Origin of the sequence: Methylobacillus sp. MM3 (assembly GCF_001645185.1) — a bacterium.
Taxonomy (GTDB): Bacteria; Pseudomonadota; Gammaproteobacteria; order Burkholderiales; family Methylophilaceae; genus MM2.
Genome location: NZ_LXTQ01000058.1, coordinates 1 through 57671, shown reverse-complemented (window position 1 = coordinate 57671; position 57671 = coordinate 1). Strand labels below are relative to the sequence as shown.

Annotated in this window: 58 protein-coding genes and 1 pseudogene (1 of these 59 running past the window's edge); 41 read left to right on the top strand and 18 right to left on the bottom strand. The window is 57.1% G+C overall.

Translation table 11 applies throughout. The features are described from left to right. The 7 genes in view from A7976_RS14320 to A7976_RS14290 are tightly spaced (at most 43 nt apart) and all read left to right on the top strand, a layout consistent with a single transcriptional unit that may run on beyond the window. Window positions 1-548, top strand: partial view of an FAD-dependent oxidoreductase gene (locus tag A7976_RS14320; protein WP_067113487.1) — the 3' end only. Its footprint begins 622 nt before the window's first position; only the last 548 of its 1170 coding nucleotides appear in the window; the start codon falls outside the window, past its left edge; its stop codon occupies window positions 546-548. After that, complete coding sequence (locus A7976_RS14315) at window positions 541-1317, top strand: hypothetical protein (RefSeq protein WP_067113485.1); 777 nt, start codon at window positions 541-543, stop codon at window positions 1315-1317. The genes A7976_RS14320 and A7976_RS14315 overlap by 8 nt, the downstream gene beginning before the upstream one ends. Beyond that, window positions 1314-2495, top strand: a complete 1182-nt coding sequence (locus A7976_RS14995; protein ID WP_067113482.1) for a glycosyltransferase — start codon at window positions 1314-1316, stop codon at window positions 2493-2495. The genes A7976_RS14315 and A7976_RS14995 overlap by 4 nt, the downstream gene beginning before the upstream one ends. Before the next feature lie 43 nt (window positions 2496-2538). Next, window positions 2539-3825 carry a lipopolysaccharide biosynthesis protein gene (locus tag A7976_RS14990; protein WP_088178444.1) on the top strand — a complete coding sequence of 429 codons (1287 nt, stop codon included), beginning with the start codon at window positions 2539-2541 and terminating at the stop codon, window positions 3823-3825. Next, window positions 3822-5678, top strand: a complete 1857-nt coding sequence (locus tag A7976_RS14300; protein WP_082878176.1) for an HAD family hydrolase — start codon at window positions 3822-3824, stop codon at window positions 5676-5678. The genes A7976_RS14990 and A7976_RS14300 overlap by 4 nt, the downstream gene beginning before the upstream one ends. Continuing rightward, complete coding sequence (locus A7976_RS14295; RefSeq protein WP_067113476.1) at window positions 5669-5905, top strand: acyl carrier protein; 237 nt, start codon at window positions 5669-5671, stop codon at window positions 5903-5905. The genes A7976_RS14300 and A7976_RS14295 overlap by 10 nt, the downstream gene beginning before the upstream one ends. 11 nt (window positions 5906-5916) lie before the next feature. After that, window positions 5917-6447, top strand: coding sequence for a DapH/DapD/GlmU-related protein (locus A7976_RS14290; protein WP_067113474.1), 531 nt, complete (start codon window positions 5917-5919; stop codon window positions 6445-6447). A 23-nt stretch (window positions 6448-6470) separates the two neighbouring features. Here the strand turns inward: A7976_RS14290 and kdsB are convergent, their stop codons facing one another. Genes kdsB through A7976_RS14245 form a run of 9 tightly spaced genes read right to left on the bottom strand, consistent with a single transcriptional unit; the run spans window position 6471 to window position 15584 of the window. After that, on the bottom strand, window positions 6471-7244 hold the full coding sequence (gene kdsB, locus A7976_RS14285; protein WP_067113473.1) for a 3-deoxy-manno-octulosonate cytidylyltransferase: 774 nt from the start codon (window positions 7242-7244) through the stop codon (window positions 6471-6473). A 2-nt stretch (window positions 7245-7246) separates the two neighbouring features. Further along, window positions 7247-7426, bottom strand: coding sequence for a Trm112 family protein (locus A7976_RS14280; protein ID WP_067113471.1), 180 nt, complete (start codon window positions 7424-7426; stop codon window positions 7247-7249). A gap of 1 nt (window position 7427) precedes the next feature. Beyond that, window positions 7428-8405, bottom strand: coding sequence for a tetraacyldisaccharide 4'-kinase (lpxK, locus tag A7976_RS14275; protein WP_067113468.1), 978 nt, complete (start codon window positions 8403-8405; stop codon window positions 7428-7430). Between the two features lie 10 nt (window positions 8406-8415). Continuing rightward, window positions 8416-10170, bottom strand: a complete 1755-nt coding sequence (gene msbA, locus A7976_RS14270; protein WP_067113465.1) for a lipid A export permease/ATP-binding protein MsbA — start codon at window positions 10168-10170, stop codon at window positions 8416-8418. A gap of 35 nt (window positions 10171-10205) precedes the next feature. Further along, window positions 10206-10628: a biopolymer transporter ExbD gene (locus A7976_RS14265; RefSeq protein WP_067113463.1), complete on the bottom strand. Its 423-nt coding sequence runs from the start codon at window positions 10626-10628 to the stop codon at window positions 10206-10208. Further along, window positions 10629-11234, bottom strand: a complete 606-nt coding sequence (locus A7976_RS14260; RefSeq protein ID WP_067113462.1) for a MotA/TolQ/ExbB proton channel family protein — start codon at window positions 11232-11234, stop codon at window positions 10629-10631. 35 nt (window positions 11235-11269) lie between these two features. Then, window positions 11270-13645 (bottom strand): DNA internalization-related competence protein ComEC/Rec2, encoded by a 2376-nt coding sequence (locus A7976_RS14255; protein WP_067113460.1) that lies wholly within the window; start codon window positions 13643-13645, stop codon window positions 11270-11272. 15 nt (window positions 13646-13660) lie between these two features. Then, window positions 13661-14338, bottom strand: a complete 678-nt coding sequence (lolD, locus tag A7976_RS14250) for a lipoprotein-releasing ABC transporter ATP-binding protein LolD (RefSeq protein ID WP_067113458.1) — start codon at window positions 14336-14338, stop codon at window positions 13661-13663. Continuing rightward, entirely contained in the window at window positions 14331-15584 is a 1254-nt protein-coding gene (locus tag A7976_RS14245) for a lipoprotein-releasing ABC transporter permease subunit (RefSeq protein ID WP_067113455.1), read from the bottom strand. The genes lolD and A7976_RS14245 overlap by 8 nt, the downstream gene beginning before the upstream one ends. A 50-nt stretch (window positions 15585-15634) precedes the next feature. Between A7976_RS14245 and A7976_RS14240 the strand changes: the two genes are divergently transcribed. The 7 genes from A7976_RS14240 to A7976_RS14210 all read left to right on the top strand — a co-directional run bounded on the left by A7976_RS14240 (window position 15635) and on the right by A7976_RS14210 (window position 21357). Further along, on the top strand, window positions 15635-16240 hold the full coding sequence (locus tag A7976_RS14240) for a riboflavin synthase (RefSeq protein ID WP_067113452.1): 606 nt from the start codon (window positions 15635-15637) through the stop codon (window positions 16238-16240). Then, window positions 16237-17322, top strand: coding sequence for a bifunctional 3,4-dihydroxy-2-butanone-4-phosphate synthase/GTP cyclohydrolase II (ribBA, locus tag A7976_RS14235; RefSeq protein WP_067113444.1), 1086 nt, complete (start codon window positions 16237-16239; stop codon window positions 17320-17322). Before A7976_RS14240 ends, ribBA begins: the two co-directional genes overlap by 4 nt. 24 nt (window positions 17323-17346) lie before the next feature. Next, on the top strand, window positions 17347-17907 hold the full coding sequence (locus A7976_RS14230) for a YqgE/AlgH family protein (RefSeq protein WP_067113498.1): 561 nt from the start codon (window positions 17347-17349) through the stop codon (window positions 17905-17907). Further along, a complete protein-coding gene (gene ruvX / locus A7976_RS14225; RefSeq protein WP_067113442.1) occupies window positions 17907-18374 on the top strand; it encodes a Holliday junction resolvase RuvX in 468 nt (155 codons plus the stop codon). Before A7976_RS14230 ends, ruvX begins: the two co-directional genes overlap by 1 nt. After that, window positions 18361-18858: a bifunctional pyr operon transcriptional regulator/uracil phosphoribosyltransferase PyrR gene (gene pyrR, locus A7976_RS14220; protein WP_067113439.1), complete on the top strand. Its 498-nt coding sequence runs from the start codon at window positions 18361-18363 to the stop codon at window positions 18856-18858. Before ruvX ends, pyrR begins: the two co-directional genes overlap by 14 nt. 271 nt (window positions 18859-19129) lie before the next feature. After that, window positions 19130-20086, top strand: a complete 957-nt coding sequence (locus tag A7976_RS14215; protein ID WP_067113437.1) for an aspartate carbamoyltransferase catalytic subunit — start codon at window positions 19130-19132, stop codon at window positions 20084-20086. Continuing rightward, on the top strand, window positions 20083-21357 hold the full coding sequence (locus A7976_RS14210) for a dihydroorotase (RefSeq protein WP_067113435.1): 1275 nt from the start codon (window positions 20083-20085) through the stop codon (window positions 21355-21357). The genes A7976_RS14215 and A7976_RS14210 overlap by 4 nt, the downstream gene beginning before the upstream one ends. A gap of 22 nt (window positions 21358-21379) precedes the next feature. Here A7976_RS14210 and A7976_RS14205 read toward each other — a convergent pair whose 3' ends face one another. From A7976_RS14205 to A7976_RS14195, 3 genes are all read right to left on the bottom strand, one after another. Next, on the bottom strand, window positions 21380-22294 hold the full coding sequence (locus tag A7976_RS14205) for a DUF72 domain-containing protein (protein ID WP_067113432.1): 915 nt from the start codon (window positions 22292-22294) through the stop codon (window positions 21380-21382). Window positions 22295-22387: 93 nt separating this feature from the next. Beyond that, window positions 22388-23524, bottom strand: coding sequence for a PilT/PilU family type 4a pilus ATPase (locus A7976_RS14200; RefSeq protein ID WP_067113429.1), 1137 nt, complete (start codon window positions 23522-23524; stop codon window positions 22388-22390). 57 nt (window positions 23525-23581) lie between these two features. Next, window positions 23582-24622: a type IV pilus twitching motility protein PilT gene (locus A7976_RS14195; RefSeq protein WP_067113425.1), complete on the bottom strand. Its 1041-nt coding sequence runs from the start codon at window positions 24620-24622 to the stop codon at window positions 23582-23584. A gap of 44 nt (window positions 24623-24666) precedes the next feature. Here A7976_RS14195 and A7976_RS14190 point away from each other — a divergent pair, with 44 nt between their 5' ends. The 5 genes from A7976_RS14190 to A7976_RS14170 are packed head-to-tail and all read left to right on the top strand — an operon-like array spanning window position 24667 to window position 29114. Continuing rightward, on the top strand, window positions 24667-25377 hold the full coding sequence (locus tag A7976_RS14190) for a YggS family pyridoxal phosphate-dependent enzyme (RefSeq protein WP_067113422.1): 711 nt from the start codon (window positions 24667-24669) through the stop codon (window positions 25375-25377). Window positions 25378-25432: 55 nt separating this feature from the next. Then, window positions 25433-26242 (top strand): pyrroline-5-carboxylate reductase, encoded by an 810-nt coding sequence (proC, locus tag A7976_RS14185; protein ID WP_067113418.1) that lies wholly within the window; start codon window positions 25433-25435, stop codon window positions 26240-26242. A gap of 9 nt (window positions 26243-26251) precedes the next feature. Next, window positions 26252-26827, top strand: a complete 576-nt coding sequence (locus A7976_RS14180) for a YggT family protein (RefSeq protein ID WP_067113415.1) — start codon at window positions 26252-26254, stop codon at window positions 26825-26827. Continuing rightward, a complete protein-coding gene (locus A7976_RS14175; RefSeq protein WP_067113405.1) occupies window positions 26827-27126 on the top strand; it encodes a DUF167 family protein in 300 nt (99 codons plus the stop codon). Before A7976_RS14180 ends, A7976_RS14175 begins: the two co-directional genes overlap by 1 nt. Beyond that, complete coding sequence (locus A7976_RS14170; protein WP_067113402.1) at window positions 27123-29114, top strand: dynamin family protein; 1992 nt, start codon at window positions 27123-27125, stop codon at window positions 29112-29114. The genes A7976_RS14175 and A7976_RS14170 overlap by 4 nt, the downstream gene beginning before the upstream one ends. Window positions 29115-29196: 82 nt before the next feature. Here A7976_RS14170 and rng read toward each other — a convergent pair whose 3' ends face one another. Genes rng through A7976_RS14155 form a run of 3 tightly spaced genes read right to left on the bottom strand, consistent with a single transcriptional unit; the run spans window position 29197 to window position 31796 of the window. After that, window positions 29197-30645, bottom strand: coding sequence for a ribonuclease G (gene rng / locus A7976_RS14165; protein ID WP_067113395.1), 1449 nt, complete (start codon window positions 30643-30645; stop codon window positions 29197-29199). Beyond that, window positions 30642-31229: a nucleoside triphosphate pyrophosphatase gene (locus A7976_RS14160; protein WP_067113388.1), complete on the bottom strand. Its 588-nt coding sequence runs from the start codon at window positions 31227-31229 to the stop codon at window positions 30642-30644. The genes rng and A7976_RS14160 overlap by 4 nt, the downstream gene beginning before the upstream one ends. 21 nt (window positions 31230-31250) lie before the next feature. Further along, window positions 31251-31796, bottom strand: coding sequence for a DJ-1 family glyoxalase III (locus tag A7976_RS14155; RefSeq protein WP_067113385.1), 546 nt, complete (start codon window positions 31794-31796; stop codon window positions 31251-31253). 61 nt (window positions 31797-31857) lie between these two features. Here A7976_RS14155 and A7976_RS14150 point away from each other — a divergent pair, with 61 nt between their 5' ends. Genes A7976_RS14150 through mnmA form a run of 3 tightly spaced genes read left to right on the top strand, consistent with a single transcriptional unit; the run spans window position 31858 to window position 34054 of the window. Beyond that, complete coding sequence (locus A7976_RS14150) at window positions 31858-32493, top strand: MarC family protein (RefSeq protein ID WP_067113382.1); 636 nt, start codon at window positions 31858-31860, stop codon at window positions 32491-32493. A 32-nt stretch (window positions 32494-32525) separates the two neighbouring features. Then, window positions 32526-32969 (top strand): NUDIX hydrolase, encoded by a 444-nt coding sequence (locus tag A7976_RS14145; protein ID WP_067113379.1) that lies wholly within the window; start codon window positions 32526-32528, stop codon window positions 32967-32969. Next, a complete protein-coding gene (mnmA, locus tag A7976_RS14140) occupies window positions 32966-34054 on the top strand; it encodes a tRNA 2-thiouridine(34) synthase MnmA (protein ID WP_067113376.1) in 1089 nt (362 codons plus the stop codon). The genes A7976_RS14145 and mnmA overlap by 4 nt, the downstream gene beginning before the upstream one ends. A gap of 100 nt (window positions 34055-34154) precedes the next feature. Here the strand turns inward: mnmA and A7976_RS14135 are convergent, their stop codons facing one another. Continuing rightward, complete coding sequence (locus A7976_RS14135; protein ID WP_067113373.1) at window positions 34155-34769, bottom strand: glutathione S-transferase N-terminal domain-containing protein; 615 nt, start codon at window positions 34767-34769, stop codon at window positions 34155-34157. A 102-nt stretch (window positions 34770-34871) separates the two neighbouring features. On the opposite strand from A7976_RS14135, the gene nadC reads away from it, so the two are divergent. The 5 genes and pseudogenes from nadC (at window position 34872) to A7976_RS14110 (ending at window position 39893) form a co-directional block, all read left to right on the top strand. Then, the gene (gene nadC, locus A7976_RS14130; RefSeq protein ID WP_067113371.1) at window positions 34872-35708 is read left to right on the top strand and encodes a carboxylating nicotinate-nucleotide diphosphorylase; all 837 of its coding nucleotides are present in this window, start codon (window positions 34872-34874) and stop codon (window positions 35706-35708) included. Window positions 35709-35847: 139 nt separating this feature from the next. After that, window positions 35848-37560: an acetolactate synthase 3 catalytic subunit gene (locus tag A7976_RS14125; RefSeq protein ID WP_067113368.1), complete on the top strand. Its 1713-nt coding sequence runs from the start codon at window positions 35848-35850 to the stop codon at window positions 37558-37560. After that, on the top strand, window positions 37560-38051 hold the full coding sequence (ilvN, locus tag A7976_RS14120; protein ID WP_067113365.1) for an acetolactate synthase small subunit: 492 nt from the start codon (window positions 37560-37562) through the stop codon (window positions 38049-38051). Before A7976_RS14125 ends, ilvN begins: the two co-directional genes overlap by 1 nt. 73 nt (window positions 38052-38124) lie before the next feature. After that, window positions 38125-39165, top strand: a pseudogene (ilvC, locus tag A7976_RS14115) (ketol-acid reductoisomerase); the annotation flags it as partial. 83 nt (window positions 39166-39248) lie between these two features. After that, window positions 39249-39893 (top strand): phosphatidylserine decarboxylase, encoded by a 645-nt coding sequence (locus A7976_RS14110; RefSeq protein ID WP_205633547.1) that lies wholly within the window; start codon window positions 39249-39251, stop codon window positions 39891-39893. A gap of 52 nt (window positions 39894-39945) precedes the next feature. Here the strand turns inward: A7976_RS14110 and A7976_RS14105 are convergent, their stop codons facing one another. Together A7976_RS14105 and A7976_RS14100 are read right to left on the bottom strand one after the other, a co-directional pair. After that, the gene (locus A7976_RS14105) at window positions 39946-40470 is read right to left on the bottom strand and encodes an RNA pyrophosphohydrolase (RefSeq protein WP_067113358.1); all 525 of its coding nucleotides are present in this window, start codon (window positions 40468-40470) and stop codon (window positions 39946-39948) included. Window positions 40471-40551: 81 nt separating this feature from the next. Beyond that, window positions 40552-40992, bottom strand: a complete 441-nt coding sequence (locus A7976_RS14100; protein WP_067113356.1) for a type IV pilin protein — start codon at window positions 40990-40992, stop codon at window positions 40552-40554. 151 nt (window positions 40993-41143) lie between these two features. Between A7976_RS14100 and A7976_RS14930 the strand changes: the two genes are divergently transcribed. The 14 genes from A7976_RS14930 to A7976_RS14030 all read left to right on the top strand — a co-directional run. After that, on the top strand, window positions 41144-41686 hold the full coding sequence (locus tag A7976_RS14930) for a GspH/FimT family protein (RefSeq protein WP_165601754.1): 543 nt from the start codon (window positions 41144-41146) through the stop codon (window positions 41684-41686). After that, on the top strand, window positions 41677-42582 hold the full coding sequence (locus tag A7976_RS14090; RefSeq protein WP_131801039.1) for a prepilin-type N-terminal cleavage/methylation domain-containing protein: 906 nt from the start codon (window positions 41677-41679) through the stop codon (window positions 42580-42582). Before A7976_RS14930 ends, A7976_RS14090 begins: the two co-directional genes overlap by 10 nt. A 28-nt stretch (window positions 42583-42610) precedes the next feature. Then, the gene (locus A7976_RS14085; RefSeq protein WP_165601753.1) at window positions 42611-44215 is read left to right on the top strand and encodes a PilX N-terminal domain-containing pilus assembly protein; all 1605 of its coding nucleotides are present in this window, start codon (window positions 42611-42613) and stop codon (window positions 44213-44215) included. A gap of 14 nt (window positions 44216-44229) precedes the next feature. After that, window positions 44230-46533: a prepilin-type N-terminal cleavage/methylation domain-containing protein gene (locus A7976_RS14080; RefSeq protein ID WP_067113347.1), complete on the top strand. Its 2304-nt coding sequence runs from the start codon at window positions 44230-44232 to the stop codon at window positions 46531-46533. Window positions 46534-46881: 348 nt separating this feature from the next. After that, window positions 46882-47841, top strand: coding sequence for a beta-propeller fold lactonase family protein (locus tag A7976_RS14075; protein WP_082878172.1), 960 nt, complete (start codon window positions 46882-46884; stop codon window positions 47839-47841). 62 nt (window positions 47842-47903) lie between these two features. After that, window positions 47904-48428, top strand: a complete 525-nt coding sequence (locus A7976_RS14070; RefSeq protein WP_067113344.1) for an SRPBCC family protein — start codon at window positions 47904-47906, stop codon at window positions 48426-48428. A gap of 29 nt (window positions 48429-48457) precedes the next feature. Continuing rightward, entirely contained in the window at window positions 48458-48976 is a 519-nt protein-coding gene (locus tag A7976_RS14065) for an SRPBCC family protein (RefSeq protein ID WP_067113341.1), read from the top strand. Window positions 48977-49192: 216 nt separating this feature from the next. Beyond that, window positions 49193-49648, top strand: coding sequence for a pilin (locus tag A7976_RS14060; protein WP_067113338.1), 456 nt, complete (start codon window positions 49193-49195; stop codon window positions 49646-49648). A 45-nt stretch (window positions 49649-49693) separates the two neighbouring features. Then, window positions 49694-51661 carry a hypothetical protein gene (locus A7976_RS14055; RefSeq protein ID WP_067113335.1) on the top strand — a complete coding sequence of 656 codons (1968 nt, stop codon included), beginning with the start codon at window positions 49694-49696 and terminating at the stop codon, window positions 51659-51661. Window positions 51662-51691: 30 nt separating this feature from the next. Then, on the top strand, window positions 51692-52540 hold the full coding sequence (locus A7976_RS14050; protein WP_067113332.1) for a glycosyltransferase family 2 protein: 849 nt from the start codon (window positions 51692-51694) through the stop codon (window positions 52538-52540). A 10-nt stretch (window positions 52541-52550) separates the two neighbouring features. Then, window positions 52551-53675 (top strand): UDP-N-acetylglucosamine 2-epimerase, encoded by a 1125-nt coding sequence (locus A7976_RS14045; RefSeq protein WP_067113329.1) that lies wholly within the window; start codon window positions 52551-52553, stop codon window positions 53673-53675. Window positions 53676-53679: 4 nt separating this feature from the next. Continuing rightward, window positions 53680-55446: an ABC transporter ATP-binding protein gene (locus A7976_RS14040; protein ID WP_067113326.1), complete on the top strand. Its 1767-nt coding sequence runs from the start codon at window positions 53680-53682 to the stop codon at window positions 55444-55446. A gap of 7 nt (window positions 55447-55453) precedes the next feature. Next, window positions 55454-56908, top strand: coding sequence for a hypothetical protein (locus tag A7976_RS14035; RefSeq protein ID WP_067113323.1), 1455 nt, complete (start codon window positions 55454-55456; stop codon window positions 56906-56908). Window positions 56909-56931: 23 nt separating this feature from the next. Then, a partial coding sequence (locus A7976_RS14030; RefSeq protein ID WP_165601752.1) for a glycosyltransferase family 4 protein occupies window positions 56932-57671 on the top strand: 740 nt, incomplete at its 3' end.

Below are 57671 nucleotides of genomic sequence, written 5' to 3'. Positions count from 1 at the left end.
TCATGAGCCGCGTTGTCATCAACTGCGCTGGCGCTTGGGCCGGAAGCTGGCAACAAGCCGCCGCATGTCCCACGGCAAGAAGCCTGGCTTTCAATCTTTTGCTCGCTGGCGCACTACCCGGTAATAGCGCTCTCGCCGTTTCGCGCATCCCAGGCAAGGGGCGCAGTTATTTCATGCGGCCGCACCCCGAAGGCATTTTCGCGGGCACCTATTACCGTCCCGCGCCCGATGCCACGGAGCCGGCCGTGACTGCGGAAGATATCCAGGCCTTTCTGGACGAACTGAACAGCGCGCTGCCTGGCATGCATTTGCGCCCTGCGGACGTGAAAGCAGTGATGGCCGGACTGCTGCCCGACAAGGACGGCAGCGGCGAGCGCCTTTCGTCCGATGACCATATCCTTACGCATCGCCCGCATGGCTTCTACTCCATCGTTGGCGGAAAATTCACCACGGCCCCGCTGCTGAGCGAAGATGCCGCGAACCGGATCTGGCCTCATTTGAACCGCGCTGACCATATGGCGGCTACATTGGTGAAGCACCATGGCTAACAATGCATTGCCAGCCACGCATGGCATTCTGGTAGATAGCCATGTCCATTTTCACAACCCCGCCCACGCCATGGGCGACCTGAGACAAGCCGCTGTTGCCTTTGCTGCAGCGGGCGGCAGTGAGGCTACCGGCGTGGTGATGCTGGCGGAGCGCGCAGGATATGACGTATTCCAGCAGTTGCATTCCCAGCTATCCCCCACCTGGGAATTGAATTCCCTCTGGTTCTGGCACGGCAACCAGCGTCTGCTGGTCGTGGCAGGACGGCAGATCGTTACATCGGAAGGACTGGAGATACTGGGCCTCGCCACCCGCCTGCCTCTGCCCGACGGCCTGCCAGCCGATCAAGTGCTGGCGCGGCTGGATGACGCGGATGCCATTATCGTGTTGCCCTGGGGCGTTGGAAAATGGCTCGGACGTCGTGGAAAAATCGTCGATGGCCTGCTGGAACGCGCGCGCCCCGGCCGATTGTTTCTTGGCGACAATGGCGGCAGGCCGAACTGGTGGACGGTACCGCAGTTTTCGCGCGGCGTGCCGATTCTGGCCGGATCGGACCCATTGCCTTTGCCCGGCTCAAGCCGCACCATCGGCCGCTTCGGGTCGGTGATCGATGTTCAATTGCCCGAATACACTCCGGCCGCGAGACTCAAATGCGCCTTGCGCGATCCGGCCACCCGCATTTCAACCTACGGCCGGCTCGCGCCTTCGTTGCGCTTCATTGCCGACCAGGCACGGCTGCGTTTTCTTCGAAAACAACTGGAGCCCGCATGAAAATTCTTTTCCTCGCTCCACAGCCTTTCTACACCGAGCGCGGCACGCCGATTGCGGTACGCCTCGCGGTTTCGTCGCTTTGCCGCGCAGGCCATCGCGTGGATCTCCTGACCTACCCCGAAGGCGAAGACATCGCGATCCCCGGCATGCGCCTGTTTCGCGCCGGACGTCCGCCAGGTGTCAGAAAAATACCCATCGGTTTTTCCGTCAGGAAACTGCTATGCGACCTATGGCTGATGTTCGCCGCCTTCCGCATGCTGCGCGGCGGCCATTACGATGTCGTGCACGCCGTGGAGGAATCGGTTTTCATCGCTTTGCTGGCAAGACTTTTCTGGCGCTTCAAGCTGGTGTACGACATGGATTCGCTGATGGCGGACCAGATCGCCGAAAAATGGCCGAAGATCGAGCCGCTGCTTCCGTTCATGCGCTGGTTCGAGCATCAGGCCATGCAGCGCTCCGACCTCGTTCTCGCCGTCTGCCCGCTGATCGCCGAGCGCGCGCGCCGCTGTCAGGATGCCGAACGCGTGCACCTGACACCGGACGTGGCCTTCTCTCCCGATACGGCGGAAACTCTGGAGGTCGAAAACCTCCGTTCCTACTGCCCCCAACCCGGACCGATGGCATTGTATGTCGGCAACCTCGAACCCTATCAGGGCATCGGCCTGCTGCTGCAAGCGATGGCTGCAATGGAACCTGCACAACGTTGCAATCTGCTTGTCATCGGCGGCACCGACGCCAGCGTGCAAGACTATGTCGTCAAAACCAAGGCCGCCGGACTTGAAGATTGGGTGCGCTTTCTGGGACAACGTCCGCTGGGGGCGCTGCCGGCTTATCTGGAACAGGCCGACATCCTGTGCTCGCCGCGACTCAAGGGCGTCAACACGCCCATGAAAATCTATTCCTACATGCTGGCCGGTCGCGCCATTCTTGCCACTGATATTGCCAGTCACCGCCAGGTGCTGGATACGACCTGCGCCATGCTGACCGCGCCCCGACCCGACGCCATGGCGGAAGGCTGGCTGCGATTGCTCGCTTCGCAACAGCTCCGTTCCGAACTCGGCATGACAGCCGCCCATCGCGCCGGCACCCTGTATTGCGAGCAAGCCTTCGACCAACGACTCAAGAACGCCTACGAGGTATTGCACCCTGCTGTCGCGCTCAGCCGGCTGGCCGCCTGAACCGGAACGCTCGCGCAGAAAAATACAGGCACAACGAACTTCCATGCCCGACAAGCCCATGACAGACACCGCCCGACTACAAACCCTTCACCCTGCGCGCAGCAAGCTGTTGGCCCTGCTGCCGGGCAAGCCGAGTGCACTCCAGCGCATGCTGCGACAGCCCACCTTGCGCACGACAGCCGTGTTCGCGCTTTCCGGCCTGGCGTTTGCCGTCGGCAACCTGCTGCTGGCGCGCACCATGCCGGTAGAGGCTTACGGCCAGCTGGCCCTGGCTATCGCATTGTTCAACGTTTTCGGCCTGCTGGCGCCCATCGGCGTGGATCAGGCCATGCTCAGGCACTCCATTGACCCCGGCCCCCGCCTGCTGGCATTTCTCAGCGCATCCGGCATTGTTCTCGGCATTGCCGTAGGCGCCGGCTATAGCGTGTTCAGCGGCTTGCATGTCATGGACGGCGGCGCGCTGGCACTTGTAATTGCCGCCGGAGGCGTGATCGCGGCGCTGGTCTCGCTTGCCCGGTCGCGTCATCGCGAAGCCTCGGCGTTGCTGCTCGCCACGGCTGCCAGCTGGATATTGCTGGCGATCGGCATCGCTTCGATGGCGGTTCCGATGACAAGCCCATTGCTGCCGCTTACCTTGTTTGCCGTGGGCAATCTGCTGGCCGCAGCGATAGGCTGGATCGTATTGGGAAAAGCGCATCGCATCGCGCCGGCTGACCGCACCGCCATTCCGTGGGGCGAGGCCTCCTCGCTACTCGGGATTGCTGCCATCGGTACGGTCACCCTGCAATTCGAAAGGCTGGTGATTCCACCGACCATCGGCATCGGCGCGTTGGCCTTGTTCAGCGTACTGGCCTCGGTGGCGATATTCCCGTTCCGGCTGCTGACGGCAAGTGCCGGGTTTGCGCTGGTACCCAAACTGCGCGCCGCCGCCAGCCGCCAAAAGAAGATACGGCTGGTCAAGCGCGAACTGCTATCCACTTGCCTGCTTTTGGCCGGCGCCACCATCGGCATCGTTCTGCTTGCACCGGTTGCCACCCCGTTTTTCACCGGAGGACGTTATGAAATCGGCCTGGGCCTGACGGTGGCGGCCTGCTTCAACGGTTACAGCAAGGTCATGCAGTCCTTTCCCCGCGCGCTTATCACCGCCTGCGGCACAGACCGGGACATCGCGCGACTCAATCGGCTGGGCTGGATCGGCCTTGCCATCAGCATTGCCGGTGCTTTCATCGGCGCGCGCTGGGGATTGATCGGCCTGCTGTATGGCGTGACGCTGGGCAGCATGGTCGGCACCGTGCCGGCGATTCTGTTGGCCAGGAGGAAACTGCAATGAGTACGAATCCGCAATTCGATACACCCGCGCCTACAGACGAGCTGGCTGAGTTGCGCAACCGGCTGATGGAGACGGACCTGACTGCGCTCGGCAGTGCCGATTACCGGACTTTTCATCGCCAGCTGAAAGCCATCGAGATCGGATCCGAGTTGCGTATTGCCTATCTCGGCAACATCACGCTCGATTTCCTGCCGCCGTTTGTTGCCGTGCACGGTGCGCGCGAGGGCTGGCTGGCAAAGGCGCACATCGGACATTTTGGACAATATTTCCAGGAACTGCACAGCCAGGAATTCGCGGATTTCCGGCCGGAAATCGTGGTGCTCGTGCTTTCGCTCAGGCTGCTGCGGCCGGATGCAACGGCGCAAATGACAACACTATCGCCGGAAGAGCGCCAGGTCTTGCGGGACGACGTGCTGGGCGAAGTGGAATCGTGGGTCAAGCAAGCGCTTGCCGCCACGCCAGCCATCTTGCTGGTCGGAAATTTTCCATTGCCCGCTACACCGGCGCTCGGCGTCGCAGATAGCGCAGAGACTTATGGCGAGATGGAATTCCATCTGGAATTGAATCTCGGACTGATGCGCCGGATGCGGGCCTGCAGCCGCGTGCAGATTCTGGACGTCAACCGCGTCGCCGCGCGCATCGGCTACCGCCAGGCGTTCGACACGCGTCTGCTTCATCTGTCCAGGATGGAATGGACGGAAGCGCTGATGGCGGGCCTCGGCCAGGAAATCGTGCGCCACGGAATTGCCGCGAAAGGATCCGCCAGAAAATGCCTGGCGCTGGATCTCGATAACACGCTATGGGGCGGCATCGTCGGCGAGGATGGCGCACTGGGCATTCGGATCGGCCACGGCGATGCCGAAAGCGAAGCATTTCTGGCTTTCCAGCAACGGATCCGCACATTGAAGGATCGGGGCATTCTGCTTGCGCTGTGCAGCAAGAATAATCCGGCCGACGTCGAAGAGGCCTTCCGGCTACGCACGGAAATGCCGCTCAAGCCGGACGATTTCTCGGCTCGCGCCATCGGCTGGAATCCCAAGCACCAAGGCCTGGCGCAGATCGCCGCCGACCTCAACATCGGCATCGATGCAATCGCATTCATCGACGACAACCCGGCGGAGATCGCGCTTATCCGGCAAAAACTGCCAATGGTGGAATGCCTGCTGCTACCGCCCGATCCGGCAGCGTTTGTTGCTGCACTGGATAATCTGACCTGTTTCGAGAAAGCAGTCGTACTGGCCGACGATGCCGGCAAGGCCCGGCAATATCGGCAGGAGGCCGAGCGCATGCGCTTTTCTGCCGGGCATGACAGCATGGATGACTATCTGGCGCAATTGCAGATGGAGGTGGAAATCGGCCCGGTCGAAGCTGGGCACTTGCCGCGCGTGCATCAGATGTTTGCCAAGACCAACCAGTTCAATGTGACCACCCGACGCTACACGCTGGGCGAACTGGAAGCGATGCTGGAATCGCCCGATCATCGTCTCGGCATGGCCGCACTGCGCGATCGCTTCGGCGACCTTGGCATCATTGCCGCCTTCATCCTCATCGAAAATGGCGCCAGGCTGCACATCGACAGCCTGCTGATGAGTTGCCGCGCCATGGGCCGGGGCGTGGAAACGGCCATCATGAATTTCATCAAGCAGCAGTTCGGCACACAGGCGCATCTATCCATCCTGAGCGCCGAATTCATTCCAACGGAAAAGAACAAACCGGCGGCGGGTTACTTTGCCGATCAAGGCTTCCGGCCATCCGCCCATTACCCCGGCCTGCCCTACGTGCTGCACAAAAAGGATTTAGTCATCAAACCCTGTGACTGGATAAAAACAAAAGGAGCATCATTATGGAAATGACAGAAAAAATACGGCTTATCGTCAGCGACGTGCTGGAGGTCGATGCGAACAGGATAGATGCAGAATCGCATCAGGCCGATATCGCGGAATGGGATTCGCTGGCCCAGCTTCGGCTGGTAACGGCTCTGGAAGAGGAGTTCGGCGTCAAGCCGACCATGCGCGAAATCGCCGAACTCACTTCCATTCCGGCCATCACGCGCTACCTCAATATATCAGGCACGCATTAAGGTGAGCCGCCATGAAAATCAGTACCGGCATACGTCGTTTCTTCGTTCCGCACTCGCTGATCACGCTGTATTACCTGTTAGGCTGTCGGGCATTCATCAGCCCGCGTGCCGAAGTCGAGATCAGTCCGCTACTCCGGATCGGCAGTAAAAGTACCGTGAGTTCGTTTGCCAAGATCAAGGCCAGCGAAGGTCCGGTCAGCATCGGCGCGCGCACCGACATCGGCGTCGGCTGCTTCATCGGCGGCCACCGGCCCGGCATCGAGATCGGGGATGACTGTCTCATCAGCCCCAACGTTTCCATCATCGGTGTGAACTATCGCTACGAACGGCTGGATATGACGTTTCGCGAACAGGGGACGGAATCAAAAGGCCCCATCCGGATCGGCAACAACGTCTGGATCGGCGTCGGATCGGTCATTCTGGACAATGCCGAAATCGGCGATGGCGTGATCGTCACGCCCAACTCGGTCGTCTCGGGCTGCATCCCGGCCAACGCCATCGTTCAGGGCAATCCCGCAAAAACCGTGTTTATCCGGCGCTGACGCGATTAAGAGCCCAACAGGCTCTAAACTGCGGCGGATGCCAGCAAAGCGCGCACGCGCGCCAGATCTTCCTCGGTATCGACGCCCGTGGCCGGGGCATGCGCCGTTACCGCGACGCTGATGCGATAGCCGTGCCACATTGCGCGCAACTGCTCCAGCGACTCCAGTTGCTCGACCGGAGAAACGGCCAGTTGGGCATAGGCGTGCAAAAAGCTGGCCTTGTAAGCGTAGATGCCGATGTGCCGGTAAGCGTGCATCGCAGCTGGCAGCGCACCTTCCCGGCGCCCATCGGAAAATGCGTCGCGCGCATAGGGAATCGGGGCGCGGCTGAAATACATCGCATAGCCGGCCTGGTCCATGACGACCTTGACCACATTGGGATTGAACATGGATTCGCGGTCGTGGATGGGATGGCAAGCCGTCGCGATGGCTGCCTCCGGATGCTCCGCGAGGTTGCGCGCCACTTCCCGGATCAGCACCGGGTCGATCAGGGGTTCGTCGCCCTGTACATTGACCACGATGGTGTTATCGGCCCAACTCAGAATGCCGGCCACTTCCGCAATGCGATCCGTACCGGAAACATGATCCTCGCGCGTCATGACCGCGCGATAGCCCTGTGCGGTGACGGCGTCCAGGATGGCGACATGGTCGGTTGCCACCACGACTTCCTCCGCGCCGCTGGCGAGCGCCTGCTCCGCCACCCGGACCACCATCGGCTTGCCAGCGATATCGAGCAAAGGTTTGCCGGGCAAGCGGGTGCTCGCATGGCGTGCGGGAATCACAACCTTGAAACTCAAGATCAGACCTCTTCTTCCGCCGGCATCGCCCGCGCCTCGTCCTCAAGCATCACGGGAATGCCGTCCTTGATGGGATAAGCCAGGCGGCATGGCTTGCAGATCAGCTCACCCACAGTCTTTTTGTAAACCAGAGGCCCTTTGCAGACGGGGCAAACCAGGATTTCAAGTAATTTTGCATCCATATCATTTCCTCAATTTTTTCAATACGCGTTCGACAAGCGCACGATCCAGCTTTGCATCAACCGCCAGATACCACCAGTCCGGCCGGGCGAAGGCGCGGCATTTGACCGCGTCTTTTTCGGTCATCAGTATCGCGTCCGCGGCGCCGGTTGGCAAATCCTCAGGCGTGTAGGCGTGATGATCCGGGAATGGCTTTTCCGCGAACTGAAGTCCCATGGTTTTCAATTGCGCGAAAAAACGGCCGGGATTGCCGATTCCGGCAATCGCCAACAAGCGCTTCCCGGTAAATTCCGAGGCTGACGCGGACATCATGGCATCCTTGAGATTGCGAAACCCCGCGGGCTGCAATTGCATTTCAATGACCCCCTCGTCCGATGCCATGCCGTTGCTGACTACCGCATCGACGCTGGCAAGTCGCCGAGCTGGCTCGCGCAAAGGGCCCGCCGGAAGCAAGCGGCCGTTTCCAAAATGACGTTGCCCGTCGATCACGACAATTTCCGCATCGCGCGTCAGGCGATAATGCTGCAAGCCATCGTCGCTGATGATCAGGTCGCATGCGGGATGTGCATTCAGCAACGCCATGCCGGTCGCCGCACGGTCTCGTCCGACCCAGACGGGGGCGATGGTACGTCCGGCGATCATGACGGGTTCATCCCCGGCGATTGCTGGATCGGAGTTGTCCGTCACCGCCATGGGAAGATCGTTCTTTCCGCCATACCCACGACTGATGATGCCGGGCTTATAACCTGCTTGCGCAAGTTGCTCGGCCAGCCAGATGACAAGAGGCGTCTTGCCCGTACCGCCGACAGTGATATTGCCGACGACGATCACGGGAACAGGCAAACGTATGGTTTTGAAAATGCCCAGCCGGTACGCAAGCCGGCGCAGCGAGGAAAGCAGCAGGAACAGCCACGACAGCGGCATCAGCACGAATTGCCAGACGCCTGATTTGTACCACTGTCGCTGCAGCCACTCGGACATGGCGGCCGGCCTAGTGGAACTGCTTGCGATAAAGCTTGGTGTAGTGCCCGTTCGCAGCCAGCAGTTCGTCGTGCGTGCCGCTCTCGACGATCTCTCCCTGCTCCATCACCAGAATACGGTCAGCGTTCTCGATGGTGGAAAGCCGGTGCGCAATCACAATGGAAGTGCGATTGCGCATGAGTCCGTCCAGCGCCTGCTGAACATGTTGTTCGGATTCGGTATCGAGCGCCGAAGTCGCTTCGTCCAACAGCAGGATAGGCGCATTCTTGAGGATCGCGCGCGCGATCGCCAGGCGCTGACGCTGACCGCCGGACAGTCGCACGCCACGATCGCCGATTTCGCTATAAAGTCCGTTAGGCAGATTCTGGATGAATTCCCAAGCGTAAGCGGCCTTGGCGGCTTCAATCACCTGCTCTTCGGGCGTATTCCGCAAATCGCCATAAGCGATATTGTTGAATACCGTATCGTTGAACAGGATCACGTCCTGGCTCACCAGTGCGAACTGCTGGCGCAGGTTTTTCAACGTCAAGGAGCGCACGTCGATGCCATCCAGCAGGATGCTGCCTTCATGTGCTTCATAAAAGCGAGGCAGCAAGTTGACCAGCGTGCTCTTGCCGCCACCGGAACGTCCTACAAGTGCGATTTTCTCGCCGGTATTCACGGTAACGTTAAGATTATTGATGGCGTTACGTTTCGCGTTTTCATAACGCAGGCTCACATGGCGAAACTCGATCTCGCCCTTGGCGCGGCCGATTTCCCGGGTTCCCTCGTCCAGCTCACCGTGCGAATCCATCAAGGTGAACATGCTATGCGCGGCCGCGATACCCATCTGCAAATCTTCGTTCATGCTGGTCAGGCTCTTGATCGGCGCGATCAGCATCAGCAGCGCGCCGAGAAAAGCGGCAAACTCACCGGCGGTAAAGCGTCCGGTTGCATAAAAAACCACGAGGCCCAGCGCGATCGCGGCTAATAACTCGATGACGAAGCTGTTCAGCAACCCTCGGCGAATGAACTTCAAGTGCATGGATCGATTATGGGCAACCGCCTGCGCGAACCGTCGCCACTCGTAATTTTCACCGCCGAAGATCTTGACCATGCGCTGCCCGGAAATCGCTTCTTCGGACACCTTCGTGATTTCACCCATCGTTTCCTGAACCTGCTTGCCCGCAGAACGAATCTTCGGCGTCATTTTTTTCAGATAGACCGCCATGAACGGAATCGTAATGGCGAATATCAGCGTGAGGCGCCAGTCCAGATAGAGCATGTACCCAATCATGCCGATGATGGTCAGGGTATCGCGTACCGCACTGATGATGACATTGGTCGATGCCTTGGCGACCCCTTCCGTATCGTAGGTCAGTTTGGAAGTGATGACGCCGGCGGAATTCGCATCGTAATAAGAGATAGGCAATGCCATTAGGCTCTTGAACGCATCCAGCCGCAGATTTTCCACGACACGTCGCGCGACCCAGCGCATGGAAAGCGTCGAGATAAAGCCCGCAATCGCACGAATGGCAAGCATGCCGAACAGAATCAGAGGCAGCCAGGTCAGATTGCTTTGATCCTTGTTGACGAATCCCTCGTCCGTGACCTGCTTGATGGCGGCTAGAAAGCCGGTATTGGTGGCCGAAAGCACCACCAATGCGAGAACACTGACACCGAACACCGTCTTGTAGCGCCATGCATATTTGAAAAGGCGCTTATAAATCGCGGTGGCATTGGCGGAAATGGGGGGTATCGCCTTTTTAGGCGTGGATTTCGACATGCTGTCCCTGTAGGAGATGAAAGGCCAAAATCCGGTCAGGAACCGGATTTGACCTGCGTGGCGAAAGTAATGTGGGTGTAGCCTGCCTGGCGCGAAGCTTCCATCACGTTCACCACGGACTGATGTGTACTTGTCGCATCGGCATTGATGACGATGGTCGGCTCCTTGCCCGTGCCTGCCGCCTTGCGTAGCGCCACGGCAATGGCCTCAACGGAACGATCGGCCAGCTCGACATCGTTAACGGTATAGCGTCCGGCGGCATCGACGCCCACGGAAATCATGGCCGGTTTTTCTTCCGGTGTCGCGGCTTCAGCCGTGGGCAGGTTGATCTGCAACTCGTTGATACGCGAGAAGGTGGCACTCACCACCAGAAAAATGATGATGACGAGCAGCACGTCGATCAACGGAACCAGATTCATCTCCAGTTCCTCGTGCTTTCTGCCGCGCTGAAAATTCATTTACTTGCGCTCGCCCTGGATGATTTCAACCAGCTTGATCGCTTCCTGCTCCATTTCGACGATCAGGGCGTCTACCTTGGCGCGAAAATGGCGATAGAAAATCATGCTAGGAACCGCGACGATGATCCCCATCGCCGTGTTGTAGAGCGCCACGGAAATACCGCGGGCAAATTGCGCCACGTCGTGGCCGGTCGCGGTGAAGGCGCCGAACAGTTCCACCATGCCGATGACGGTGCCGAGCAGGCCGAGCAGCGGGCTCACCGCAGCAATCGTGCCCAGGGTGGTCAGGTAGCGATCCAGGTTGTGCGTCACTGCGCGACCGGATTCCTCGATGGATTCCTTCATGACTTCGCGCGAATTGCCTATATTGCAGATCGCCGCGGCGAAGATGGCGCCGAGCGGCGAATGCTGCTCAAGCCGTGTGCAGGTCTCCTTGGTCACACCGCCCTGCTTCAGCCATTGCTGCACTTCCGGCAATAGCGTCTTGGGGGCGATGATGTCGGAACGCAGTACCCAGAAACGCTCGGCGATGATGGCCAATGAAACGATCGAGGCGAAAATCAGCGGCCAAATCGGCCAGCCGGCCGCCTGAATGATACTCCACACGATGGCATTCCCTGTTCTTGAAAATTCGCGCTACTTTATCCTGCGCCACTGTTTTCAGCAAGCCCGGCACCTTGCTCGTGCCAGTATCGCGGCGCTTTCCGGCGCCATGCTCCAGCGGTCATGCCTCCGCGGTCGAAGTCGATCAGGATGGCGCCATCGCGGTCGCTGCGGTAGATCGTGCTGCCGATTTCGCGATAGCGTTCGAGCACTTCCTTCTTGGGATGCCCAAAGCGATTGCGGTAACCTGCCGTCATGACCGCGACTTGCGGATCGACCTGCTGCACGAATTCAGGCGTGGAAGAAGTCTTGCTCCCATGGTGCGGCACTATCAGCACATCGGCCTCGAGCGAGCGGCCAGCACGTTCAAGCAACTCCAGCTCGGTCATTCTTTCGATATCCCCTGCAATCAGCAGGCTTCCATGCATGCTGACGATCTTGAGCACGCAGCTGCGGTCGTTATCCCTGAGCTTGTCGATGCTGTAACTCTGCTGCAGTGGATGCAGCATTTCGAATCGCACGCCATCCCAAGTCCAGGACTGACCGGCAAAGCAAGGGACATCGCGCCCGGCCATGCCTTGGAGCGGATGCCCCGCCGGCAGTGGCGACGCCAGCCAGCCCACAGGCAAACCTTTCATCACCGAAGCTGCACCTCCGGTGTGATCGCTGTCGTCATGCGAGAGCACGATGCCATCCAGACGACCAATTCCTTGGCCGCGCAGATATGGAATCACAATGCGATTGCCGCTGTCTGCATCCTTCGAATACCCGGGGCCGGCATCGTACAAAAGCGTATGGTTCGCCGTCTGAAGCACCACGGACAAGCCTTGTCCGACATCCAGCACAGCCGCATGCAACGCTCCCGATGGCGGCGTTGCCGGCAACAGCAGGAACATCGGTGCCAGCCCGACCCCACCCAGCCAGCGCATGGGGAAACCGCGCGGCAGCAGCATCCATGAAATACCGACGATGCCGGCAATAACTGCCCACGCCGGCGGAGCATGTTGCTGCCAGACCGCCACAGGAAGCTCGGCGCCCATTTGCAGCAGGCGCATGCACCAGCCCATGATGGCATGCGCCGCCAGTAACAGCGTATCTACGGGAATAACCGCGCCCAGCAAGGCAAGCGGCGTTACCACCAGGCTGATCAACGGAATGGCAAAGGCATTCGCCACGGGTGAAATCATGGAAACCTGCTGGAACAAGGCCAGCAGCAAGGGTGTCAGCCCCAGCGTAATCACCCACTGCGCCCGTACGGATTCCTTTAACCAACCCGGCCTGGCGAGTCGATGACTTCCGGCATAAGCCAGCAAGGCTACCGCACCGAAAGACAGCCAGAATCCCGGCGCCAGTACCGCCCACGGATCGAGTATCACCACAACCAGCAAGGCCCAGCACAGCACCAGCGACATGGAAACCGCGCGTCCGGACCATAAAGCGGCTGCCAAGACTGCCAGCATGTAGAACGTCCGTTGTGTCGGCACGGCAAAACCGGCCAGCAGTGCGTAAACCCCTGCCATTACCACCCCAGCCACCGCTGCAGCCTTGCGTGCCGGCAATCGCAGCGCCAGCCGCTCTATGCGTCGCCACAAGGCGAACACCAGCGCAAACCCCAGGCTCGCCACCATCGTGACGTGCAATCCTGAAATCGACATCAAATGCACCGTGCCCGTCCGCCGAAAGGTTTCCCAATCGTCGTCATTGATCGCATCGTCGTCGCCGATGGCCAGCGCAAGCAACACTCCGGCATACGGTGCATCGCCGAGCACAGACTGGAAGCGCTCGCGCACAGCCTCGCGGACACGCTCGATCATATAGGACGGCCGATAAATCAACGGCGCCAATCTGGCATTGTCAGAGCTGGTCCGCAGATAGCCGGTGGCGCGGATGTTGCGCTCCAGCGCCCATTCCTCGAAATCGAAACCGTGGGGATTATAGGTGCCGTGAGGGCGTTTCAACCTGACGGTAAGCTGCCAGCGTTCGCCCGGACGGAACTCGCTTTGGGCATTTGCAGGTGCAGTCTCGCGATAGCCCGCAAAATAACGGGCGATGGAGATTCGCTGCGGCACTGTCGCATTCTCCGTTACAACGCGTTCCACATCGAATAGAAAACGCTCGCCGCGCTCCTGCAATTGCGGCAGGGAGGCCACCACGCCCACGACCTGAACATCCCTGCTTTCCCATTCCGACGGCAAGGCATCGGCTAATCGCAGATGTGCCACGCCGCTTGCCCACAAAAAGCCGGCAAGCAGGGAAACCAAAACGATGAATATACGGAAAAGCGCCGCATGCCGACGCAACAGGAAAGGCAAGCCGATCAGTACGAATGCCGCGAACCAGGCCGGCGACGGCAGCGTGGCCTGCTGTTGCAACAGCCACACTCCGAACACGAACGCGAGTATGGCGCTACGCATTCGCTGTCCGCCGGATCAGTCGAGCAGCAGATGGCCGTCTTCCAGCCGCAGAACACGCCCCAGCCGGTTGGCGAGCTCCATATCGTGCGTGACGACGACCAAACTGGTGCCGAGGTCACGATTCAGGTCCAGCATCAGGTCGAATACGCTGTGGGCGGTGTGGCGATCCAGATTGCCGGTCGGTTCGTCCGCCAGCACACATTGAGGATTGGTCACCAATGCGCGCGCCACCGCCGCCCGCTGACGCTCCCCGCCCGAAAGCTCGCCCGGCATATGCTGCATGCGCTTGCCCAGTCCGACTTTCCCGAGTATCGCCTCCGCCTGTTCCAGCGCTTCAGGGCGTGCCATCCGGCGTATCATCAGCGGCATCGCGACGTTTTCCAGCGCGGTGAATTCCGGCAGCAAATGGTGAAACTGATAAATGAAACCAAGCGAGCGATTGCGCAATTCGCCACGCTTCGACTCGCTGAGGCGAGCCAGGGGATTGCCGAGAATATCGACTTCGCCTTGCGACGGCGCATCCAGCCCGCCCAGCAAATGCAGCAAGGTGCTCTTGCCCGAGCCAGAAGCGCCGACGATGGCAACCTGTTCCCCTTGCGCGATGGAAAGGTCGATGCCGTTCAATACGGCAACCTCAAGCCCGGTATAGGTCTTGTGCAAATCGCGGCAGGCGACTACCGCAGTATTATTCATAGCGCAACGCCTCCGCCGGATTGGTTTTTGCCGCGCGCCAGCTCGGGTACAGCGTCGCCAGCAGGCTCAGCACCAGCGACATCGAAGTAATCATGGTGACGTCGCTCCATTGCAGTTCGGAAGGCAAATCGCTGATGTAGTACACGTCCTTGGCGAGGAACTGGATGCCAAACACATGCTCGATGAAGGGCACAACGGTTTCGATATTCAGCGCCAGCAGCACCCCGCCGATCACCCCCATCAAAGTACCGATTACGCCAATCAGCGCGCCCTGCACGATAAAAATGCGCATGATGCTGGGCTGACTCGCCCCCAGCGTGCGCAGGATGGCGATATCGGCGCGCTTGTCCGTCACCGCCATCACCAGCGTCGAAACGATATTGAATGCCGCCACCGCAACAATAAGAGTAAGAATCACGAACATCACGCGCTTTTCCATCTGCACCGCGCGGAAGAAATTGGCATGCTGTTCCGTCCAGTCGCTGATGTAATACGCTCCTTGCGATTCGAGCTTCAGCCCAAGATCGCGCGCAACCTGCGGCGCACGGTAAAGATCGTCGAGTTTGAGACGCAGGCCGGAAACCTTGTCGCCCATGCGGTACAGCGTCGCGGCATCCTGCAAGTGAATCAGCGCCAGCGCGGAATCGTATTCATACATGCCCACCTGAAAAATGCCCACCACGCGAAACTGCTTCAGGCGCGGCACCATGCCGGTTGGCGTGAACTGCCCTTGCGGCGCCATCACGACCACCTTGTCGCCGACGCCCACCCCGAGCGCCAGCGCCAGGTCGGCGCCTAGCACAATGCCGAAACCACCCGGCTTCAAGGCATCGAAACGGCCCGCGCGAATATGCTGGCCGATTTCGGCGACCTTGTCTTCCTGCTCCGGCAACACGCCGCGCACGATGGTGCCCTGCACTGCCTGCCCGAACGACAGCATGCCTTGCGCCATGATGTAGGGCGCACTGGCCTGCACCTCCGGCTGGCCGCGCACGAATTCCGCCACGCTCGGCCAATCGCTCAAAGCATTGTTCGCCCCGCTGATCTGCAAATGCGAGGCCACGCCCAGTATCCGCGAGCGCAGTTCGTGCTGGAAACCGTTCATCACCGACAGTACGACAATCAGCGCCGCGACGCCAAGCGCGATGCCGACCATACTGGTCATCGAAATAAACGAAATGAAATGATTGCGGCGCTTGGCGCGGGTATAGCGCAAGCCGATGAAGAGTTCGAAAGGCAAAGACATGGGAAGGAATTCTAGCAGGGTTGGCAACTCAATCTGCTAAAATCGCGCCTATGTTTACCGGAATCATACAGGCCGTGGGCCAAATAGAGCGCATCGCAACCGCGGGTGAGGATGCGCGCCTGGATATCGCCGTGGGCGATCTCGACATGAGCGACGTCGCGCTGGGCGACAGCATCGCGGTCAATGGGGTCTGCCTGACGGTGGTGAAATTCGACAACAACAGCTTTGAGGTACACGTCTCCAGGGAAACCCTGTCGTGCACGGTCGGGCTGGACACGAAAAAGCCGGTCAACCTGGAAAAGGCCATGCGCCTTGCCGACCGGCTCGGCGGCCATCTGGTGAGCGGGCATGTGGATGGCGTGGGGCAGGTGGTCAAGTTCGACCGGCTCGGCGACTGCATGCTGCTCGCGGTGCGCGCTCCGCATGCGATCTCGCGCTATATCGCGGCCAAGGGCTCGATTGCCGTCGATGGCGTCAGCCTGACGGTGAACAGTATCGAAGGCGATACTTTCAGCATCAACCTGATCCCTCATACTCTCGAAGTCACGACGCTTAATCAACTCGGCGTCGGCAGCCGTGTGAATCTCGAAATCGACCTGATTGCGCGCTACGTCGAGCGCATGGCGCAATGGAATACTGAGCCTGAGCTCGCATGATCAGCCCCATTCAGGAAATCATCGATGAGATTCGCAACGGCCGCATGGTCGTGCTGGTCGATGAGGAAGACCGCGAGAACGAAGGCGATCTGGTGCTGGCGGCGCAATTCGTGACGCCTGAGCACATCAACTTCATGGCGAAGCACGGCCGCGGACTGATTTGCCTGACATTGACCGAAGAACGCTGCCATCAGCTCAACCTGCCGCTGATGGTGCGCGAAAACGCTTCCGGCCTGGGCACCAATTTCACGATTTCCATCGAAGCCGCCACCGGAGTAACAACGGGCATCTCTGCCGCCGACCGCGCGCGCACCATCCAGGCGGCAGTGGCAAAGAACGCCGGGCCGGAGGATATCGTCAGCCCGGGACATATCTTCCCGCTGATGGCGCAGAATGGCGGCGTCCTCTCCCGCGCCGGCCATACCGAAGCCGGCTGCGACCTGGCTGCGCTGGCCGGTCTGGCTCCAACCGGGGTCATCTGCGAAATTCTCAAGGACGACGGCAGCATGGCCCGACTGCCGGACTTGATCGAGTTCGCGCAGGAACATAATCTCAAGATCGGCACCATCGCCGACTTGATCCACTACCGCAGCCAGAACGAGCGCCTGATCGAGCGCGCAGCAGAGCGGATGGTGCAGACGCCCTACGGCGCCATGCGTTTGATCGCCTACGCCGACAAAACTGCAAACGAAACGCATCTGGCGCTGGTCAAAGGTGAACCGGATACCGAAAAAGAAGTGCTGGTGCGGGTGCATGAGCCGCTTTCTATGCTCGACCTGCTCGATAACAGCAGCCGCAGCCACTCCTGGAATCTGCTTGATGCAATGCAGACGATTCAGCAGGCGGAATGCGGCGTGATGATCCTGTTGCGGCGCAACGAGAATGGCCGGCAACTCGTGGAGCGCATCCAGCAGGCGGATGAGCCGGTTCGATTCCGTCAGGATCTGCGCGATTACGGCATTGGATCGCAGATTTTGCTCGATCTCGGCGTCAGAAAAATGAAATTGTTGGCCATGCCGCGCAAAATGCCGAGCATGACCGGCTTTGAACTCGAAATCGTGGGCTATCTGGAACCCAAGTAAACATGATTGTGCGATAATCGGATCGTGGAAAACGTCAACCTTACCGGACACTTCCTCATCGCCATGCCCGCCATGGCCGATCCCTATTTTGCCAAATCGGTCACGTATGTCTGCGAACACAACGACCAGGGCGCAATGGGCATTGTCATCAACCGCCCCATCGACATGAATCTCAACGACCTGTTCCAGCAGATCAATCTCGAAGCACAGAGCGAACAACTCGGCCAGGAAACCGTGTATTTCGGCGGGCCGGTACACATCGATCGGGGTTTCGTGCTGCATCAACCTGTCGGACACTGGCAATCTTCGCTGGTGGTCAACGGCGATACCGCACTCACGACCTCCAAGGACATCCTGGAAGCCTGCGCAAGCGGCATCGGCCCGGAAAAAATGCTGGTCACGCTGGGTTACGCCGGCTGGGCGGCGGGCCAGCTGGAACAGGAAATTGCACAAAATGCCTGGTTGACCGTTCCTGCGGAAAACACGGTAATCTTCGACTTGCCCAGCGACCAGAGGCTGAATGCCGCAATGAACCTGCTCGGTCTCGACTTTGCCCGTCTTTCCGAAGACGCAGGGCACGCCTGATGCACGTGGCCGCACAAGCCGCTCACCCGACCCCACCCACTCAGGCAATCGGCACCATCCTCGCTTTCGATTTCGGCGAAAAACGCATTGGTGTAGCCGTGGGCGACACCCTGATGCGCATCGCACATCCTCTGCAAACCATTTCCGCCGAAAGCAACGACGTACGCTTCGCCGTGATCGGCAGTCTGATTGCAGAATGGCAGCCTGCGCAACTGGTGGTCGGCCTGCCGATGCATCTGGACGGAACCGAGCACGAGCTGACCCTGCTCTGCAAAAAATTCGCACGCCGGCTGGAAGGCCGCTTTCGCCTGCCGGTAGCCATGGTCGACGAACGCCTGAGTTCGGCTGAAGCCAGCCAGACGCTGAAACAGGCCGGCATCGGCGGCCGCAGGCAGAAACCCATGCTGGATCAGGTCGCGGCTCAACTTATTCTGCAACAATATCTGGATCACGATGCAACTGCCTGACGCCGAACCCTTGCTGGCAATGCTGGCGGAAAAAATCCGGCCGTTACTCGGCGGCCATGTCGCGCTGGTCGGCATCCATAGCGGAGGCGCCTGGATTGCCGAGCGTCTCCATGTGATGCTGAATGGCGAAGTGCCACACGGCACGCTCGATATCTCCTTCTACCGCGACGATTTCGAACAGCGCGGCCTGCATCCGCAGGTCAAACCTTCCCATATTCCTTTCGACGTCGAAGGTTGCCACATCATACTGATCGATGACGTGCTCTACACCGGCCGCACCATACGCGGCGCGATGAACGAGCTGTTCGATTACGGCCGCCCGGCCAAGATCACGCTGGCAGTACTGGTGGATCGCGGTGGACGCGAAATGCCGGTCGAAGCGCAAATCGTCGGCACCCATCTTGAACTGGCGCCGCAGCAAAGCCTGGAATTGCTGCGCGACGACGCAGGAAAATTCTCCTTCAAGCTGCACGAGAATGGCTAGGGCGTGTTCACATTAATTTCACGCCTGCGTTGTCAAGCCAACGCGATGGATGCAAGACGCGGAGCGCGGCGAATAGCCTCCCCATTCGCAAGCTTCGCAACGCCGCAGACGCGCGTTAGCTTGGCAACCCTTCGGGACGGGGGCGGTTTGGGCGCCCTCCTTTGTCGCAAGCCGCTTGAAGTGGCTTACAATTCTACGCGCCTTGCTTCGCGGATGGCATCCCAAACCGCCCTCGTCGCAGACGCGAAATTAATATGAACACGCCCTAACCATGCCCCAAAACCCGCAACTCAATAAAAACGGCGAGCTGCAGCACCTGTTGTCCATTGAAGGATTGTCCAAGGATATCTTGCGTCACATCCTGGATACCGCCGAATCCTTTACCGGCGTTTCCGAACGCGAGGTCAAGAAGGTCCCGCTGCTGCGCGGCAAGACGGTGTGCAATATCTTCTTCGAGAACAGCACGCGCACCCGCACGACGTTCGAAATTGCCGCCAAGCGATTATCCGCTGACGTGGTCAGCCTCAACGTCAACAGTTCGTCGCAATCCAAGGGGGAAACGATCCTCGATACGGTGGATAACCTGACGGCGATGCATGCCGACATGTTCGTGGTGCGCCACTCGCAATCCGGCGCGGCACACTTCATCGCCCGCCACGTGGCACCGCACATCCATGTGATCAACGCCGGCGACGGTCGCCATGCGCATCCCACGCAAGGTTTGCTGGACGTGTTCACCATCCGTCGCTACAAGCCGGACATGCATAACCTGCGCATCGCCATCGTCGGCGATCTCTTGCACTCTCGCGTGGCGCGTTCCGAAATTCATGCGCTGACGACGCTGGGCGTGCCTGAGGTCCGTGTAATTGCGCCCAAGACGCTGCTGCCGGAATGCGTGGATCGCATGGGGGTGCAGGTCTATCACGACATGCGCGAAGGATTGAAAGGCGTGGATGTGGTCATGATGCTGCGACTGCAAAACGAGCGCATGAGCGGAGCGCTGCTCTCCTCGGCGCAGGAGTACTTCAAATGCTATGGCCTGACCCAGGAAAAGCTGGCGCTGGCAAAACCCGACGCCATCGTGATGCATCCCGGGCCGATGAACCGCGGCGTCGAGATCGACTCCGCGGTCGCCGACGGCACACAATCCGTGATCCTGCCCCAAGTCACCTACGGCATTGCAGTACGCATGGCCGTGATGAGCATACTCGCCGGAAATACCGAATGAAAATCCATATCAAGAACGGTCGCCTGATCGACCCCAAAAACAATATCGATGCGATACAGGATCTGTTCATCGCTGCGGGCAGGGTAGTCGCCATCGGCAATCCGCCTGCCGATTTCCATGCCAACCAGACGCTGGATGCCAGCGGGCAGATCGTCTGCCCCGGCCTGGTCGACCTTTCCGCACGCTTGCGCGAACCGGGCTTCGAATACAAGGCCACGCTCGAAAGCGAACTGCGCGCGGCCGCGGCTGGCGGCATCACCAGCCTGGCCTGCCCGCCGGATACCGACCCGGTGCTGGACGAGCCGGGATTGGTGGAAATGCTCAAGCATCGCGCCAAGCTGCTCAATCTGGCGCACGTCTATCCGCTGGGTGCATTGACGCGCCAACTGGAAGGCAAGAACCTGACCGAAATGTGCGAGCTGACCGAAGCCGGATGCGTCGGATTTTCGCATGTCACGGCACCGCTGATCGATACGCAGGTAATGCGCCGGGCAATGCAGTACGCGAGCACCTTCGGTTTTACCGTCTGGTTGCACCCCGAAGACTCTTACCTTGCACGCAACGGCGTGGCGCATGATGGCGAAGTCGCCGCCCGGCTGGGCCTGACCGGCATTCCAGCCAGTGCCGAAACCATTGCGCTGGCAACGATCCTGGCACTGGCACAGGAAACCGGCGCGCGCGTTCATTTGTGCCGGATTTCCTCGCGCGACGGCCTGGAAATGCTGCGCAAGGCAAGACAGCAAGGCTTGCCGGTGAGTTGCGACATCGCAGCCAATCACCTGCACCTCACCGAACACGATATCGGCTTCTTCGATCCGCAATGCCACCTTAAACCGCCGCTACGCTCGCAGCGCGACCGAGACGCCTTGCGCCAAGGCTTGGCCGACGGCACGATCAATGCCATTTGTTCCGACCACACACCGGTGGATGACGATGCCAAGCTGGCGCCTTTCGCCGAAAGCGAACCGGGAGCAACCGGGCTGGAATTGCTGCTGCCGCTGACGCTTAAGTGGGCACAGGAAAGCGGCACGCCGCTGGTCGCCGCGCTGGCGCGCATCACCAGCGAACCCGCCGCACTGCTCGGCATCGATGCCGGACACCTCGGCGAGGGCGCATGCGCAGACGTTTGCGTGTTCGATGCGGAGGAATATTGGAAAGTGGATCGCCAGTCGCTACTGAGCCAAGGCAAAAATACGCCGTTCCTGGGACTGGAACTGGCCGGCAAGGTGCGCGCAACCATCGTCGCCGGGCATTTGGTGCATCAGGCCTGACACTCCGGGAAACAGGCGCCTGCTAGACCAGACTTCCTGGATGATCCAGCGGCGCCAGCCCTTGCTCGAGACCCAATAGCCCGAGCAGCTTGCGCGCATCGAAGGGCGCCTTCACTTTGATATCGTTATCAAAGTAACAGTAAATATCACGCGATTTCCTTTTTGGCGGATTGCGCTCAATGATCAGATGCGCATCCTTCGGCTGCTGCCCCCTGCTCCATGCAGTGATCCTGGCTGCCCAGTTTTTCAAAGCCTTATCCGTATATCCGCTCGCATATAACTCCTCCGCGCCATGCAGTCTCAAATACACGAAATCGGCGGTCACATCCTCGCGATACGGCCATTTTCCTGCCGTATCGGCAATTACAAGCGCGATCTTGTAATGCCGCAGCAAGTCGACAAACGTCTTGTCGACAAAGCTTTCGTTACGGATTTCAACGGCATGCCGCAAAGGTCGTTTTCTGTCGGTTTCAAGATAGGTGCGCTCCGCAGCACCTGCATGGTTTCGCCGTGAAAAAGCTGCCGCAGCCTCGGTATCGTGCGGCAGAAGCCTGAGAAAATTTTCGAAATTTTCCGGATTGAACCTGAAACTCGGCGGAAATTGCCAGAGGATGGGCCCCAGCTTTTCCTTCAGGTGAAATAGCCCGGATGCGAAGAAATTGGCGACGGCCGTTTCGACCTTATTGAGCCGCAGGATGTGCGTTACATACCGGTTCGCCTTGACGCTGAACACGAAATCCTCGGGCGTTTCGTCGTACCAGTGCATATAGCTCTCTGGCCGTTGCAGGCCATAAAACGAACCGTTGATTTCGATGGTAGGCAGCGCGCGGGAAGCGAATTCCAATTCGCGTTTTTGCGTCAAACCGGGCGGATAGAAGACCTTGCGCCACGGAGGGTAGCGCCAGCCTGAAATGCCAATGCGGATATTGCCGGACATGAGCGGAACTCCTGATGGTAAGCAGGATGGGGGCGCAGACTTGGCACTCGCACCTCCATCCGGTACGACAGGATCCCGGCTGGCGTAGTTCGGTTACACGATGCCGAGGTGATCCAGGCCTGCGGAAAGATCCTTGTCTTTCGACTCCCTGCCCTCCAGCTTGATCTTGAGGCGGATATCGTTCACCGAATCGGCGTTTCGCAACGCATCTTCGTAAGTGATCATGTCCGCCTCGTGCAAATCAAACAGTGCCTGGTCGAATGTCTGCATGCCCAGTTCGCGCGACTTCGCCATGATTTCCTTGATTTCGTGCACCTCGCCCTTGAAGATCAGGTCGGAGATCAGCGGCGAATTGATCATCACCTCCACCGCCGGCACGCGCCCCTTGCTTTCCTTTTTGGGAATCAGGCGTTGCGAAATAAAGGCCTTGGCATTCAGCGAAAGATCCATCAGCAATTGCTGACGGCGCTCTTCCGGGAAGAAATTGATGATGCGGTCCAGCGCCTGGTTGGTGCTGTTGGCGTGCAAGGTCGCAAGACACAAGTGGCCGGTTTCGGCAAAGGCGATGGCATAGTCCATGGTTTCGCGATCGCGGATTTCGCCGATCAGGATCACGTCCGGAGCCTGGCGCAGCGTGTTCTTCAGCGCGGCAAACCAGTTTTCGGTGTCCACGCCGACTTCGCGCTGGGTGACGATGCAGTTCCTGTGATCGTGCACGAATTCGATCGGGTCTTCGATGGTAATGATGTGGCCGTAGCTGTTTTCATTGCGATAGCCCACCATTGCGGCCAGCGAGGTCGATTTGCCGGAGCCGGTGGCGCCGACGAAAATCACGAGACCGCGCTTGGTCATCGCGATCTCCTTCAGCACATCCGGCAACCCGAGTTCCTCGAACTTGGGAATCTTGGTGGTAATCGTCCGGAACACCAGCCCGACCGAGCCGCGCTGGATGAATGCATTCACGCGGAAGCGCGCCACGTTGGGCAAACCAATCGCGAAATTGCACTCCTTGGTCGCATCGAATTCCGCCGCCTGTTTGTCGTTCATGATGGAACGCGCGATTTCCTTGCATTGCTGATTGGTCAGCGTCTGGTTCGTGACCGGAGTCACCTTGCCGTCAACCTTGAGCGCGGGCGGGAAACCGTTCGTGATGAACAGGTCGGAAGCATTCTTCGCCAGCATCATGCGCAACAAATCAAATACGAATTTTTCTGCCTGACCTTGATCCATGATTTATTTCTCCTGTTCCAAAAACCTCGCGGGCTTTCCGTTGTTAGAGGTTTCGGCTTATACAAACATATCTTTGTTGGTCGCCTTGGCTCTGGCCTCATCCCCTGCCACCAGATTGCGACGTACCAGTTCCATCAGGTTCTGGTCCAGCGTCTGCATACCGAGCGCCTGTCCGGTCTGGATGGACGAATACATCTGGGCAACCTTGTTTTCGCGAATCAGGTTACGAATCGCCGGCGTACCGATCATGATCTCGTGCGCCGCGATGCGGCCGTTGCCGTCCTTGGTCTTGAGCAGCGTCTGCGAAATAACGGCGCGCAGCGATTCGGAGAGCATGGAACGCACCATATCCTTCTCGGCAGCGGGGAACACGTCGACAATACGGTCGACGGTCTTCGCGGCGGAACTGGTGTGCAGCGTGCCGAACACCAGGTGCCCCGTTTCGGCGGCGGTCAGCGCCAGACGGATGGTTTCCAGGTCACGCATTTCGCCCACCAGGATCACGTCCGGGTCTTCGCGCAAGGCCGAACGCAACGCATTGGCGAACGACAGCGTATGCGGCCCGACTTCGCGCTGATTGATCAGGCAGCGCTTGGACTGGTGCACGAATTCGATCGGGTCTTCCACCGTCAGAATGTGGGCGTATTCGTTTTCATTGATGAAATCGACCATCGCCGCCAGCGTCGTCGATTTGCCAGAACCGGTCGGGCCGGTGACAAGCACGATCCCGCGGGGATACTGTGCAATGTCCTTGAAGATTGGCGGGGCGGCAAGCTGCTCCAGCGTCAGCACCTTGGATGGAATCGTCCGGAAGACGGCAGCAGCGCCGCGGTTCTGGTTGAACGCGTTGACGCGGAAACGCGCGAGGTTGGGAATTTCGAAGGAAAAGTCGCACTCCAGGTTTTCTTCGTAGAACTTGCGCTGGCCGTCGTTCATGATGTCGTACACCATGTCGTGCACCTGGCTGTGATCCATGGATGGCATGTTGATCTTGCGCACGTCGCCATGGACGCGGATCATCGGCGGCAAACCGGCGGAGAGGTGCAGGTCGGAAGCCTTGTTCTTGACCGAAAATGCCAGCAGATCGGAAACGTCCATCGAGATTCCCCTGATATAATTTTTAGTAATCGAATGGACGGATTATGACCTCAATCTCGGAACGCTTGCAAGCTGTAAAGTCGCGCCTCCGGCAGGCCGAAACCGAGGCCGGACGGGCTCCGGAATCGGTCACGCTGATTGCCGTCAGCAAAACGCAGCCGGCGGATGCAATCCGTGAAGCCCATGCTGCCGGACAATATGCTTTCGGCGAAAACTATCTGCAGGAATCGCTGGAAAAAATGGCTGCGCTCGCCGATCTGCCGCTGAAATGGCATTTCATCGGCCCGATCCAGAGCAACAAGACGCGTCCGATTGCCGAAAATTTTGCGTGGGTACACGGCGTGGACCGGCTGAAAATTGCACAGCGATTAAGCGATGCACGCCCCGCCGGCTTGCCGCCCCTCAATATTTGCATCGAGGTGAATGTTAGCGGAGAGGAAAGCAAGGGTGGAGTCGAACCGAATGAAGTGCAAGCGCTCGCCGATGCCATTGCGCAACTCCCGGGATTGAAATTGCGCGGGCTCATGGCCATCCCCGCGCCGACGAACGACATTGCTTTGCAACGCCAGCAGTTTAGAATGCTGCGGGAACTCCTGGAATCGCTGAAGCAACGCGGATTGGCGCTGGATACCCTATCGATGGGAATGTCGGAGGATTTTCCCGCGGCCATCGCGGAGGGTGCCACCATCGTGCGCATCGGCACGGCCATTTTTGGCCCGCGTATTAGAATTCAACCGCCAGGGAACCCAAAATAAACCTGCTCGGGATTGGCGTTTTGGCGGTTCAATCGATCATTAACGTAAGGCATACATGAAAATTTCATTTATCGGCGGCGGCAACATGGCCCGCGCGCTTATCGGCGGACTGATCGCACAGGGCTGGAAAGCCGCCGACATCGGTGTCATCGAACTCGACCCGGCTAGGCGGCAGCAACTCCAAGCCGACTTTGGCGTCGCGGTCAGCGACCAGTTGCCCAGCGTGGCAATCGCCGACATCGTGGTGCTGGCGGTCAAGCCACAGCAGTTGCGCGACATCGCCATCTTCCTCGGCAGCCTGCTGCGCCACCAATTGGTCGTTTCCATCGCCGCCGGCATCCGTAGCGGCGACTTGATCCGTTGGTTGGGCGGTTATGACGCGGTGATACGCGTCATGCCCAACACCCCGGCACAAATACGGTGCGGCGTTTCCGCAATGTTTGCGGCATCCGGTGCCAGCGAAGAACAACGCAGACAAGCGGAAAACATTCTTGCTGCAGTCGGCAGCACGGTATGGCTGGATGAAGAAGCGCAAATGGATGCCGTCACGGCCGTTTCGGGCAGCGGTCCCGCCTATGTGTTCTACTTCATCGAAGCCATGCAGCAAGCGGCGCTGGAGTTGGGCCTGTCGCCGCAACAGGCGCGCGACCTCAGCCTGCAAACCTTTCTCGGCGCCAGCCAGCTGGCGTTGCAAAGTACCGAAAGCCCCGACGTACTGCGGACACAAGTCACCTCCAAGGGCGGAACAACCGAGCGCGCGCTCCTCAGCATGGAAACCGCAGGTATAAAAAATGCTATTGTCCAGGCACTGCATGCCGCCGCCGAACGCTCCCGCGAAATGGGCGATCTGCTGGGAAAGGATTAAGGACTCGATATGTTCATGCAAGCCATGGAATTCCTGCTGGGAACGCTGCTCGGCCTGCTCACCCTGGCATTTCTGCTGCGTTGCTATTTGCAGCTTACCGGTGCGCCTTTTCACAACCCGCTGTCGCAGGCCATCGTTTCGCTGACCAATTTCGCCGTGCGCCCTGTGCGCCGCATTGTTCCCTCCATTGGCTGGCTAGATACCGCCTCGCTGCTGCTGGCACTGCTGACGCAACTTGCTTTTCAACTGTCCGTGCTGTGGCTGCACGATTTCCCTTTGCTGGTCGCGGATCCACAGGTATATCTCGCGCTGCTGGGGTTGGCTGTGCTGGGCATCCTGAAACTGACGCTGTATATCATTCTCTATGCCGTGATCCTGCAAGCGGTGCTGAGTTGGCTCAATCCGCATACGCCGATTGCGCCGGTACTGGATAGCCTGACACGCCCTTTTCTGGGTCCGTTGCGCCGTCGCATGCCTTACACTGCCGGGGTCGATCTGACGCCATTGATCGTGTTTATCCTGGTCGAACTGCTGCTGATGCTGCTGGTAGCACCGCTAGAGCAGCAATTGATGCAATTGTTCTGATGTCCGTCACCTGGTACCGCTTCAAGGAGGACGAACGCCTGCTGACGCTCGACCTCTACATCCAGCCGAATGCCAACCGTACGGAAGTGGCCGGCCTGCATGACGGCGCCTTGAAAATCAAGGTAGCCGCCCCTCCGGCCGACCACAAGGCCAACGATAAGTTATTGGACTTTCTAAGAAAATCATTTAAAGTCAGCAAAAATCAGGTGCAGTTGAAACATGGCGAGCACGCACGGCACAAAGTCGTCGAAATCGCCGATCCCCAGATATTGCCCGACACACTCTGGACACCGCAATGAGCAACACGCTCGAACAACAAATCAGCGATTATCAGCTATGGCGCGAGCAACTGGCCGGCGCCATCAACGATTATCGCGATTGGCTGGACCTTACCGGCGCTTCCGACGGGCTGCAGGATCTGCGGCTTTACGACATGGCGCAGGCCGTCAAGAACGACCGGCTGGTACTGGCCTTTGTCGCCGAATTCGCGCGCGGCAAGACCGAAACCATCAACGCGCTGTTCTTCTCGAATTTCAAATCACGCTTGCTGCCCAGCGACCCCGGTCGCACCACGATGTGCCCGACCGAGATTTTCTGGGACGATAACGAAGAGCCCTACATCAAACTGCTGCCGATCGAGACGCGAAAACGCGACGACGGCCTCGTTTATCTGAAATCGACCCCGGCGGAATGGAGCAAGCTGCGGCTGGATACCACCTCAGCTGAGACGATGAAAGAAGCTCTGCAGGTACTGGTCGCGCAAAAGGAAGTCACACTGGACGAGGCACGGGCGCTCGGACTCTGGGACGACCAGGACGTCGGCATGGTAAATTCGCTCAAAACCAGGGGCAAGGTCGATGTGCCGGTATGGCGTCACGCCCTCATCAATTACCCGCATCCGCTGCTGAAAAGCGGCCTGGTGATTCTGGATACTCCCGGCCTCAATACACTTGGCACCGAACCGGAACTCACCATCAGCATCATCCCGAACGCCCATGCGGTGATTTTCCTGCTCGCGACCGACACCGGCGTCACCAAGTCGGATATGGAAATCTGGACCAAATTCATCCGCGAGCGCACCAGCCGGAAACTGGCGGTATTGAACAAAATCGACATCCTCTGGGATGACATGAAAAGCGAAGCCGAAATCAATGCGATGATCCAGTCGCAAGTGGTCTCAACCGCGCGTCAACTGGCATTGCCTCCGGCCGATGTATTCGCCATTTCGGCACAGAAAGCATTGGTGGCGCGGGTAAAAAACGATACCGAACTGCTGAAAAGAAGCGGTATCGAGCGCGTGGAAGACGTGCTTGCGCGCAGCGTGGTAGGCGCCAAGCACGACATACTGCGCAAAACTGTCGTCACCGAAACGGGCAACATGGTCAAAGCCTCGCGCAAGACCATGCAACAACGTCTCGCCGGAGTGCGCGCCCAACAGGCCGAACTGGATTCCTTGCGCGGGCAGAATCTCAGCGTGGTGGAAAGCATGCTGTCCAAGGTCGCTACCGACCGCAAACTGTATGAAGAATCCGTGCGCACCTTCAACGACGCCAATCAGCGCATCATGCAGCAAGGCGAAGTGATCATGCAGCAGCTCAGCCTGACGCAACTCGACAGGATGCTGGAAAAAAGCCAGAAGAAAATCGGCGACAGCTGGACAACGCACGGCCTCAACCAGGGCATGAAGAGCCTGATCAAGGAAACGGGCGAAATGGCGGAAAAAATCAGCCGCCAGGCGCAGGAGCTCTCGAACATGGGCGAATCCCTGTACCTGCTGTTCCACACCCAGCATGGTTTCGAACAACTGCGCCCGCAGCCGCTCGACATGACGGAATTTCATCAAGGCATGCTGGCGTTACAGACGCGCGCCGATGAGTTTTGTGCCGATCCCGTGAACGTGATGACCGAAAAACACTTTCTGGTGCGTAAATTCTTCTACACACTGGTCATGGAAGTGCGCAAGGAATTCGAAAAAGCCAAACACGATACCGGCAATTGGTTCAAAGGTTTGCTGGCGCCGCTCAAGCTGCAAATTTCGGAGCATAAGGCACAACTGGACAAGCGCACCGAATCGCTGATGGCAATCCATGAGAATCAAGCGTCGCTGCAAAAGAACATCGACGAGGTTAATGCGCATTTGGCTGGGTTGCAGGCCCAGAGCGCGACGCTGGACCAGATTCTGTTGCGGCTGATGAAAGCTGCGCAAAACTCGGTTGCGTCCCCTGCCGCCTCGCCAATCGAGAATACTACTGCCGGCGGCCCGACGCTGGCGCCGCTCACGACCTGAAGATATGTAGGGCGGATGAGCCCGCTGCTGTATGTACTTCCCATGCTCCGTAGCGCAGGCGTCCTCGCCTGCGCTACGGAATCTACATCAATACGATATCGAACGCTTCCTGTGCGTACTGGCTTTCCACCTGCAATGAAATCGGCTTGCCGATGAAATCGGACAGCTGCGCCAGGCTTTGCGATTCCTCGTCCAGGAACAGATCGATCACGCTTTCCGAAGCCAGCACGCGGTATTCACGCGCATTGAACTGCCGGGCTTCGCGCACCAGTTCTCGCAGGATTTCGTAGCATACCGTCTGGGCCGTCTTGATCTCGCCGCGCCCCTGGCATGACGAACAAGGCTCGCACAGGATATGCGCCAGGCTCTCGCGGGTGCGCTTGCGAGTCATCTCGACCAGTCCCAATCCGGAAAAGCCATGTATCGTCGAACGCACGCGGTCTCTGGAAACCGCCTTGCGCAACTCATCCAGCACGGCCGCGCGGTGGGCTTCCTCCTCCATATCGATGAAGTCGATGATGATGATGCCACCCAGGTTACGAAGCCGCAGTTGGCGTGCGATGGCCTGGGCCGCTTCCAGATTGGTCTTGAAGATGGTGTCGGCCAGGGTGCGGCCGCCGACGAATCCGCCGGTGTTCACATCCACCGTCGTCAACGCTTCCGTCTGATCGAAAATCAGGTAACCACCGGATTTCAGCTCAACCTTGCGCGACAAGGCCTTTTCGATTTCCTGCTCCACGCTGTTCATGTCGAACAGGGGACGCTCGCCCGAATAGCGTTCGATACGTTCCACCACACCGGTGGCGTAGCTTTGCGCAAAATCCATCATTTTCTGATGCGTTTCGCGAGAATCCACCAGAATGCGGTCGGTATTCTCATTCACCACATCGCGCAGCACGCGCATTGGCAGCGTCAGATCCTGGTAAACCAATGACCCGCGCGATACCTCTCCGTTAGATGCCTGGATATTGGCCCAGACTTTGTGCAGGTACTCCAGGTCGGCCAGCAGCTCATCGTCGCTGGCACTTTCCGCCAGGGTGCGAATGATGTAACCGCCCACGCGCTTTTCCGGCAGCAAGCGCAACAGTCTGTCCCGCAGGGCATCGCGCTCCGCTTCATCTTCAATGCGCTGCGATACGCCGATATGCTCCTGCTGCGGAAGATACACGAGAAAGCGCCCGGCAATGCTGATCTGCGTGGTCAAGCGCGCACCCTTGCTGCCGATGGGCTCCTTGATTACCTGCACCATTACCGTCTGGCCTTCGTGCAGCAACTCCTGGATCGGCTTCTCTGCATTGATCTCGTACTCCAGGATATCCGCAATGTGCAGAAACGCCGCACGCGACAGCCCGATTTCGATAAAAGCCGACTGCATGCCCGGCAATACGCGGCACACCTTGCCTTTGTAGACATTGCCTACCAACCCGAGCGAACTGGTACGCTCGATATGCAGTTCCTGCACCACGCCCTGCTCCATGATGGCGACACGGGTTTCCTGGGGGGTGACATTAATCAGTATTTCTTCGCTCACGGGAGGACGGCTCCAAATTGTTTGAGCAATTGCGCGGTTTCATAAACAGGCAGGCCCATCACTCCCGAATAACTGCCTTCGATGCGGCGGATGAATGTCCCGGCCAAGCCCTGGATGCCATAGCTTCCGGCCTTGTCGCGCGGTTCGCCGGAAGCGATATACGCGGCGATATCGGTATCGCTTAACGGAGCCAGCTCAACTTGCGTGCTGGATAACGCAACCACCACGCGATCGCGGTCGGCGACCGCAACCGCCGTATGCACCACATGCCAGCGGTCGGACATGCGCCGCAGCATCGCGGCAGCATCCGCGTCGTCTTCTGGCTTGCCGATGATCATGCCGTCGATGCAGACCGTGGTATCCGCGGCCAGCACGGGCAGCACAGGCAGATCCTGCTCGATGAGGCGTTGCACGCAGACGGAGGCTTTTTCCTTCGCGAGTCGCATCACGTAATGCTCCGGCGCCTCGTCGGGGAGCACGGATTCATCGACATCCGACGGCAGGACATCGAAACCGATGCCGATCTGGCCGAGCAGCTCGCCGCGACGGGGCGAACGGGAAGCCAGATAGATTTTGAAATTCATGGGAAAGGCTCTATTTAGAAGTTAGCGCTGCAAATCGGACTCGACCGCATCGCGCTTTGATTTACCAACCAGCAACTCGACCAGGGTGAGGGCAAAATCCATGGCCGTACCCGGGCCTTTGGATGTCACGATGCGCCCATCCACCACGACGCGATCATTCATGTAGGTGTGACTGCCGGGCATGGCGTCCAGAACACCCGGGAAACTGGTGGCCTTCTTGCCCTGCAGCAAGTTGGCAGCGTGCAACGCCATGGGAGCCGCACAAATTGCAGCGATATATTTGCCTTCAGCCGCCGCTTTTTGCAACGAAGCAATGACACGTTTGTCATTCTTGAGATGCTCGGAACCGGGCATGCCTCCGGGCAGGACAATCATGTCGAATTCATTTTCAAGTGCGTCGTCCAGTGTCGCATCCGGCAACAGCACCGTACCGCGACTGGCGCGAACCGGCCCGGTCTCCAGACCGGCCGTAATGACTTGGATACCGGCGCGGCGTAAAATGTCGATGACCGTCACCGCTTCCAACTCTTCGCATCCTTGCGCAAGCGGAATCAATACCTTCGTCATGGCTTGTCTCCTTGTCGTGGGATGAGGCAAGGATACTAACCCATTCAATAAGGGCCATCAAATGGACGAGTGGAGCCATCTCTTCAAAGTCGGCATTGCCTTGTTTGCCATCGTCAACCCGATAGGCACGGTGCCGATTTTCGTCACCGCGACCGAGGGCTGGTCGGCCATCGACCGTGCCCGTACCGTACGCATCATCGCCTTGACAGTTTTCACGGTACTGACCGTCGCAATTTTCGTTGGCGACCGCATACTGGAGTTTTTCGGCATCAGCATCCCTTCTTTCCAGGTCGGCGGCGGCATTCTGCTGCTGCTGATGGCGATTTCCATGATGCACGGCAAAGCCCTCAGCGACAGGCAGACAGTAGAAGAAGCGCAGGCATCCATCGACCGCGAAGCGGTGGCCATCGTTCCGCTCAGTATCCCTTTGCTGGCCGGTCCGGGGGCCATCAGCAGCATCATCATTACCGCCGAGCAAAGCGGCGGCTTCTGGGGGCATCTGGCGCTGGCGTTACCCGTGCTGGTCGTTGCAGCATCGGTATGGGCAATCCTTGGCTTGTCGATGGCCATTGCCAACCGCCTCGGCGCTGTCGGCATCATCATCGTCACCCGGCTGATGGGCCTGATTCTGGCCGCAATGGCCATCGAGTTCATGACGCAAGGCCTGGGGAGTCTGTTCCCGGGGTGGCGAACCTAGTAGAATTGCCTGTTTTTCGCGATTCTAAGCTTATGATCTGGAAACCCAACGTCACCGTGGCCGCCGTCATCGAACAGGACGGCAGGTTTCTGCTCGTCGAAGAGGAAACGGCCGAAGGGATATTGTTCAACCAGCCCGCCGGCCACCTTGAAGAAGGTGAAACCCTGCTCGAGGCCGTCGTGCGTGAAGCCCGGGAAGAAACCGCTTATCGCTTCAAGCCAACGGAACTGCTGGGCGTTTATCATTGGAAACACCCGAAAAAGGATATTACCTATTTGCGCTTCGCATTTACCGGTGAAATCGTAGGGCATGATCCGCTGCAGGCATTGGATACCGGCATCATCCGCGCTTGCTGGCTGAGCCCTGACGACATCCGTGCCGGCAAGGACAAGCACCGCAGCCCGCAGGTGCTGACCTGCATTGAAGATTATCTGGCCGGGCAACGTTTTCCATTATCGGTACTCACCCATTTATGAAGAAAAAAGTCATTGTCGGCATGTCCGGCGGCGTGGATTCCTCCGTCACAGCCCTGCTACTCAAGGAACAAGGCTATGAGGTCGTCGGCCTGTTCATGAAAAACTGGGAAGACGACGACACCGACGAATATTGCCCTGCCAAGCAGGATCTGATCGATGCGGTAGCCGTGGCCGATCGCTTGGGCATCGAAATCGAAGCAGTCAATTTCAGCAAGGAATACAAGGAAAAGGTTTTCAACGGCTTCCTGGATGAATACCGCGCCGGCCGCACACCCAACCCGGATATTTTCTGTAATTCCGAGATCAAGTTCCGTGCATTCCTCGATCATGCGATGGGCATGGGCGCCGATCTGATCGCGACCGGCCACTACGCCCAGGTACGCGAGGTCGACGGCCTGTTTCAACTTCTGAAAGCCGAGGACGGCAGCAAGGATCAAAGCTATTTCCTCTACCGCCTGAATCAGTCCCAGCTTTCCAAGACGCTGTTTCCGCTGGGCGGCCTATACAAGCGCGAAGTACGCGAAATCGCGCGCAAGGCCGGACTCGCCACCAGTGAGAAGAAAGATTCGACCGGCATCTGCTTCATCGGCGAACGCCCGTTCCGCGAATTCCTGCAACGTTATTTGCCCACCGAACCCGGCGAAATGCGCACCCCGGAAGGTAAAATCGTCGGCCGTCACAGCGGATTGATGTATTACACGCTCGGCCAACGCCAGGGCTTGGGTATCGGCGGATCGAAGGACGGTGATGGTACGCCGTGGTTTGTCGCCGGCAAGGATATGACGAACAACGTTCTGACGGTGGTACAGGGCCACGATCATCCGCTGCTTTTCAGTGACGGCCTGCAAGCGGAGCAAATGCACTGGATCGCAGGCTCCGAGCCTCGCACGCACTGGGTTTATGCCGCCAAGACGCGCTACCGGCAACCGGATGCGCCATGCGAAATCGATGCGATAACCGGCGAAAATTGCGAGATTCGTTTCGGGCTGCCGCAGTGGGCCGTGACGCCGGGGCAGTCGGTGGTGGTGTATGAAAGCCGGGTATGTCTGGGCGGTGGGATTATCACGGCGCCAGCAGCTTACTAAAGAAATGTATTCCGGGACTGCCGCAGACAGATCCCGGAATTCGGAATACGCGAACTAACGGGCAGCCTGATCGACGCAAGTCGCCTCAGCAAGATGTCAATTATGCAGCTGGCGGGGCACTATCCCTGAATGAAGGGCGCGCCATCATTTGCTCATAGAGTTGCGCAAGATTCGGGTACTGCTCACGCCAGCCGAGTTCCGGCATACGCAGATCGAGATATCCCAGCACGCAGCCCGTGGCAATATCCGCCAGCGTAAAACGGTCGCCGGCAGTCCATTTTTCCTCGCCCATGTCCTCGGACATCACGCGCAGACCGCGTGTCACTTTCAGTATCTGGCGTTCAATAATGCTCTCATCCTGCTTCTCGGGCGGACGTCGCTTTTCCATCACCGCGGCCACGGCAGCATCGCACACCCCGTCCGCCAGTGCTTCCCAGCGACGTACCAAGGCACGATGACTATTGTCCTGCGGAATCAGCCGCGCGACCGGTGTCTTGTGATCCAGATAATCGACAATCACCACGGAATCGTAGTAGCTGGTGCCGTCGTCAAGCACCAGCGTAGGCACCTTGCCCAGCGGGTTATAGGCGGGCACGGGTGAATCGGGAGCAGCCAGTGAAGGCACTGTCACCAGTTCGCATTCGATATGTTTTTCAGCAAGTACCACACGGACCTTGCGGGCATATGGGCTGGTAGGAGTAATAAAAAGCTTCATTCTGCCTATGTAAAAACAAGAAGTGGAAAGGCATTATAATGCAATAACATGCATGCACACATGCGTGCCAATCCCGAATAATGGTCTCGTCTGGAAATGCCCATGCTGCCTCCCATTGCTGAAATCGAACGTCAAGTGCGCCTCGCATTGGAGGAAGATATCGGCTCAGGCGACGTCACGGCACAACTGATTCCCGCCGGCCAGACTGCAACCGCCAGGATCATCAGCCGCGAAGATGCAGTTCTTTGCGGCAGCGCATGGTTCGAGGCTTGCTTTCGTCTCGTGGATAGCGGCATCAGCATCGTCTGGCATGCGCATGAAGGCGAGCGTATCCGACCCAACCAGCTCCTGTGCGAAATTCACGGCAATGCCAGGGCCTTGCTGACTGCAGAACGCTGCGCACTCAATTTCCTGCAGGCATTATCAGGCGTCGCGACCGTCACCCGGATATACGCTGACGCAATTGCCGGCACTGCCGCCTCGGTGATGGATACCCGCAAGACCCTGCCCGGCCTGCGCCTCGCCCAGAAATACGCCGTCACGGTGGGTGGCGGAAAAAACCAGCGTATCGGCCTCTACGACGGCATCCTTATCAAGGAAAACCACATCGCCGCGGCCGGCGGCATTACCCCGGCATTGAAAGCAGCCCAGGCGACCGCGGATGTACCCATCCAGATTGAAGTCGAATCCATGGAAGAGTTGCAAACTGCGCTTGATGCAGGCGCCAGATTGATCCTGCTGGATAACTTCACTCCCGACCAGATGCGTACCGCAGTCGCCATCAACAGCGGCCGCGCCGAACTTGAAGCATCGGGCAACATTACGCTTACCAATATCCGCGAAATCGCCGAAACCGGTGTGCAGCGCATCTCCGTCGGCAGCCTGACCAAGCATGTGAGGGCGGTAGATCTTTCAATGCGTATCGAGACCACACCATGACCAAGGAAAACTGCATATCGCACTTCCGGCACCTCCGTCAAACGCCTCCGTCACAGCATCATACAAATAGCCTTGACCAATCCACCGCGAAACGCTACTGTTCTAGGTTTCGCAACAATTTCCACAACTGATTGAATTTATGCAATTGACCGGCGCTGAAATCGTCATCCGCTGCCTGCAGGAAGAGAACGTCAAGTTCCTTTTTGGCTACCCTGGCGGAGCGGTTCTTAACATTTACGACGAGATTTTCAAACAGGACAAATTCAAGCACGTCCTGGTGCGCCATGAGCAGGCAGCGGTTCATGCAGCCGACGCCTATGCGCGCGCCACCGGCGAGGTCGGCGTCGCGCTGGTCACATCCGGCCCGGGCGCAACCAATGCCGTCACAGGCATTGCGACGGCGTACATGGATTCGATCCCCATGGTAGTCCTCTCCGGCCAGGTGCCGACGCCGGCCATTGGCATGGACGCCTTCCAGGAAGTCGACATGGTGGGCATCACCCGCCCCTGCGTGAAGCACAACTTCCTTGTGAGAAACATCGACGAGCTCGCGAGCACGATCAAAAAGGCGTTCTACATCGCCGCCAGCGGCCGGCCCGGCCCGGTAGTCGTGGACATCCCCAAGGATGTGACCGCCCATGTCGGCGAATTCGTTTATCCCGAATCCGTGCAGATGCGTTCGTACAACCCGGTACTCAAGGGTCATTCCGGACAGATCAAGAAAGCGCTCAAGCTCCTGCTGGAAGCCAAGCGACCGATGATCTACGCCGGCGGCGGTGTGGTTCTGGGCGATGCCGCAGAACCGCTGACCAAACTGGTGCGCCAACTCGGTTTCCCGATCACCAATACCCTGATGGGCTTGGGCGGATACCCTGCAACCGACAAGCAATTCGTTGGCATGCTGGGCATGCACGGCACGCTGGAGGCCAACATGGCCATGCAGGAATGCGATGTGCTGCTCGCCGTTGGCGCTCGTTTCGACGACCGCGTGATCGGCAACCCGGCGCACTTCTTCCAGAACCCGCGCACGATTATCCACATCGACGTGGACCCATCCTCGATTTCCAAGCGCGTGAAGGTGGATGTGCCCATCGTCGGCGACGTCAAGTCGGTGCTGGCGGACATGCTGCAATTGCTGGACGAAACCGAAAAGCCGCACAACGCCGAGCCGCTCAAGGCATGGTGGCAGAAAATCGAAGACTGGCGCGGTAAAAACTGCCTGAAGTACGCGACCTCGAGCGACATCATCAAGCCGCAGTATGTGATCGAAAAGCTGTGGGAAGCCACCAAGGGCGATGCCTTCGTGACCTCCGATGTCGGCCAACACCAGATGTGGGCGGCGCAATACTACAAATTCGACAAGCCGCGCCGCTGGCTGAACTCCGGCGGCCTCGGCACGATGGGTGTCGGCCTGCCTTACGCAATGGGCGCGCAGTTCGCGTTCCCGGACGCGCAAGTTGCCTGCATCACGGGCGAAGGCAGCATCCAGATGAATATCCAGGAGCTCTCCACCTGCAAGCAGTTTCATCTGCCGATCAAGGTCATCCTGCTCAACAACCGTTACCTCGGCATGGTGCGTCAGTGGCAGGAGTTCTTCTACGAGAACCGCTATTCGGAATCCTACGTGGATGCGCTGCCTGACTTCGTCAAGCTGGCGGAATCCTACGGTCATGTCGGCATGCGTATCGAAAAGCCGGGCGACGTTGAAAGCGCGCTGAAGGAAGCATTCGGCCCCAGCAACAAGGAACGCTTCGTATTTATGGACTTCATCACGGACCAGAAGGAAAACGTGTTCCCGATGGTGCCGAACGGCAAAGGCCTGTCTGAAATTATCCTGGCGGAGGACCTGTAATGCGTCATATCGTCTCCCTCCTGATGGAAAACGAAGCCGGCGCGCTCTCCCGCGTGGCGGGCCTGTTCTCGGCGCGTGCCTACAACATCGAATCGCTGACTGTCGCGCCGACTGAGGACGAAACCCTGTCGCGCATGACCATCGTCACCTCCGGTTCCGACGAAGTCATCGAGCAGATCATCAAGCAACTCAACAAGCTGATCGATGTAGTCAAGGTGCTGGACCTCAGCGACGGCCGCCATATCGAGCGCGAACTGATGCTGGTCAAAGTCAAGGCAACCGGCATCTTCCGCGAGGAAATGAAGCGCATGAGCGATATCTTCCGCGGTCGCATCATCGATGTGGCCGACGGCAGCTATACCATCGAGCTGACCGGCTCCGGCTCCAAGCTGGATGCCTTCCTCGAAGCCATCGATAAAACCGCCATCCTGGAAACGGTACGCACCGGCGCCTCGGGCATCGGGCGCGGCGACCGCATTCTGAAAGTTTAAACACCACGCTGAATGCGCGAAGAAGCGAGCACGGAGCAACGCAGCAGATGCCTTTCGCAGCCATTCAGCACAAAAGAATTTAGTTGAAAGGGAAAAAATGAAAGTCTATTACGATAAAGATGCCGACCTGTCCTTGATCAAGGGCAAGCAAGTCACCATCGTCGGCTACGGCTCCCAAGGCCACGCACACGCACAAAACCTGAAGGACTCCGGCGTCAACGTCACCGTTGCGTTGCGCAAGGGCGGCGCTTCCTGGGCCAAGGCCGAGACCGCAGGTCACAAGGTTGTCGAAATCGACGACGCGGTGAAGAGCGCCGACGTCGTCATGATCCTGCTGCCGGACGAAACCATGCCGCAGGTCTACCACGCCGACATCGAAAAGAACCTGAAGGCCGGTGCCGCCCTGGCATTCGCTCACGGTTTCAATATTCACTACAACCAGATCGTACCGCCGGCCAACGTCGACGTGATCATGGTTGCCCCCAAGGGCCCCGGCCATACCGTGCGTTCCGAATACCTCAAGGGTGGCGGCGTTCCTTCCCTGATCGCCGTGTACCAGGATGCATCCGGCAAGGCCAAGGATATCGCGCTCTCCTACGCAGCGGCCAACGGCGGCACCAAGGGCGGCGTGATCGAAACCAACTTCCGTGAAGAAACTGAAACCGACCTGTTCGGCGAACAAGCCGTACTGTGCGGCGGCGCCGTGGAACTGGTCAAGGCTGGCTTTGAAACGCTGGTTGAAGCCGGCTATGCACCTGAAATGGCCTACTTCGAATGCCTGCACGAACTGAAGCTGATCGTCGACCTGATGTACGAAGGCGGCATCGCCAACATGAACTACTCCATCTCCAATAACGCGGAATATGGCGAGTACGTGACCGGCCCCGAAGTTATCAACGAAGAATCGCGCTACGCGATGCGCCAGGCTCTGAAACGCATCCAGAGCGGCGAATACGCAAAGATGTTCATTCTGGAAGGCAAGACCAACTATCCGGAAATGACCGCACGTCGCCGTCTGAACGCAGCCCATCCGATCGAACAGGTCGGCGGCCAATTGCGCGGAATGATGCCGTGGATTGCCAAGAACAAGCTGGTCGACCAAAGCAAGAACTAAGTTTTTCCTGAATAAAACGGGGCGCGGCAGTCTTCATGCCCTGCCCCGTTTTTGTTTCTAGCGACCGCATTGATTAAGGACCCATTTTGAGCAACAACTATCCCCACCCCATCATCGCCCGCGAAGGCTGGCCTTTTCTTGCCGCCGCTTTTGCGATTTCCATCGCCGCGACTTTCTGGTGCGCCTACTGGTCGATCCCGCTGTGGGTAATTACCTTATTCATCCTGCAATTCTTCCGCGACCCGCCACGCCAGTTGCCGGATCAGGCAAACGCCGTCATTTCTCCGGCAGATGGCCGCATCGTTGCTGTCGGCAAAGCTTACGATGAATACCTGCAACGCGATACGCTCAAGATCAGCGTGTTCATGAATGTATTCAACGTCCACTCCAACCGCAGTCCAGTCAACGGCACAGTAGAAAAGCGCTGGTACCACGAAGGCAAGTTCTTCAATGCCGCGCTGGACAAGGCATCCCTGGAAAACGAGCGAAACGCGCTGTGGATCAAGACGACGGATGGACAGGATGTGACTTGCGTGCAGATTGCCGGGCTGATCGCCCGCCGCATTCTATGCTACGTTGATGCCGGAAGCGCCTTATCGAAAGGCCAACGCTACGGATTCATCCGCTTCGGCTCGCGCGTCGACGTCTATTTGCCGACAACAGCGACTCCCAAAGTGACCTTGGGCGAAAAAGTCAGCGCCGGCGAAACAATACTCGCGGAAATTTGAATACGGATTTTCAAATAGAAAACCGGATACGGTAATCACCGTATCCGGTTATTCAGGAAGCGCGCAGCAACTCTTCGGACGACTTGCCGGAATGCGGGCCCTTATCGGCACCGAGATGCGTGACCAACTCATTGAGCGCTTGCTTGTAAACCTCGCGCTTGAACTCGATCACCCCTTCCAGCGGCACCCAGTAATCACTCCACCGCCAGGCATCGAACTCCGGATGCGAACTCGCACGCAACGAAACATCCGTATCACGCCCGACCAGTCGCAGCAAAAACCAGATCTGCTTCTGCCCTTTGTAACTCCCACGCCACTCGCGCTTGACCCAATGGGAAGGCACGTCATAACGCAGCCAGTCACGTGTACGCCCTAATATGCGCACATGCTGAGGCAGCAAGCCCACCTCTTCCGTCAACTCGCGATACATCGCCTGCTCCGGCGTCTCCCCATGTTTGATGCCGCCTTGCGGGAATTGCCAAGAATGCTCGCGGATGCGCTTGCCCCAAAAAACCTTGTTGTGGGCATTACAGATGATGATGCCCACGTTAGGCCGATATCCGTCACGGTCTATCATGGCATTAGAAACCCTAATTGAATGCTTCTATTTTTTCACATTTCCCACTATACGGAAAGCTTGGGCTTCCTAAACTTGCCGTTATTTGCGCCAGCATTCCGCAGGATATTTATCCGGATCAGGGTTCGCAGGTGTGACATCCTTGTACATTGGATTAAGGGTCAGCGTTGTACATGAAACGCCGTATTGCTTGTCCTGCTGCTGGCTAGACAAGGCACTCGCAGTAATATAGTACCAAGCCGTGCCGCCAACCGTGGATGGCGTAATAGTGAAATCGTAGTAATTTGTATCGAGATTCGGCGGGGAAGTCCAAATGTTAGCTTCCGTTCCATAAGTGGAATTGTTCGCGCGCCATTTTTCTTGCCTCAGTTGTAAGTCGAGCATCGTAGACAATGCCTCGGTCCGACGACTCTTTCGGACGGAATCCTGATAGGCCGGCAAGGCAATTGTTGCCAATACGCCAACAATCACGATGACAATCATCAATTCGATCAACGTGAATCCGCTAAACTTTGTTTTCATAATTCTTTCCTCCGTTTTTTGGAAGCATATCGTTTTCCCGAAACCTTGCGTTTAACCCGGCCAATATTGCGGACAAACGGTAAATACCCTGCGACAAGCGGTACTATTCGTGACTTAAGCCAGCAATATAATGCAACTGAGGAACAGAGTCATGCGAATATCTGCCAAAAATTCAAACTTAGGATTCACGCTCATCGAGCTGATGATCGTAATTGTCATTGCCGCTATTCTGTTGGCTTTAGCGATACCGGCATTTCGGGACATAATTGACAGAAACCGGCTCAAAGGTGCAACCGAAACCATTTATTCGGGCATGCAATTCGCAAAGTCGGAAGCTATCAAGCGAAATGTGCCGGTACGGGTCAATTTCACCACCAGCAATGGCGGTGCTACTTGGTGCTATGGTTTGATTGAAAACGCGGATTGCGATTGCAGTGATGATGTACCGCTTTGTCAGATCGACGGCATCAAAAAAGTGGTACCTGGATCAAGTGATTATCCAGGTACCGTTGTAACACCTTCGGCGAACTTTAGCTTCGACAATGTTCGTGGCACGGTCAATTCGGGTAATGTTCAAATCGTCTCCGCACAGGGAAAACAAACCAGAGTAGTCATGTCCGGGTTGGGAAGAGCCCGAATTTGCTCTCCTTCTGGCACGGCTAACGTTCCGGGATACTCATCGCCATGCCCATAATCAGGATTAAAAGTAGTCAGTCCGGCCTAACCTTAATCGAGCTAATGGTCGCTATCACGTTGGGTATTTTTGTGCTCAGTGGGCTCGTCTATATTATTTCATCCTCTATCAAAACCAACACCGAAACATTACGATCGACCCAGTTGAATCAAGAGCTCCGTGGCACGCTGCATTTGATTATTCGTGATTTGCGACGCGCCGGAGGGTTGAACGACGCTTCCGATGCCATCACATTTTCTACCTCCCATGGATTGACCCTGAGTGCAGCATCGGGAACCGGCATCACAATCACAACAAGCCCTGCCGCACAATTTGACGATTGGGTAGTTGCTGGCGTGGTCATTAAAACCGCTTCGCTGGATATTATTACCGGCGACATTACCAATTCCTGCATCACTGTAACCAATCGGAATTCCAACACCCAGCTCACGGGCAACAATACTGCCTGTCCCGGTGATGCATCTGCGACCGCATTCCCTTCAACCACCGTAGGTGCGTCAAGTTGGATTTTCGAAAATGCTTTCACCACCAAGGATATTGTCACCGATGCCGCCAATGCGATAGACACTACCTATACCTGCATGATTTTTGGTTACGACAAAGATAAGGACAACGTAGCCGATAGCAATGAAAACTACGGCTACCGTTATGACAATACCGAACAGGCGGTTGAAACTTGGCAATCGGGGACCGTCGCCTGTAATGATGGCATCTGGGCCAACGTGACGGATGAAGCCACTGTCGATATTACGAGCTTCCTTATCACCCGCCTGACCCCGATAGGTGCCAGCGTACTTGAATACAAGATCAGTATTTCCGGTCGACTACAAGCACATCCGGAATACTCGCGAACAGTTGAGGACGTTGTACGCGTGAGAAATGACCCCGTTCTGTAAGCTGACTCATGATGAAGCGAGATTCGACATGGCGACCCAAATCTTTTCGACAAGAATGACGAGCGCTAAATGGCAGCAAGGAGCCGTGACGCTGCCCGTTGCGCTCATTTTGCTGGTACTGCTGACACTGGTTACAGTTTTTGCGGCACAAGTGGGAGTACTTGAAACCCGGACTTCAGCCAATAAACAACGGGCGGAAGAATCCTTCGCTGCGGCCGAAGCGTTATCCCAGCAAGCGATTCGCTTCATTGAATATAATCAGACTCACGTTGTATCGACCGGCACGAATGGCTGGTTGAATGCCGCCAGCGCGGTAAAGTGGGAAGTATGCTCGGCATCCGACCCATTAGCGGATGAATTGCCATGCGCCGATGAAACCACCCCGGGCCTTTGGATGATAGTTAAAAACGTCCCGGTCATTTCCTTGGATACATCGTGCGTGGACAAGGATAGTGATGACAATAGCGCTAATGGCGTAGACAACATTCCCAACGGCCTGTGCGATTCAGACACCACGAAATTTTCTGCCGCTAGCGGCAAGCAACTCTATGTGCATCTAATGACCCGGTGCCGGAATGCTAACAATGACAATAGTTGCGACGACACCCCTGCGCAACCTAATGATTACCCGATCATGACGATTGTGGCTGGCGGTGAATCCGGCGATGAATCGGGCAAAAGCTATGTGACAGAATCGGTGTTTTTTTATGAATCCGGCTCCGATCCAAGCTCCTTCCCAGCCCCATTAGTGGCTGCAGGCAATGTAACGGGCAGCGGTAATTTCAATATTGTCGTCAACCCGGATATCGGCATAAGTTCCCCAGACACGGTAGGCTCCAACAAACTAGCTGTTTGGGCCGAAGGCAACGTCACTGTCGGCTCATCCTCAGCCACCTGCTTCGAAGGCGAACCTGGTGTCAATGGGTTTCTGACAAGTGCAACCGGCACCAGCACTACCCATGCGAGTGTCGATGCGTATGTTCCCAGTAATACGCAAGTACATATCATCCAGAATTATTACGATAACGGGGAGTCGCTCTATTTGTGCAGAAACTGCACCTGCCCCAGCTCTGCCGCGAATGGGGCCATCAGCACGCCAAGCTCTACGGAGGAAGACGATATACTCGACCAGGACAGCGATTCTGGCCGTTGGCTGGATACAGCCTTCCCGGACGATGTATTTATGATGATCTTCGGTGTACCGGAAGAGCGCTATGAAACCATTAAGCAGGCTGCCGCCCGTGCAGGACATTTACATGCTGATTGCTCTTCCCTCAGCACAGCGTCCGAAGGTCTCTACTGGATCGAAGGCGAATGTCTGCGCACGGCTTCCGATGGCGATATCGGCTCCCCCAGCAAGCCTGTCCTTATCGTTGTGGAAGGCAATGTCGAAATTCGATCGAATATATACATCTGGGGAGTATTTTTTGCATTCAGCCCCACCCATGCAACGCTTGACGTCAGTCTCAATGGTTCTCCTACTTTCTATGGAGCACTTATTTCCAATACCAATATCAACATGAGCAGCGGGACCTACAAACAGCGCTACATTCCAAATCTGTTCGAAGCGTTGAGCGACACAACCGGCGGCAAAGGTTACGCTCGCCTTCCCGGTAGCTGGAGAGACTATTGATGAGGAATATAACCATGCGCGCTTATAGCCCAATCCCGGCCTTACAAAAAGGGTTCGCCCTTCTTGAGGTCCTCATTACGGTAGTTATTCTGTCTGTCGCGCTACTATCCTTGGGCGGGCTGCATGCTGCCATCATCAAAAGTGCAGATCAGGCTAAAGTAAGAGGCATTGCCACCAGCCTAGCGCAGGCGAAAATTGATGACCTTCGTTCGTATGGTCTTATCGGCACCGACAGTAGTTTTGATTTCGATTCGATCAACAGCAGCACTGCCGGAAACGCAGGAGACACTTTGCCTACGGATACGGTCACATTCAATCGTAACTGGTATATATATTCGCTCTACTATTGCAACGATAACGGCGTGCCTACAAGTTCCAATTGTGCCACCCCCAAAACTTCTCCTGATGCGAAACTGATCGAAGTGACGGTTTTCTGGACCGATAGGGAAGGCACTACACAGAATGTTGCCCTCCAATCCATCATTGCACCTTCGGACTCTTATGCCGCTACTGGCGCATTGCAGCCCGATCTCACCGGCGGGCCTCAAAAAATCAAGAACCCGGCTTACTCCGATGCTAATGACGACATCTCCCATGACTTGGGTTCCGTACTAAAGCGCGTTAGCCAGCCCGTCCCCGATACCAACCGCGGCAACAACGACACCACCTCGAATACTATTACCAGCTTCAAGGAAAACTACTTCAACACCTCCAACCAGCTGATCGGCGAAAATGAATTTGTGACCGTGAATTGCTACTGCAATCAGCTGGGTGCCCCGGCCAACACGACCGACTCTCCCTTCGGCCTTGAGCCGACAGTGCTATCCAGCAGCTCCAATAAATTCATTGCAGGCAGCGTCAACACCAGCAAACGTCGAGGGGAAAGAAAAACAACCGGGGATTTCAACGATCAGCCCTTGATCTGCAATGTTTGTTGTCGAGATCACCACGAGGATTCTACCCAAGTACGAAAATTCGACCCTTTCCGGCCAAGCTCGGATATTAATGCTTCAATTCGTAGCGATCATAACCACTATGCGCCAGCAAGTAATACCGCGACAACGGCGAATACGACCAATGATCTCTATGCAGAAGCATGTCGCATGGCATGGGTGGATGGCCGGCTACGGGTATTGGAAGACTGGCGCCTGGAAAGCCTGCAAATCCTGCCGCCGAATTATTTTAACGACCCCGACAATCCTAGCAATACCACAACGTACACCAATTACATATCGGCATTCGTCACACAATTTGTAATGTCATTGACCGATGCTTATCCCGGCACCATGCCGGACAGGGCTACCCTGCTAACATCCAACACCAGCCGCACCATCGTCGGAGATGCTACGATTTCAGGCGTTGCCACGGCCCTGGCTGCCTTGCCGTCATCATGGACCATGCTCGCCTCTCCGGAAAACCTGACCGTGCGAGGCATCTATATCGACTACATGGATCGTGACCAGATCAACATCATCCGTTGCAAGATGGATCCTGCCAATGCGTTATTGACCGGCGGTACGCATTCGTCATGCAGCGGTTACGAAATCACCGAAAAGGAAGAATATCTCTACCTCATTCCATTCCATGATGTAAATCTCACAAAACTCGCTACGTGGACTAGCAGCAACGGAACCAATATTACCGTGACCAGTGATGCATTGCTGAACTCGACGGAATCGACGTTCTCGCGCGGAAAAATCACCGGCGTCACCGCCAATACACGGGCTGGCATTACCGCCAGCATCAGCACCAGCAACTCAGGGTTGACCGTTACCGAAGCCATAGATCCCGATGACAGTTCAAGTACCTCAAACCCAATATCGGATTGCCTGCCTGTTACCTATGGAACTTCAGCTGCTTCAAATCCTTGCAATGCAGTTAATGCGACCAAAGTACAAGGAACCATTACCGTCGCAAATAATCGCGGCCTCAATCCCAATGACGTTTACATTACAGTCAAGGACGAAAGCGGTAACAATCTCTGTACTACAACACCAAGCTCGACTGGTGCATACGATACAAGCGCTTGCGGTGCATTGCTGACTGGGGCAACCAGCCTCCAGCTTTACTTCTGGCATTACTCCACCGCCAGCAAAGACAACTGTGCAGATTTTGGCAGCACTACGCATACCAGCTTTTCCTGGAATGCGGACAGCGTTGTGTGTAGCGGCGCATCGTGCACCAGCACCAACTACTTCAATACTGGCGGCTCACAAGGTGAATACACACAGGTTGTATTTAGCGGCTTGACGCCGAACGGGAACACTACCTTCAACATGCAAATTCAAGGGGACAGTGGCGCCTGCGAGTCGAACTGAGTCGCCTTGAATGTCAGGCCGTGATAATCAATGCGGCTGGTTTAGCTTGAGTTCGCTTCGACAAGTCATAACCTGTCGAAGCTCCGGCTGACACCATTAAGTCAAGGACGGCTGTCGAATCGATATAGCATCAAGCCTATCTACAAAAGGAAGTGCTCAAGCAACGATTCGATAAGATTTTTCAATCGTAGTCGTCAAGTGTTGATCGCACAAGAAATGGCACGGACATGTCCTTCTTAATCCATGAACCCAGCTGTCGTATAATCTACAAGGATTGTTCTGGAACTGGTCGTCAACTATTACCAGCTCTACTGCGTTGAAGACATATCTTCCGGGTTCCTTTTTACAATGTCCTCCAGCATCCTCCTAATCACATTCTTCTTTTTCAGTCTGGTCGCGCCAGCTGTCGGCGCACCGGCGCTTGCCTACATCACAAACCAAGGCAACGATACGGTTTCTGTAGTCGACCTGGAGTCCAGCAAAATCATTGCCCAGATTCCGGTCGGCACAAAACCGGTAGGTGTTGCAGTTTCCCCACAGGCAAGACGCGTATTCATTACGAATGTAGAAAGCGGCAACGTAAGCGTTATCGACACTGAGACGAACAAGGTCCTTACGCAAATTCCCGCTGGCGTCAGTCCGGTGGGCATTACCACGAAAGCCGATGGATCGACGTTCTATGTTGCGGACTGGTTTAGCAACCGCATTCTGGTGATCGATGCTATTTCCGGAAAGCAACTACGAGCAATTGAAATCAGCAAGGCACCAGCCGGGCTGATGCTTTCCAGGGATGAAAAAGTCCTTTATGTCGCTAATCGTGACAGCAACGATGTCGCGTTTATAGATACCTCTACAGGCGCGATACTCAGCCGCATTCCGGTCGGCACGCACCCATTCGGCATTGCACTCTCGCCGGATGGCACACGCCTCTACTCAGTCAATGTTTGGTCGAATAATGTATCGGTCATCGATACCGCGAGTCGCAAAGTGGTTGCCACGATACCGGTCGGCGATCACCCCTACTGCGCAGCGCTAAATGCCGATGGCAGCCGCCTCTATGTCAGCAATACTCAAGCGGATACCCTGTCGGTAATCGATACGGCCAATTTCAGGACGATTGCCACCATGGATGTCGGCGCCACGCCCGAAGGTGTGGGATATTCCGCAGAACGCAACCAAGTCTACGTTGCGAGTTGGATGGAGAACGAAGTGACCGTTGTGGATGCTGCGACCAACAAGGTAGTGGCCCATATTCCTACCGGCAAGGAAAGCCGTGCATTCGGACCATTTATTCTCGAAAATCGGTAAGCCAAACTACCGCATAAAACGTTACAATTTTGAGTTGCCCTTCCTGATTAAGGAGTTTATGCATGAAAAAGCTGGTCCCTATCCTCTTCGCTTTGCTATTGCCTTTCGCCGCCTCCGCCCATGGCCCCAGTCCACAGAAAGTAACGGAAACCATCACCATCAAGGCGCCTCCGGCGAAGGTTTGGGCATTGCTGAGTGACTTCAATGGCATGCCGAAATGGCATCCGGCGGTGAAGGCCAGCAAAGTCGAAAAGAAGGGCGCCGATACCTTCCGCACCCTGACGCTCAAGGACGGCGGGACAATCTACGAACGCCTCAAGGACAAAAACGATGCCAGCATGCGCTTGAAATATGAAATCGTCCAAGGCGTGCTGCCGGTCAGCGATTACTACGCAACTATCACAGTCAAGCCTGGTGCGAATGCCAACGAATCCACGGTTGAATGGATGGCGCGCTTCTATCGCAAATACAAACTCAACCCACCCATTCCGGCCGGGCAGGATGACGAATCCGCCGTCAAGGCCGTCAAAGGCGTGTTCCAACCGGGACTCGCCAATCTTAAAAAAGTCGCGGAAAGCGGCAAGTAATTACCAATTTTTAACCAGGAGAAATCTGCATGAAAAAAACCCTAGCCCTTCTGGCCGCACTTTTGCTGCCTTTCGCTGCCGCCGCGCATGGCCCCACCCCGCTCAAGTCAGTTGAGACCGTTACCATCAAGGCTCCTGCCGCCAAGGTATGGGCATTAGTAAGCGACTTCGGCGCAATGGAAAAATGGCACCCGGCCGTCAAATCGACCAAGATTGAACAAAAAGGCGGTGAAACCTTCCGCACCCTGACCCTGCAAGACGGCGGCACGATCCTCGAAAGACTGAAAGGCAAGGATGATGCCGATATGCAGATCAAGTATGAAATCGTCGAAGGCGTAGTGCCAGTCAGCGGCTACAACTCCAAGATTACCGTCAAGGATGCCGGCAACGGCGAAACCAAGGTAGAGTGGTTCGGTCGCTACTATCGCAAGTACGTTCTGAACCCCCCCATTCCGGCTGGTGAAGACGATGAATCGGCCAAGAAGGCAATCGATGGCATCTACCAATCCGGTCTGGCCAACCTTAAGAAGGTTGCCGAAGGCAAGTAATTTGCCATTTTTTGGCGCACGGGTGACAATTTATGTCGCTCGTGCGGCTTTGATTTCTAAGCCCACCTCCGATTTCCGTATTGAACTTCATAAATAATTTTAATATTCAGTAGCTTAATAAGCATAATTAAGGTTGGCATTTAACTTGCTAATTAGAATTGCCGCAAATGAAAGGCCTTTCATTTACGTTATTTAAACTTTGCAAAGGGGCACAAAATGATTAAGAAAGCACAACAGGGTTTCACCCTGATCGAACTGATGATTGTGGTAGCAATCGTTGGCATTCTTGCCGCGCTGGCGTTGCCGGCCTATCAAGATTACATCGTACGCTCAAAGGTTTCCGAAGGTCTGGCACGCGGTGCAGAAGCGAAGACTTCGGTCGCCGAATTTTTCTCTGCCAACGCGCGCTTTCCAACCAATACCAGCAGTGCAGGGTTCAATTCTGCCGCTTCGGGTTATACCCGGTCGGTGAAATGGGTTAACACAGCCGGCAGCGAGAAAATTGAAATTACCCTAGCCTCCAGCATCTCCTCAAACAACACATCGTATGGGCTGATACTGGATGTCTTGGGTACAACGAATGGTATCGTTACATGGAAATGTCAGGCAGTGGACACTGCCGACTCTGCTGCTGTGTTGCCATCGAAATACACTCCCGGTAGCTGCCGTTAATACCGATTGACCAAAAACCCCGGGCAACCGGGGTTTTTATTTCATATGAAACGCAAGTTAGGCATATCCTGGTTAGTATTCTTCCTAGCCTTAGCAATATTCGCCATCTATGCTCCGGGCCTCAGCGGTGGATTTATCTTTGATGATTATCCGCATATTGTCGATAACAGCGCCCTAAAGATATCATCGTTATCGATCTCGGAACTCTGGCATGCATCCCTTTCCTCTAACGCCGGCCCACTCAAGCGACCCGTCGCCATGTTCACACTGGCACTCAACCGCCACTACTCTGAACTCGCCCCCTTCAGCTACAAGTTGGTGAATGTCCTCATTCATATAGCTGCAGCATTTTTTGTCTTTCTAGCTGCCCTTTTCATAGAAAGACGCGTCACCGGTCACTCTTCCAACAGCCATAAAGCCGCCATTGTTGCGCTATGCACAATGGCGATCTGGGGGCTGCATCCCTACAATCTCACCAGTGTGCTCTACGTGGTCCAGCGGATGACCAGCCTTGCCGGGCTGTTCACGTTCATCGCGCTGGCCATTTACCTATATTGCAGGCCGCGACTGGCACACCATGTGAAATACGCATGGATCATGCTCACTGGCGTCATATTGGCAGGGGCTTTGGCAATATTCTCGAAGGAGTCTGCGCTGCTCCTCCCCGTACATTTGGCTATCATCGAGTTTACGATCTTCCGAGACGCGGAAGGTACGCCAAGGTTATGGATGAAGGGGAGGAAGGTGCTTCTCCTACTTGGGATGACTGTCGCGACAATATGGCTAGCTTCTCACCTCAGCACCGCCAATTGGACTCAGCAATACTCAAATCGCGACTACAGCATGCAAGAACGGGTGCTGACCGAGTCGCGGATACTCTGGACCTACTTGGGGCAGGCACTGCTACCCGACATCACGAAAATGGGCCTATTTCTCGACGATTACCCCATTTCCACCAGCCTGCTAAACCCGATCACCACACTGATCGCAGTCATGGCCCACGCCGGCCTAATTGCATTAGCCTTGTTACGCATCAAAAAGTGGCCGGTCTTCAGCTTCGCGGTGTTGTGGTTCTATGGCTCGCACCTGCTTGAATCCACCATTTTCTCCTTGGAATTGATGTTCGAACATCGCAACTACATTGCGATGTTCGGTCCCATTTATGCCATCAGCCATTACCTGCTGCACTTGGAGCCGCATGGCAAGCTGAAGCACGCGCCTACGATGTTTGCCATCGGATTTGCGCTAGTGTGCGCGCTCTCCACCTCGGTACGGGCCTCCTACTTCGGCGACACGCTGCTATATGCAGAATACGAAGCGCGGCATCACCCGGAATCAACGAGGGCTAACTTCTACGCTGGCAGAACATTGACCCAACTCATGCAATACGACCCGGCCAATGAGGATTTTTATTTCAGCAGGGCAAAGCACTACTATGAAACTTCCGCCCGTGTAGACATTACGCCCGAGCCGCTTATTGCTGCAATTCAGACCTATGTAATCAGCAATGAACCTGTACCTAAAAGCCTACTTGCTGAGTTATCTCGCCGCTTGGCCACATCCCCGCCCGGGAACAATGGCTATTACATTTTCAAGGGCATCTTGGAAATAGCCAGAGTTGGCTACCCAAAAAAAGTATCGAAGGATCAGCTCGTCGGCCTGTACGAGAGCGCCCTCAGCAATAATCGACTGAAGGGAGACAATCGCGGACATGCCCTGATTTCGTATGCCTTGCTGCATTGCAATATTTTCGGCACTTGCGCCATCGGCATAGAATCCGCGGAAAACGCGATAAAAGCCGCGCCCGCCTATACGGAATTCCAAGTGATACTCGCCAGCCTTTACTACATGATAGGGCAAGCGGAGCGCGGGAGCGAGTGGGTAGCCAAGGCCGAGGAGCAGGACAAACTGGGCTATCACTCCGAAACCTTGAAAGCACTAAAACTTGGCGCGACTGTGCACTGGGGACCAACACCCAGAGAATCCGCTATACAATCCACCCATCACAAATAGACACGACCCCAGCGCCGTCGAACACCTCCAATGACATTAAGCATCATTATCCCCGCCAAGAACGAGCATTACGGTTTATCGCTCATCCTGCCAAAACTGAAGAGCCGATATCCCGAAGCGGAAATCCTGGTGGTTGATGATGGATCGGGAGATGCTACAGCAAGAACTGCGGCCGAATTGGGAACCAAAGTATTGCGGCAACCATACTCCAAAGGCAACGGCGCCGCGATCAAAACCGGCGCTCGCACCGCGAGTGGCGACATCCTTATATTCATGGATGCCGACGGTCAGCATCAGCCGGAAGACATTCCACGTCTACTGGAAAAACTTGACGAAGGCTACGATATGGTGGTGGGCGCGCGCAGCCGACAATCCCAAGCCGGCCTCCACCGCGCTACAGCGAACGGATTATATAATCGTCTGGCCAGCTGGATGGTGGGGCATAGGGTTGAAGATCTGACATCCGGCTTCCGCGCTGTGCGTGCGAGCAAATTCAAACAATTTCTGTACCTGCTACCGAATGGTTTTTCCTATCCTACCACCATCACCATGAGCTTCTTCCGGGCGGGGCATTCGGTAACATATGTCGCCGTGCATGCCCCGAAACGCATCGGCAAAAGCCACCTTCGCATATTCAGGGATGGCGTAAGATTCTTGGTTATCATCTTCAAGATCTGCACGCTGTATTCCCCGCTCAAGCTGTTCTTCCCGATCAGTGCGGGATTCTTTGCAACGGGCATGGGGTATTACCTGTATACCTTTATCACCATGCACCGCTTCACCAACATGTCTGCGTTGCTTTTCGCAACTGCCGCCCTAGTCTTTCTGATGGGATTGATCTCGGAGCAGATCACGGCGCTAATGTTCAAGGACTCCTGAAGGCGGATTTATGCAACCCATGCAACACCCTCGCCTGCATTGCATTCTTGGTACACGCGCCCAGATCATCAAGATGGCACCAGTGATACGCATTTTGGAAAAATCGAACACACCGCTCAACATCGTCATGACCGGACAGCACAAGAACACCGTTGACACGCTGTTCAGCGATTTTGGCATACGTTCAAAACCCACTTATGTTTACGACGGCCAGGAAATTAGCGGCATAGCCAAAATGCTAATCTGGATGCCCAGGATTGTCTGGCGGATGGTATATGACGCAGAGATGTTTTTCCCTGGCAAGCAAGGCATCGTTCTGGTACACGGGGATACGGTATCCACCTTAGCTGGCGCTTTGGTTGGCAAAGTTCTGGGTATGAAAGTCGCCCACATCGAATCCGGGCTGCGCTCGTTCAATATCCTGCACCCATTCCCTGAAGAACTCACGCGCCTCGCAGTATTCCGCCTGAGCGACATCGCCTTCTGTCCCGGTGCGTGGGCGATGGATAACATGCAAAATTACGGCTGCAAACGCGTCGATACCGGCACGAATACCATTGTCGATGCGGTCAGGCTAGTCATGGAACAGTTCCGAACTGCCACAGACCATGGCAGCTATGGAGTGGTATCCATACATCGCTTCGAAAACATTTTCCGCAAAAAGCGGCTGCTGCAAATCATCGAGATGCTGGAATACGCCGCGGAGAAGTCCAGGTTGATATTCGTTCTGCACCCCGCCACAGAAAAACGCCTCAAGCACACCGGTCTATACGAGCGGCTGCATGGCAACCCCAGCATAGAACTGCACCCGCGCATGGGCTACGCCGAATTCATCCAGCTCATCATGGCCGCACGCTTCGTGGTCACGGACGGCGGCAGCAACCAGGAAGAGCTCTCCCTGACGGACATCCCCGTCTACCTAATGCGCAAAGCTACGGAACGGCAGGAAGGGCTGGGGAAGAACATCGTGCTCGGCAATTACGACCTCGCAGCATTCAGAATATTCATCCAGCAAGCGTCGCGAAGACCGTCGACATCGAGCATGCATATCGAAAACGAAGGTTCTCCCGTGCGCGTGATATGCGACACGCTCACCATGGAAGCTAGTCCGGGCCCCACGCCAGTTCTCCGATAACGAAATGAGCGCGTCTTCACACATTCATAAGCTCGCCGCGCTGCTCACGGCCGCGGACCGCAGGCAGCTCTGCTGGCTGAGCCTCGCCCTTTTCGTCAGCTCGCTACTGGAGGCATTCGGCATTGGCTTGATCTTTCCGATTGTGCTCGCCGCTCTCTCGCCGGAACGCCTGGTCGCGATGTTTCCCGCCGCAGCTTCGCTGCTCGGTCCGCTCGTGGCCCCAGATGCACGCGGCGAGCTGCTGATGCCGCTACTCGGCCTGCTGCTCGCCTTCTTTTTCGCCAAGAATATCTTCATCACGGCGATCTCCTACTGGCGCAGCAAGTTCGTATTCGATTGCCGGACACATGTTTCACAGCGCCTGTTCCAGACCTACCTGCGCCAGCCCTACACCTTCCATCTGCAGAGAAACACGGCTGAACTCGCTCACAACATCTCGCAGGAAACGATTACCTTCGCGTTCGAGGTTCTCGCGCCGACGGTATTCCTGCTGTCTGAAACCCTGGTGGCAATGGCGATCCTAGGCGTTCTGTTCCTGATCCAGCCTGCGGGAACGCTCATCGTGATCGCCCTATTTGGCTTGGCCGCCTTGCTCGCCCACATCAGCCTGCACGAAACCCTGGCACGCTGGGGCAAGGCGCGCCAGCACCACGTGATGAGGCGCATCTTTCACATGCAGCAGGCGCTGCAGGGCATCAAGGAAATCAAGGCGTACGGGCGCGAAGACCGATTCGCATCACGCTTCAACGAGCATGACGCGGCCGCCTCGCGCTTCTACAAAATGCAGGATTTCTTCGCCCAATTGCCGCGGGTGTGGCTGGAACTGTTCGCAGTGACGGGCATACTCGGCATCGTCTGGGTACTCGATCGGCAGGCGACTCTCGACGACCTGCTGCCCACGCTGGGAATATTCGTCGGCGCCGCGTTCCGCATGTTCCCTTCCGTGAACCGCATGTTCTCGGCTATGCAGCAGCTAAGGCTAGGCCAAGCCACCGTGGACACCCTTTACCGGGAACTGACAACCCTCGAACCCTCCAGCGAAACCGCCCCACTTGGGCTGGCCGCACCGCTACGGCTAGCGCACGGAATCCGCTTCGAAGACGTCGCCTTCCGCTACCCCAACACATCCATGGACATTGTTCACGGCATCACCTTCAGCATCCCCCAAGGCAGCTTCGTCGCCATCATCGGCAGCTCGGGCAGCGGCAAGAGCACGCTGCTCGACCTGCTGCTGGGTCTGCTCACCCCGCGCACGGGCCACATCCTGGCCGACGGCCGCAACATCCAGCAGCAGGTGCGAGCATGGCAGGACGGCATCGGCTATGTTGCGCAATCCACCTACCTGACCGACGACAGCATCGCTGCGAACATTGCGTTCGGCATCCCTCCGGATCGGGTCGACATGGGTAGGGTGCGCCGCTCCGTGGAGTTGGCGCACCTGCGCACTTGGCTCGCGGAACTGCCCGAAGGCCTGAATACCTTCGTGGGCGAGCGCGGGGTCGCTATATCCGGTGGCCAGAAGCAGCGCATTGGCATCGCACGTGCGCTCTACCACTCGCCCGAAGTCCTGATCCTGGACGAGGCGACCTCGGCACTAGACAGTGAAACTGAGCGTGGCATACTGAGCGAGCTCATGGCATTGCGCGGAAACAATACGGTGATTTTCGTTACCCACCGCAAAACGCTGCTCGAATACTGCGACCGGGTCTACAACGTCAAGGACGGAAGGATCACGGAAATACCGAGTGTCACGCCGCACCCTGAGGCCTAGCATCCCCATGAAAATCCACGGCCAGCGCCTGCTCATCGTCGAGACCATCACCTGGAAGCCGCATATCGAAACGGCGATGGAAATCGCACTCTGTGCGCAGGATAACGGACAGGAGGTCCGTTATCTGAACATCCGGTGCGGGCTGACAGTGGTGGAAGACCGGCTGCCGGTGCACACCCTATACGACCTGCCCAGAAAGCGCATCGGCCGCGCGCGCAAACTGCTGGCCAAGCGTGGCGTCCAGATGCCGGATGGCAGCATATCGGCGGATCACCGCCGACGGCGGTCCGCGCAGGCGGTACGCATGCTGGCCGGTTGCACCACTTTGGAAGATGTCACCCGCCTGAGTCTGGAGGAATTCCCCGACATCGGCTGGGGTGTAGCCAGTTCGGCGATCTCCATGTTGCGCGACCCCTACGTTACACCGTTGCGCCACCGTCGCCTGCTGGTGAATCTGCTGGCCGCATCGCTGCTCGTGTTCGACAAGACCATCGAGGCAATCCGCGACCTGCAGCCTGAAGTCGTGGTGCTTTTCAATGGAAGGTTTGCAACCACTCGTGCCGTGCAACGCGCGGCGGATAGCTGCGGCGTACGCTGGACTGCACATGAACGTGGATGCGACAAGAATCACTACTGGTTGGCAACCGGCCAGATACATAATCCGGAATACTTTCAGAAATGCATCAGGGAAGCGTGGTCGCCGGACAAGCAACAGGCGGGGCACGACTTCTACAGGCACCGGAGGGGCCGTATCGAGCGTGATTGGCATTCGTACACTTCGTCGCAGACAAGCGGCAGGCTGCCCGCGCAGCTGCGCGATGACCGAAGGCGATGGATCGTCTATTTCTCGTCCTCCGAGGACGAATACGCCGCGATCGGCGACACATATTTCAATCCGTCATTTCCTACCCAGGGAGATGCGATCCGCGCCCTCGCGGAAACGGTGAATGCCATGCCCGGCTATGCGTTGTGCGTGCGCGTGCATCCGCACATCGCAAGAAAGAGCGAGAAAGAGCAGGAATACTGGCGGAGCCTGCAACTGCCAGGCAACCTCGTTGTCGGCCCGGACGAGGATATCGACTCATATGCTTTACTGGAACACGCGCATGCAGTATGCACGTATGGCTCCACCGTCGGAGTCGAGGCCACCTACTGGGGCAAACCGTCGATGCTGCTGGGGCGTGCCATTTACGACGTACTCGACGTCTGTTGCTGCCCGACCAGCCGAGAGGATATCCGGTCCTTCCTCGAGAACCCTACCGTCTTCCCCATCGAGGGGGCCTTAATGTACGGAGCCTTCAGCGAGAGCTTCGGCATCCCATACCGTTACTATCAGGCAGAAAACCTTCACCGTGGCAGGATACTCGGCGTCGACCTTGATGACGGGTTCGACACTCGCATCCTGCGCAGTCTGGCCAGGCTGTTCCGCATTCGCCGTTTCCAAAACGCCGCCGTCACATAGCCGCCAGACTGCACGATAGACCAATGCGTATCCTGTTTCTTAGCAAGCGCCAGTACATGGGCAAGGATCTTCTAGACGACCGCTACGGCCGTTTCTACGAACTGCCTGAGCAACTCGCCGCTCGCGGTCACACGGTCATGGGCTGCTGCCTGGCTTACCACCGCCGGAAAAAAAACAGTGTCGTACCCACCCTAATCACTCCCACCGGCGTTACGTGGCACGCCTACGACCTGCGCCACGGCGGCCTGCTGAACCCGCTGCGCTACCATCGCGAAATGCTGCTGCATATCCGGGAATTTCGCCCCGACGTCATCGTCGCCTGCTCGGACGCTTTCCATGTCATCTACGCCAGATGGCTGGGTTCCAGGCATCACGTGCCGGTGATTGCCGACCTGTACGATCAATTCGAGGCCTACGGTGCCAACCGCATCCCCGGCCTGCAGACCATGTTCCGCAAAGCAATCAAACTCGTAGACGGCGTGGCCTGTGTCAGCGACCCACTACGCGAATGGGTGGCATCGCTGCGTGGGAGCGATGCCAATACACTGTGCCTGGGCAATGCGGTGGACCACCGCATCTTCATGATTCGCGACAAGCAGGATTGCCGTCGCAGGCTGGGGCTACCGTCAGGTGTAAAGCTCATCGGCACGGCCGGTGCGCTGACTACAGACCGGGGCATCGAAACGCTGTACCGGGCATTCGCCTTGCTCGCGGAACGCTACCTAGACCTGCATCTGGTAGTGGCGGGACCGCGTAATACCCC

Coding starts and splice junctions, on each gene's coding strand:
- A7976_RS14315 (WP_067113485.1), top strand. CDS start 541: ATGGCTAACAATGCATTGCCAGCCACGCATGGCATTCTGGTAGATAGC.
- A7976_RS14995 (WP_067113482.1), top strand. CDS start 1,314: ATGAAAATTCTTTTCCTCGCTCCACAGCCTTTCTACACCGAGCGCGGC.
- A7976_RS14990 (WP_088178444.1), top strand. CDS start 2,539: ATGCCCGACAAGCCCATGACAGACACCGCCCGACTACAAACCCTTCAC.
- A7976_RS14300 (WP_082878176.1), top strand. CDS start 3,822: ATGAGTACGAATCCGCAATTCGATACACCCGCGCCTACAGACGAGCTG.
- A7976_RS14295 (WP_067113476.1), top strand. CDS start 5,669: ATGGAAATGACAGAAAAAATACGGCTTATCGTCAGCGACGTGCTGGAG.
- A7976_RS14290 (WP_067113474.1), top strand. CDS start 5,917: ATGAAAATCAGTACCGGCATACGTCGTTTCTTCGTTCCGCACTCGCTG.
- A7976_RS14280 (WP_067113471.1), bottom strand. CDS start 7,426: ATGGATGCAAAATTACTTGAAATCCTGGTTTGCCCCGTCTGCAAAGGG.
- lpxK (WP_067113468.1), bottom strand. CDS start 8,405: ATGTCCGAGTGGCTGCAGCGACAGTGGTACAAATCAGGCGTCTGGCAA.
- msbA (WP_067113465.1), bottom strand. CDS start 10,170: ATGTCGAAATCCACGCCTAAAAAGGCGATACCCCCCATTTCCGCCAAT.
- A7976_RS14265 (WP_067113463.1), bottom strand. CDS start 10,628: ATGAATTTTCAGCGCGGCAGAAAGCACGAGGAACTGGAGATGAATCTG.
- A7976_RS14255 (WP_067113460.1), bottom strand. CDS start 13,645: ATGCGTAGCGCCATACTCGCGTTCGTGTTCGGAGTGTGGCTGTTGCAA.
- lolD (WP_067113458.1), bottom strand. CDS start 14,338: ATGAATAATACTGCGGTAGTCGCCTGCCGCGATTTGCACAAGACCTAT.
- A7976_RS14245 (WP_067113455.1), bottom strand. CDS start 15,584: ATGTCTTTGCCTTTCGAACTCTTCATCGGCTTGCGCTATACCCGCGCC.
- A7976_RS14240 (WP_067113452.1), top strand. CDS start 15,635: ATGTTTACCGGAATCATACAGGCCGTGGGCCAAATAGAGCGCATCGCA.
- ribBA (WP_067113444.1), top strand. CDS start 16,237: ATGATCAGCCCCATTCAGGAAATCATCGATGAGATTCGCAACGGCCGC.
- ruvX (WP_067113442.1), top strand. CDS start 17,907: ATGCACGTGGCCGCACAAGCCGCTCACCCGACCCCACCCACTCAGGCA.
- pyrR (WP_067113439.1), top strand. CDS start 18,361: ATGCAACTGCCTGACGCCGAACCCTTGCTGGCAATGCTGGCGGAAAAA.
- A7976_RS14215 (WP_067113437.1), top strand. CDS start 19,130: ATGCCCCAAAACCCGCAACTCAATAAAAACGGCGAGCTGCAGCACCTG.
- A7976_RS14210 (WP_067113435.1), top strand. CDS start 20,083: ATGAAAATCCATATCAAGAACGGTCGCCTGATCGACCCCAAAAACAAT.
- A7976_RS14205 (WP_067113432.1), bottom strand. CDS start 22,294: ATGTCCGGCAATATCCGCATTGGCATTTCAGGCTGGCGCTACCCTCCG.
- A7976_RS14200 (WP_067113429.1), bottom strand. CDS start 23,524: ATGGATCAAGGTCAGGCAGAAAAATTCGTATTTGATTTGTTGCGCATG.
- A7976_RS14195 (WP_067113425.1), bottom strand. CDS start 24,622: ATGGACGTTTCCGATCTGCTGGCATTTTCGGTCAAGAACAAGGCTTCC.
- A7976_RS14190 (WP_067113422.1), top strand. CDS start 24,667: ATGACCTCAATCTCGGAACGCTTGCAAGCTGTAAAGTCGCGCCTCCGG.
- proC (WP_067113418.1), top strand. CDS start 25,433: ATGAAAATTTCATTTATCGGCGGCGGCAACATGGCCCGCGCGCTTATC.
- A7976_RS14180 (WP_067113415.1), top strand. CDS start 26,252: ATGTTCATGCAAGCCATGGAATTCCTGCTGGGAACGCTGCTCGGCCTG.
- A7976_RS14175 (WP_067113405.1), top strand. CDS start 26,827: ATGTCCGTCACCTGGTACCGCTTCAAGGAGGACGAACGCCTGCTGACG.
- A7976_RS14170 (WP_067113402.1), top strand. CDS start 27,123: ATGAGCAACACGCTCGAACAACAAATCAGCGATTATCAGCTATGGCGC.
- A7976_RS14160 (WP_067113388.1), bottom strand. CDS start 31,229: ATGAATTTCAAAATCTATCTGGCTTCCCGTTCGCCCCGTCGCGGCGAG.
- A7976_RS14155 (WP_067113385.1), bottom strand. CDS start 31,796: ATGACGAAGGTATTGATTCCGCTTGCGCAAGGATGCGAAGAGTTGGAA.
- A7976_RS14150 (WP_067113382.1), top strand. CDS start 31,858: ATGGACGAGTGGAGCCATCTCTTCAAAGTCGGCATTGCCTTGTTTGCC.
- A7976_RS14145 (WP_067113379.1), top strand. CDS start 32,526: ATGATCTGGAAACCCAACGTCACCGTGGCCGCCGTCATCGAACAGGAC.
- mnmA (WP_067113376.1), top strand. CDS start 32,966: ATGAAGAAAAAAGTCATTGTCGGCATGTCCGGCGGCGTGGATTCCTCC.
- A7976_RS14135 (WP_067113373.1), bottom strand. CDS start 34,769: ATGAAGCTTTTTATTACTCCTACCAGCCCATATGCCCGCAAGGTCCGT.
- nadC (WP_067113371.1), top strand. CDS start 34,872: ATGCTGCCTCCCATTGCTGAAATCGAACGTCAAGTGCGCCTCGCATTG.
- A7976_RS14125 (WP_067113368.1), top strand. CDS start 35,848: ATGCAATTGACCGGCGCTGAAATCGTCATCCGCTGCCTGCAGGAAGAG.
- ilvN (WP_067113365.1), top strand. CDS start 37,560: ATGCGTCATATCGTCTCCCTCCTGATGGAAAACGAAGCCGGCGCGCTC.
- A7976_RS14105 (WP_067113358.1), bottom strand. CDS start 40,470: ATGATAGACCGTGACGGATATCGGCCTAACGTGGGCATCATCATCTGT.
- A7976_RS14100 (WP_067113356.1), bottom strand. CDS start 40,992: ATGAAAACAAAGTTTAGCGGATTCACGTTGATCGAATTGATGATTGTC.
- A7976_RS14930 (WP_165601754.1), top strand. CDS start 41,144: ATGCGAATATCTGCCAAAAATTCAAACTTAGGATTCACGCTCATCGAG.
- A7976_RS14090 (WP_131801039.1), top strand. CDS start 41,677: ATGCCCATAATCAGGATTAAAAGTAGTCAGTCCGGCCTAACCTTAATC.
- A7976_RS14085 (WP_165601753.1), top strand. CDS start 42,611: ATGGCGACCCAAATCTTTTCGACAAGAATGACGAGCGCTAAATGGCAG.
- A7976_RS14080 (WP_067113347.1), top strand. CDS start 44,230: ATGCGCGCTTATAGCCCAATCCCGGCCTTACAAAAAGGGTTCGCCCTT.
- A7976_RS14075 (WP_082878172.1), top strand. CDS start 46,882: ATGTCCTCCAGCATCCTCCTAATCACATTCTTCTTTTTCAGTCTGGTC.
- A7976_RS14070 (WP_067113344.1), top strand. CDS start 47,904: ATGAAAAAGCTGGTCCCTATCCTCTTCGCTTTGCTATTGCCTTTCGCC.
- A7976_RS14065 (WP_067113341.1), top strand. CDS start 48,458: ATGAAAAAAACCCTAGCCCTTCTGGCCGCACTTTTGCTGCCTTTCGCT.
- A7976_RS14060 (WP_067113338.1), top strand. CDS start 49,193: ATGATTAAGAAAGCACAACAGGGTTTCACCCTGATCGAACTGATGATT.
- A7976_RS14055 (WP_067113335.1), top strand. CDS start 49,694: ATGAAACGCAAGTTAGGCATATCCTGGTTAGTATTCTTCCTAGCCTTA.
- A7976_RS14050 (WP_067113332.1), top strand. CDS start 51,692: ATGACATTAAGCATCATTATCCCCGCCAAGAACGAGCATTACGGTTTA.
- A7976_RS14045 (WP_067113329.1), top strand. CDS start 52,551: ATGCAACCCATGCAACACCCTCGCCTGCATTGCATTCTTGGTACACGC.
- A7976_RS14040 (WP_067113326.1), top strand. CDS start 53,680: ATGAGCGCGTCTTCACACATTCATAAGCTCGCCGCGCTGCTCACGGCC.
- A7976_RS14035 (WP_067113323.1), top strand. CDS start 55,454: ATGAAAATCCACGGCCAGCGCCTGCTCATCGTCGAGACCATCACCTGG.